A 47,411-nucleotide genomic window follows, 5' to 3' on the forward strand; every position below is an offset into this window, starting at 1 on the left:
CAATTGAAAAATGTTGAGGGTTATCAATCTGCTATTAAGCGGATGACAAAGCTAAGAGAGCAATCAAAACAAGCTGAGATAAATGTCGCTGGGCTAGGTAAGCAATTAGAAGAAAACAAGGCTCAAGCAACGGGCTTAAAGGTTGCGTTTAGCCAAACGGAATCAAAAATAAAAGGCCTTAATGCTCAACTTAAGAAAGCATCGGGTGATGGCGCCGAAAAAATAAAGGTGCAGCTTCATCAAGCTCAAAACCGTTTAGAGTCGTTAAATCTTGAAATGCATCAAAGCAAAGTGCGTACGTCTGATTTGAATCTTGCTTACAAGAAGGCAACTCGGCGCGTTAGCGAACTGACTGATAAGCAGACAAAACAGAAGGATAAGTTACGAGGGCTTGGCTCTGCACTTAAAGAATCTGGTATCAACACTCGTCGCCTTGGTGATGAACAACAACGATTAGAGAAACGATCTGTTAAAGCTACAGCTGCCATTGCCAAGCAAACAGCTCGTATGAAAGAAATGCAGGCTATTCAGTCTCGCATTGATGGTCGGAGTGCAAAGCTTAGTGAAATAGGGAGCCAAGCGACTTCTCTTGCTATAGCTGCGGCACCAGTAGCAGCAACAGTGTGGAGCGCCGTAAAAAATGAGTCTTCTTTTGCTGATGTGAAAAAGGTCGTGGATATGTCGCCTGAAGAGTCGGCACATATGCGTTCTTGGTCGTTGAAAACCTCGGCTTCTAAAGAGGGCGGTGGACTCAGTGCCAATGATATCAATGCCATGCTTGCTGCCGGTGGTCAAAGTGGCATCAAAGATATGGATGAGCTTAAGGCTTTCGTCTTGGACTCTGCTGCAATGGGTGTTGCCTTTGATATGGAAGCGGGGCAAGCGGGTGAAACACTGTCAGTTTTTAAATCTGCGCTTGGACTAGATCATGACGGTGCAGTGGGTCTAGCTGGCTTAGCAAATTACCTTTCAGCCAATTCAAATTCTAAAGCTCGTGATGTTTCAGGTGTTATGTCTCGCCAAGGTGCGACTGCAAAGATGGCGGGATTTTCTATCAATGATTCAGCGGCACTGTCTGCAGCCTTACTTTCTACGGGTATGGGTGAAGAACGTTCTGCCACGGCGCTAAAAAATATCTCTAGCCGTTTAACGATGGGACAAGCTGCAACGTCTGCTCAAAAATCGGCATTAAACTCGATTGGGTTTGATTCAGTTGATTTAGCTGCGTCGATGCAGTCCGATGCTTCAGGAACGTTACTGGATCTATTAGAGGCAATAAAGCAGGCTCCGATTGAAGAGCAGGGGGCATTGTTATCTCAAATCTTTGGTGAGGAAGCCAAGGGTGCTGTTGCTTCACTTGCTGAGAATACGGACTTATACCGAAAGACGCTTAAGTTGGCTAACGAAGAGCAATCGGTGCATACCAAGTCATTACAAGATGAGTTCAATTCTCGAATTTCTACTTCGGAGAATGGCATTGATCGTTTTTTAAATAAGTTGAACCGCCTGAGTGTTGTTATTGGTACAGCATTGTTACCCGCTCTAAATTGGGTTTTAGAACCATTGGGTGATGGTGTCACGCTGTTAACTGATTTCGCGGTTGCCAATCAAGGAGTAACAGCTGCACTTGGCATTGGTATTGCGGGTTTCATTGCACTCAAAGGGATGATGCTAGCAGGCAAAGCCGCCTCACTTATATTTGGTAATACGCTTGATAAAAGCCGTTTATTCCGCAAAGGGTTAAACCGTGAAACGAGTGAAAGTGGGAGAGCTGCTCAATTTGCGACTAAACAGTTTGGACGATTAAACCGAACTTTGATGGAGTCTGGATCTGGTGGTCGCCCTGGTCGAGGTCGATCTAGCCGTGGGCGTTCAGCTCGGTCTTCTCGCTCAAGTCGTGTTCGGTCTCGTAATCCTCTTGCTCGAGCGTTTAACTTTGCGTCTTCTTCATTTAGTGGAAGACGTGGTGCAATTCCACTTGCTTTAGGTGGGGGTGCACTTGCGATGTCTCCCGCGATGGCTATGGCTCAAGATGCGCTTGATGTCGGTGGTGATGTAGCTGAAGGGTTAGGTAAATCTGGGCTGAATAAGCTTATTCGTCCTCTTTCCATGGCGATATCTACGGCTAATGTCGCTACTGCTTTAGCTGATGGTGATACCAAGGGCGCCATTACTGAAGGAGGCGGATTATTGGGTGGATTAGGAGGGGCCAGTTTAGGGGCAGCAGTTGGCACAATGATTATGCCTGGCATTGGAACGGTTGTTGGTGGTTTAGCAGGTTCATTACTGGGTGATATTGGTGGTGAGTTACTAGGTAGTTGGTTTGGTGACAAGTTGTCTAACCCTCCGGATAAACTCATGGCCTCAAGCGAGGTTAAAACCAAAATAGAGGAAAAAGAAAACAAAGAGTCGTTGGCTCGTTCTCTCCCTCCCATTCAAATATCGACTCCCATTTATGCGGTACCTGGTATGGATGAACAACGATTGGTTCAACTTGCTCGCATGGAAGTTGAAAGCGTATTGGAACGTCAGTTTGGTGGAATGCCTGGGCTTTCTATTGATGATTCGTTATCTGTTTCAGCCATTGACCGTGGTTAATCATTTGGAGTGTCTTTATGCACCAGATAGTCATTGGCGAGTTTGTTTTCTCGGTAGGAGACAAAACTGCCATTAGTAAAATGGATCGTACAACCAGCGGCGCCTATTCAGAAGTTTCGTTGATGGACAGCAATAAATCTGAGTTTACGGGGTTACCACTTGAGTCATTAGATCTGACTGCAAAGTGGACCCGTTATGGCGCCGCACAAAAGGTTAATGCGTTAAGAGAGCTGATTTCTGAGCCTCAACAGGTGAGTGATGGCCAAGGGTTTAACTTAGGCAAATGGACGATCAAGCAGATCAAAGAGGGTAAATCAGAATTTATCCATGATGGTCGAGCAATGGTTACGGAAGTGTCTTTGCAATTGATGGAGTTTCGATAATGCGAGTTCAAGCGAAAGCCGGTTATCTCATTGCTGATCTGTTGTTCCTTCATACGAAGCAAGATGGTGATCTGATTGAAATAGAGTTTTATAGATTAAACCCGCATGTACGTGGAGAGGTGTTTTCTGAGGATTGCTCGGTGATTATTCCAGATATTAAAACTAACCAGCGCTTGTTAAGTGCTACGCGGAGTTGGAACTAATGCTAAATATTGTAGGAAAAAACGCTGAACTGATGATGGGGTTATTAAAGAGTTGGCAATTGACCGATGGTAATGCTTTGGAGGGGGATAGCCTGACACTCTCTATATTCTCTGAGGATATTGATGGCATTCCGCCTAAAGGTGAAAAGTATAAGGTGTATGTGGGGAATGTGTTTCGTGATGAATTCATCATATCCAAACGTTCTGTGAGTTTGAACCCTAGAGTGCTAAGACTTGTGTTAAGTGTAGCGCCATTCTCTATTACTGATTCTACTGAGTATCGATCTAGAAAATCAGCCAGTTGGAACAATGTCACGATAGCTAAAGTGGTTGCCGATTGTGTTACTCCTCATGGTTTTTCAATTTTTGTCCATCCTCGATTACAAAAAATTGAAATCGAGAATGTTGACCGCACTGATGAAAGCACCTCAGCCTTTATTTTCCGATTAGCAAAGCAATATGACGCTGTAGCCAAAATTGTGGATGGCGTTTATGTGATTGCGCCAAAGGGTGAAGTGATCGCCGCGAGTGGTAAGCGTGTTGAGACGATTACGTTGTCATGCCCTGATAGTAGTGAGCTTAAGTCAGCTGAATTTTTAAATGTGGACGTTGATTTAGATGGTCGAGATGACTTCAACGGCGTGAAGGCGTTTCATTTGTCGACTGATTCAGGAACAAGAAAAGAGGTAGTGGTGGGTTCATCTCCATTTAAATCGATTGGAAAGGACTGCAATAGCCTAAGTGAAGCGCAGCAAGCTTGCTCTACTGAGTTAAGACGTATTCAGAGGGAAGGAAGAAAAGTGACCATCAATGCTAGCCCCAATCCGTTAACTTTTGCGGAGGGGTTAGTGGTTTTAGATGATTCATTTCCTTCTGCGTTTCGTGGGACGTGTTCGATAGATTCAGTGAACTTCACTGGCCGTGGTCGTCAGGTGAAAACAATGATGATTCAAGCAACTTCAACGGGGGCGTAGATGGGTATTCGTTTAAATTCTAATGCGTTAGTAACACAAACAGTGAAGTGTAAGATTTCAGATGCGAAGATTCGTCAATATGCAAAAGCTCCAGGAGTAAGGCAGTTGAAGGATGAACGGCTTTCTTTGTATTACGTGTATAAAAAGGATCGTTCAAAGGGAAGTTGGAAACTGTTTACTTACCGTAATGGGAAGCAGACAAGCCAGGTGTTCGCGAACTTTCCGAAGACAAAGGCGGTGAGTGCGGTGAACTTGGTCCAATTTCATAAAGAACAGGGAACGGCATTGGTCGAGCATCAGTTCTTTGAGTCAGTTAATGATGTGTTGGATTGGCATATCACTAGGCAAGAACGATTGAGAAAAGTTGAATCTAGCCGATTGGTTGGGATGAGAAGTATGTTTAACGCACATCTGTATTCTTGTTTTGATGGGATCTCCCTTGAAGCGCTTACTCATTCCATCGTTGATGATTGTTTGATTGTTGCGTTACTTAGCCAGCAATATTCGTTGAGTTATGTTCGTGGCATGTTTCAGCTAATAAAGGTGGCGTTCTCAACGGCGAAAAAAATGGACAAGTTGGACGTGAACCCTATGAGTGATATGAAGTGGACAGACTTTATTGACCAGCCAATTAGACCAAAGCCACCGAAATTATTACCACTTAATATCCTTTCTACACTTGAGCAGATAGGCAACTCGAATCCAATATCTCATGCACTTTGTATGATTATGCTTTATCACGGCACTCGTGTTGGGGAGACCAGGTTAGCGAAGTGGTGCCATATTAGCTTTGAAGCTAAACAATGGCGTATTCCCGAGCGAAATACGAAGTCTAAAAAGGAAGTGGTTTATCCTCTAACCGATCAGATGGTTGAGTATCTGCAATCATACAAGCAGTGGTTGTTGAGGCATCATTACAAGGGAAACAATGTATTTCCTCTGACCAAACGAGATAAGGGACCGATTCACAATACCAGGGCGAGTGAGTTAGTTCGTGAAGTAAGCAAAGGGAAGTGGGCGGCGCATGATCTTCGTAAATTGGCTCGGACTGTATGGGCAGACTTGGGAGTTGATTACTTGGTTTCGGAGTCTCTTCTTAATCACGCTAAAGATAAACTCGATGTCGTGTATATCCATTCAACAGTGGAACTTCAGAAGAAAGAAGCGCTGATTTCCTACCATAATTGGCTAAAAAACTGCTGGCACACCTGCCGAGCGCCTGCCGCCATCACTTCTGTTTTCCATCAAAAAGATCTTTCAAATCAGATCCTAAAGCATGATCTCAATGAATATTAGAGAGGAGTATAATGAGATGGCGTTTTTATGCCAAAGCGAGCCGATAAATGAGTCTCTTATAACCGCAGCTCGAATTGTTCCTCATCAGGTGGCCAGAGTTAAATTGAGTAAAACACAACTGAGAGTTTTGGAGTCAATATCGGAAGGAGAGGAGGTGACAGCATCACAAATTGCTGAGCGGTTGGGTTTGTCGGAGAGTTGGGCTAGTACGTTACTAAAGCGCTTATATGAAAAATGCTACTTAACGAGAAGTAGCATTGGACAAGATAGCGGAGGTATTGAGTTTAGTTACCTAGTCGCTTCGTAGAACTTTACAGTCACGTTATAAGCTTTTTGGTGATTCCCCCATGCGACAGACTCTTTTTCAGTACCAATTGATTCGAGGTATTGAAAATAGAGCATGTTTGTATTGTGACATTGACTTATTAACTGAGGGTCATCTTCTAAGCTTTTTTGACAATAATTTAGTGAATTAATGAGGTTAGATTTTATATTAACCGCAGATGGGTTTGGCGATTTTGGCTTTTTAAGTTCGTCCTCTAAAAGGAGCTTATACATAGAACTATCTATGTTTGCTTTATCGAACTCTCTAATTATTGTTTTGTATTTTGCAATATAAGTCTCGTTGGCATAATCTTTTGATTGAGAAGCAGCAATAGAACTGGTCTGAGAAAGTGAAGGTGTAGTCAGTTTTTTATCCGAACTTAAATTTTTCATTTCCATGTCAGCAGTGACGTTTGAAGATTGGTAGCTTTGCACTTTTAATGACTTCGTCGCATTATTAAGTTGAGTAGCGTCTCCTTCAGCGATTAAATCATAGACACCAGAACCCAATGAGCCTGCACTATCAGCTGTCAAACCTTGATCAACACCATAAGCAACAGCTGCAGCACCTAAAGCTACAGCCCAAAAGTTTGATGAACTTTCGTTACTAGAATTTGATTGTTGTGTTTTTGTAGATCTAATGAAGACGGCGTCAGAAATTTTTACGCTAGTAGGTTTGTTTTTTAGCATCTCAACAATCTTAGTTGCCTCGTTACTAAATTTTGCTTCCAGGCAGTGAGATAAATCAACAGAAGCTCGGTCTTTCATGCAGAGAGTCATAGGATATGGCCCAAAGCTTTCTGAATATACGTAGTGAGTGAACTGATCATTAGGTTTGATAGCGATACTTATATTATCTAGTAATTTTCCCTCATAAGACCCAGAAACCCTTTCATTTGATGGAGTTGTATATGACTCTATGGTATTGAAAACTGGGGAGTCGTCAAACTGAGTGAAAATAACTTCACTATCGCTTTTATGATAGGTTAAAGATTTGATATTCGTACCGGCGATTGTCGGGTCTGCTACTTTTGAATTTAGAACTATAAAGTGCTTTTTTGTATCATCAGAGATAGTTGAATAACCTTCTTGATGAGTTGTCATTGACCCATCATGAAAAGCAGTAACAGCAGTAAAATGGAAGCTAACATTAGAGCGTAGATCGTTCTGAAGACTTAGACACGTTTTTGTGTCGGAGCTTATAACTATATTTGATGTGACAAAGTCACTATTGTCAGATTGATTGAAAGAAGTAATGTTATTGGCTTGTTCAGCAGTAAGGGAGCATTTTGTAAAAGAGGATGTATCAAATAAGGCTAACCCATTTTGCTTAAATTGAGATAAAAGGCCAACAAAAGTGTCCCTTTGCTCGTTAAATTCTTCACTAGATAGATTTGGTAGGTCACCTTCTTTTGCTTTGCTCCAAACTTCTGGTGTATACGTGCCTTCATAGCCACCTGAAGTCGCTTGACACCCTATGGTGGCAATACAAAAGGGGATTAAAACGACGAGCCCTAGTTTTCTTTCCATGTAAAGTATTCCTTAATGCGTTGTGGATTCATTCGGTAAATGCATTGTGTTGGAATAATTGATAATAGCAATAGTAAGGTGTATTGCAATAAATAGGTTCTTCTTAGCTCTTAAGCGGCACCTACGCGGCTCACCCTCGTGAAATAAAAATTTTTCGACCCCTATAGTCACCACCATCAAGTGAGCGTAGCGTCTAAAAATTATGCTATGTCATTTAAACGTTATGCGTAACGGTGTATAACATTTAAAGTTAGAATATGAAATTGATAGGGTATTGATGTGTCAGTTCGAAATATGACTTCTGTGTTTATTCCAGATAAAGACAAAGTACTTGATGCAAACGAGTTTTTGGATACTTGTAGTGACAAGGAGTACTTCGAATTTCGTCGAGAGCTTGAGGAGAATAGAAAAACGACTCCCGTCGCTTTGTGCAACGTCTGTTTCCAACCCGTCGTATTAAGAGCCACATCTCAACGAACAACGTTTTTTGCCCACCCGAAGAATTCTGAAGACTGCCCAATAAAAACAACATCGATTTTCACTCAGGAAGAAATACGAGCCATGCTATTTAATGGCCAAAAGGAAGGTCGGGCTCATAAGGAAAATAAACAGCTATTAGCTGACTATTTGATTGCTGACAGGCTATTTGATGATGAAGTTAGAATCGAGCCTACATTTCGCGAGAAGAACAATGTTGGTGTGGCTAAAAAGTGGCGACGTCCTGATATTAGTTCAGTGTTTAAAGAGGGCAGAAAAGATGTTGTGTTTGAGCTTCAAGTAAACACGACTTTTTTAGATGTGATCATTCAACGAGAAAACTTTTATCGAGATAACGATACCTACATCGTTTGGGTATTCTTGTCATTTGACCCTAAACAGTTCACTACGCTAGACATAGGTTATGCAAACAAAGCCAATATATTTGTTCTTGATGATGAAGCTAAACAAAAATCTGAAAAAGAAGACCAACTATATCTAACTTGCCACTATCAAGTGCCATACATGCAAGATGACCTAGATGTTGGGTATGAGTGGAACTCGTGTTTAGTTGAGTTTTCTGAGCTCACTTTTGATATTGAGAGTAAAAAGGTATACGCCGTAGATACAACTGAGATAGACGAGCAAGTACACCAAACAATTAAAGTAGAGCTAGCTCGGATTGAGCAAGAACAAATAGAAATGGAAGCGGAAAGAGAGCGGCTCAAGAAAAAAGAGGAAGACGAGCGAAAAGCTGAGGCGGCTAGAATCGCAAAAATAGTAGAACTTGCCCAAGAAAATAGACGAACGTCACCGGCGTTTGACCCTTTTCGCATACCGTCAACGTCATCAAGATCATCTTCTAGCAGAGGAAAAAACTCATATGCCAATCGTAGAGAACAGTCTACATTTTCCCATGCAACACCTGAATCAAAGAAGTCGTTTGGTGATACTGTTTTGTGCCCCAAGTGCAGTGTAAGAGCGAAGCCAAAGAAAGTTGGGAACTCTCCAATATGTAGCAATTGTATGTCTTATTTGGGTGACTAATAACGGTGCATCTATTTGATTAAAAGAAATAAGAACGCAGTATGAGCTTGGGTTGGTTCTATTAGGATAGATTCTCTGAGTCGTCTTGGTTGAGTAAAGTTGAAAAATGAGAAAAAAGCGTAAAGATCACATTAAACACTTCAATAATTAGTGCAACAGATAACATAATAATTGTTAATTCAACCGCTGTGTAGAATGTATCCCTAGTTGGAAGAAGTTCATGAATAGGATAATTGAGTAACGGAATACCGGTTACCCTTAGGTATGGAAGCAATAATGATGAGACTAAACACATAAGAAGAAGAAGTATGTCCTTCTTCAGGCTTGCAAGAAAACCAGTGAATGCACTTAGATTGACCTTAGAGTTAGGTGATGAAGTAGTAGTGAGAAGGACACTGAAGATTATAGATATACCAGCTGTAATCCCACCTAAAATCGCACCAAGGATACCTGGAGTAGCAGATTCTATAAGTGTGTACGCATCTTTGTTATCAGTTGAGAACCCCAAACAGACTCCAAATATTACGGCTAGTATAAATATAGTTTTAATCATTAGTTTGATCTTCAATTGCATCTTCAAATTGGAATTTTGGTCTATATAGATCAAGAATTTCTTTTACATCACTAGGTCCATAACCAGAGAGTGTCACTTCAGTAACGCCTTTTCCTTCCATAACAACTATTTTGGCTGTCTTTTCACTTTTCACGCTAGTTAACTGCTTTTTGTGACCCATTAAACGGCCTTTCATTAACCAATGCCCACCACCTTTTCTGCACCAATTAACCATATTATTGAGCCAGCCTTCACTTTTAAGGTTTAACTGTTTGTCTTTGTTCTCAAAAGTTGTTGTAACCTTATTAGCATTTGTATTTGCCGCTGTATCTTTAAGCGCTTTTTTCATTTCTTTTTCAGTTTCACCGAATAAATTAGGTGGCGTCAATTCAAATGAAACTGACTCAACCAGCTCGAATCTGTCATACTCTTCCCAAAAACTATGGTCACTTTCATTAAGTACTGGTTCAATTTCGGCTCGGAGCCCAATCTCTGCTAATTCCATATTATTAGCTAGTTTTTTAAATGCTTTACAAGCAGCTGTGGGTGTTGAAAAGACGCTAGTTTTTTTCTCTACTAATATTACTTGCTGTTGCCTATCCCAAAACCAAACCATAGGAGGAAAATCATCAACACTATATTCATTAAATTCTTTGTCGTGCCCATGTAATGCTTTAGCCCTGGAAACTATACCAGCCATTACACCTTCTTCTCGGCCCTGCACTTGTATCATTATAGAGAAAATTGTCTCACCATGTTCATTTTGCGGTGGGTTCTCAACTGAATGTAGAAGAGCATCTTCAAATGAAAAGATATCCTTAGACATATTTTCATCAATAAACAGTTGAGGGTCTCCAGCAACGAGTGAAACCCTTAGAGCATAAAAATTCATAGTTGTATTTCTTATTTTGACGTTGTAAATCAGAATTTTAACTATAAAGAGTCTTGTTGCATACACTTAACAGTAGCTTTGCTCGTACGTAACTACTGTTTTTTTATACAGTGTAGTTTCAAATTATTAATCTAGCAAGTTATTCGGTAGGTTGAACTGATGAGATAATGCGAAAAGTACGTGTCTAAATTGCGTCCAAGGCTGTTAGTTTGATTTTATTTATATAACCAAATCAACGTATTAGATTGATGATTGCGTAATCGAAAAAGAAGAAGGTAGGTTGGTGCTCTTGTTGCATGGTTGATTTACCAGATAGGTCATTAGCTTAGGTATATTAGACCATTGCATGCAAGGTATAGCAATCGGCTTCTGGGGCTTGCCTGTAATAGAGGCGCAAGTTTTAGATATGTATAAAGTGGAGCCTGTAGTTTATAGAAATCGTAGATGAGTCAGATTGTTAAAATTTCTACTGTCTATGTATTCTTGGTTTTATTATAACGTTGTTAATGTCATACGTTGATTGAATATCCAGACGTTGAGTAAATATCCAGACGTAAAAGCTGAGTTATCGTTACAGGGCATTAACGAACGAAATTGCGAAGAGGAGAGACGTGATCTTCAAAGGGAACGTGCCGCCTCAGAAACGTCGTCCCTTCGAGACATTCTGGTTCACTTATTCGGTCCATACGAAAATGCCGAATATCTTGACGTTTTTTGTCCCAGGCGACTAAATACCAAAGCGGAGGCAAAATTAGCATGGCTTGAGGTTCGACGCAGCGACTCGTCAGTGCTCCTTTTGCATCGCAGTATTGAAAGCGCAGAAGGCGCTTTTGTAGAAACGCGGCTTCAAAGGCAGACAGTAGTGATGGATCCATGATCCCGATGTCGGTTGTGTTCACTTGTGGCGCCAGTTTTCCTACGAACAAGCAATCGAGAAAACGGCGCAAATCGACTATTTGCTCTGGTGAAAGAACCTGCTCAATTTTAGCCAATCCAACCTCTGCTAGCCCAGAAAAAGGCAGACCACCAATCGCTCTCATTGATTCCACACTGATGAGAAGTGCAAAGATCTCAGCAACAGAGAGTCTCACTGTCGCTTGAATCGAATGAGGGTCGAGTTGTAACCCGCCTCCACGCCCCGGCTCTGAATGAATGACAAAGCCTTCATCTCTAAGCGCACTAATATCACGTAAAATGGTTCGCCTAGAAGCACCTACCTCATTGGCAAGGTTGGCAACCGTAGAAGTGCCATTACGTCGAAGCGTACGCACAATCGCGTTTTGTCGAAGTTTAGAGTTCATTTGGAAGTTAAGTCTTTTTGGTGACAGTATTTGTCACCATATCGTTTTATAAATTGTCTGTCCATGTAACGTCTGCTTTTCGGTTAGAACGAAAACCGGAGCGACTAACACATGGAAGTGGTGCACTTTGTAAACAAGACGCTGTTGACCTCTAACTTAATAAAGAGAAAGAAATGTACAATCCAAATGATTTTCCCAAGCCAACGCCGATATCTGTTAATGGTATTGAACTTGAAGTCTTCGAAGCTGGACAGCAAAACGCTGGAAACCCAATCGTGCTTTGTCACGGCTGGCCGGAACACGCTTTTTCGTGGCGCTATCAAATACCCGAGCTTGTGGAGGCTGGTTACCATGTCATTGTTCCCAACCAGAGAGGTTATGGGAACTCTTCTTGCCCAAAAGAAGTGACTGACTACGACATTAAACATTTGTCGGATGATCTAGTCGCTCTTCTTGAGCATTTCGGATACGAAGACGCAATTTTTGTTGGTCATGATTGGGGGGCAATGGTCGTTTGGGGACTGACACTGCTGCACCCTGAGCGTGTTAAAAAGGTGATTAATCTGAGCCTACCTTATCAAGAACGTGGACAGATACCATGGATCGAATTGATGGAACAGATACTGGGCGGCGATTATTACTTTGTGCATTTCAATCGACAGCCTGGGGTTGCCGATGCCGTATTGAACAATAATACGTTCCAGTTCTTGCGCAATTTGTATCGGAAAAATGAACCGCCAAAAGAATTTGAGCAAGGAATGGCGATGATCAACCTCGCACAAGATGAAAAGCCATTGGGCGAGCCTGTTATGTCTGATCGTGAATTAGCCGTCTTTGTCACCGCTTTTGAATCTAATGGATTTACGAGCAGCATAAACTGGTATCGAAATCTAGACAGGAACTGGAGATTGCTGGCTGATGTTGATCCAATCATTCAACAGCCTACACTCATGATTTATGGTGAGCGAGATTCTATCCCTAAATCTGAAAATTTAAGCAAATTTGTACCAAACGTGGACGTTGTTAGCTTAGATTGTGGTCACTGGATTCAACAAGAAAACCCAAAAGAGACCAATCGAGCGATAATTGCCTGGTTGAATAAATAACAGAGGAAGTTTCATTGATGACGCATCAGCCCCTTCGAGTAGTTCGAAGGGGAAAGGTCGATCTTGGTTATCGTTTCACTAATTATTTAGAAGTCGACGCCACGCGTAAGACTCGCTTTAATCATGACCATGAAGCCTTAAGCCACTTCTTTTTCAATCACATGTTTAGGGTCTACGTTTGATTCTATTTGTGTTCTACTGAGACTTCCGTTCTCTAAAATAGAAAGAAAATGTTCTCTCTGGGCATCGGCGTATTCACCCGTTACATCGGAGAGCGCAGTCAGGCCCACTTTTGCAAGATCGTAAGCGCTGTTTAGATGGCCTTTACGCTTTTCAATTGAGACTCGGTATTTCAAGTTTTCAATTCTTACTTTAAGCCGAAGTTCTTCTAGCCGGGCTAATTCAACACTGCTTTCTGTGATAGGAAGCGTGCCTAGTTTTCGTTCTCGGTTTACCGCTGTTTTTAGTGCTTTAATTCTTTTAAGAATAGAAAGACATTGCTTGGAATCATTAGGAACAGAAAACTTGAGTTCTTTACTTCGGTAAAACGTTGACATCTGACTCAGTTCAGTCCGACTAATATTGAGCCTTTCCTTGATAGAAACATCGCTCGGTTTTAATTCGGCCATTCCTTCTAAGATGCTGTGAATGCGTTTGGCTAGACTGGTCGTCATCGTCTTGCTGAGAGGGATCGGTACAGAGCGATACAGCAGATCTTCATAGTATTTCAATGAATTCTGTAGCCGTTGAAAGCTCTTTTCAGTTTGTTGTTTTGTCTTGGATTTTTTGAGGATTCTAGTACAGGTATAGAGGCTTAATAAGCAGAGTACTGTCAATAAGACTGGAAACGTAAATGACATTTATTTGCTCAGGTAATACGAAAATATTCTATGGCCGTTGATAATAGGGGCGTTGTTCTATTGTGTAAAACGCGAATGTCCGTTTTATTGGTTTTCGTGATCCTTGTTGGTTTAATTGCATCATCGGGTGTATGGGCGGTGAGGGTTTTATTAATTCGTCTTATATATTAGGTTGTTAAATTAGTTTGATGTGTCAAAATTTAAAGAAATAACTGTTATACGTCGCTCAGGAGGAGCAATGAAATTACGTACAGCATTCTTTTTGGTTGTCAGTCATTTGTCAGTGGGTGCGCTTGGTTTTGCCCTTGGTATCTATGTGCTTCCTATACTCATTGCACCTGACTCACCAACTGAATCACAGGTTGAATCTATGTCTTTAACAGCAAAGTTTACCGCTCACTTTAAAAAGGATTTAGCAGGCAGTGACTCTTTGCATTGGGGGCAGGGTGTTGTGTCAATAAGTGATGAGGTGATTACTCTTTCTGGAACATTAGCACCAGGCCCAGACTATAAATTGTACCTTTCACCCGAGTTTGTTGAAACAGAAGCGGAAGTGCTGGAACTGAAAGAAAAGATGGTACGAGTTGGGGACGTGAAAACCTTCGAGAACTTTATTGTCGATGTGTCACCCGATATAGATCCTGCTCAGTACAATACCGTGTTGATATGGTGTGAGACTTTTCAAGAATTCATCACAGCGGCTCAATATCAATAAGTACTGCTATTCACACATTCTTTATTTATGAGCTCTGTAGCAAATGGTGAATTTTTGATCGTCAATGGTTTTAGTGTCTGAGTGTTTAAGCGGACAACACTAAAACCATTTGAGTCACATCAAAATTTGGTGGTTATTCACCCGCCATAATTTGCCGCTTGCCTTTGACGCTCGCTAGCAGCATATAAATGCAGGTCGCGAGCATTGAGACAAACAGGTATCCCAACAAACCCTGTTGAGCGGCGCCATACCAATCCGCAAGGACGGGCCCTAAGACCGAACCTATACTGTAGCTAAATAGCATCACTTGTGTGATTGAAACAAGATAGTTTGTGTCCATTCCATCGCAGCCTAGATTGATCGCGATGGGATACAATGCGAAGCTCGCCATACCTAATAAGAACAAACTTACCGCAAATACATTGAGATCTGGATTCACCACACTCATTGCAATAGCACCAGAGCCTAGTAAGCAAAACATTGCCATGAGCAAGGTTCTGCCCAAGTACTTTGACAACCAAGGTACAGTCGGTTGAACAACCATGCCACCAAGGATAATCAGCGCCATTAAAGAGCCTATCTCATTGTTGCTGATACCACGGCTTTTTAGCTCTAAAGGCATTAGCCCGTAGATTGCACCCAATGTTAAACCCGAGACAATACAGCCTATGATCGCAGCGTGGTTTAACTTCGATATCTGTTTAAGTGACAGTGTGTCGCTTTCTTCTACTTGAGGCGGTGTTGATTCGACAAACAGCAGAACTAAGATAGCAAAACTCAACAATGTGAAAATCGTGATAAATGGTACACCACCAGTAATGCCGATATAGCCTATGCCAAGTTGCCCAAATGCGGAACCGCCATAGAGTGCACCCATATACAAACCAAGGCGCTTAGCTCGGTTTGATTCTTCTCCGTGTAATAACCAAGACTCCACGATGACAAAAATACCGGCGACCGACATACCTGCAATAAACCGTGCGGTTAGCCAAGTCGTTGCGTTGGAAAAAACGGGCAGAACCAAAATGGTGGCTATGAGCACAGCAAGACAGAATACAAACGCACCACGATGACCAAGTTTTGACACTAATGGTTCAACAGTGAGCGCACCTACAAGAAGACCAGCGTAAAAAACACTTGCTAGCCAGCTCGCGAGATTACTTTCTAGCCCGTAATGTGGAAGCATGAGAGGGATTAAGCTCATCAAATACCCCGACGCTACAGCGTAGAATGTAAGCGCAATAACCGGCACAGAGATGCGGGATTTTGGCATTAAATCAAGTGTTTTTTCCAATGTAGATGCCTCCGAAGTTAGTGGGATTAAACGACTTTCGGAGTGGAATATGAGCTTGATTATAGAAAAGATAAAACGAATAATTTTGACCTTATCGACAAATTATATTTATCGATAAGGTCGGCTTGGAGTCTTTAGGTTTTAACTCGACGCTACTTGTTTATTGCTTGAGTAAGCCATTGTTCAAATTGGCCTTTTGGTAACGCACCATTGATCATGTCCACACTTTTACCCCCCTTGAATACCATCACTGTCGGAATGCTACGGATACGATATTGGGCAGCAAGCTCTTGTTCATTTTCAGTGTTGATTTTGATGAATCTGACGCTTCCTTTCTTCTCTTCGGCGACTTGAGAAAATACAGGGGCGAAACCGACACATGGGTTACACCAAGGTGCCCAAAAATCAATGACAACAGGTTGTTCACTGTTCAGTAGTGCTTGAATGTTTGATTGGGTCCCTTCAATAGGGGAACCATCCAACAATGAAGTTTGGCACTTTCCACAGTTTGGGCTTTCTGAAACGCGGTCAGTAGGAATCTTATTGAGTCCCTCACAAGAAGGGCAGCGAGTAGTGAATGTCGACATAGCAATCTCTCGTCTTTGTAATTATGTGTAAGCGGTCGCAGCAGATGTGCCTAGTTTAAGCTTTAGGTTTCGCTGCAATTCTTCCAAGGCACCCACAATACGAAATTGCGAGCGGTTAGGAAATAGATACGATCGTGTTTATACCAATTGATGCCATAGGTAAAACCAATGAGCAGAAGCACGATTAACATGCGATAAAAATACTTTAACGAATAAATAGACGTACACAGAAATGAGGAATAGAATCCACTCGTTTGGGGAGTAGTCGCCTTCGTTTACTTATCGTCATCTCGTTAAGCGTTCGCTTATCCGGTAAGTATAAGTTTTGTTCTGTTAATCAGAACCAAACTTCGACGAGACCAACGCAATCACCTTTGAATTTCTTGTGGGGCAACCCCTGTAGGTTATTCGTCTGTTTGTTTGCGCAGGTATCGTTTACGGACTTCTCTCGTTTCTGAGTTAATCCCCTTCGGTCCTCGCGCTTTTGGAGGAACAATGGCCCCTTTCACTTACTTTATCTTTGGATTAATGACCATTTCACTGGTTGTGCTCGATATCTGGCAAACTCGTGGTGGGGAAATTACGATCAAAAAAGCGGCAGTTTGGAGCGTTTTTTGGTTTCTGCTCGCGTTGGCATTTGCTGTTCTTATCTATATGTATTGGAACGATTATGCACCGTACAGCGAGTACAACTCAAAGAAAGCAGCGGTCGCATTTCTCACCGGGTATTTGCTCGAGAAATCACTGAGTATAGATAACCTATTCGTGTTCGCGATTATTTTCCACCAATACAAAGTACCTGAGCATTTACGACCACGGGCACTATTGTGGGGAGTGATAGGCGCACTGGTACTGAGAGGCGTGATGATTGTCGTTGGGGCTCAGCTATTAGAAGCTTACCACTGGCTACTCTATGTCTTTGCAGTATTCCTGATCTGGACGGGCGTGCAGTTAGCTAGAGACAGTGGGGACGAGCACCTTAATCCATTGCCAGAGAAAATAATTCGTCGGTTTGCGCAGGTGACGGATGGTTTTAGAGGGAATGCATTAACGGTGACCGAAAATGGCCGTCGGTATGTCACGCCAATGATGATCGTGATTGGTGTCATCGCATTCATGGACATAATGTTCGCACTTGACTCGATCCCCGCGATATTTGCCGTGACTAGAGAGCCATTTTTAGTACTCGCTGCAAATGTATTTGCTCTGTTGGGGCTTCGATCATTGTATTTTGTACTGCAAGGTATGATGGAGAAGTTTGTCTATTTGAAGCCAGCTTTGTCGTTCATTATGGTGTTTATTGGTATCAAGATGATGCTGGTGGGGACACAATGGGAAATCCCAACCGTGTTGTCTTTACTTGTGTTGTTAACGACAATGCTCGTCGCCGTTGTCGCGTCGATCATACATAAACCACTGAGTAAAATGTCAGAGCAGAAGTAGGCGCTATGAGGGGCAGTGTCCAAGCAGGGTACATTGCTCCTCGGAATTCAGATTGAATGATTGTGTTGAGTGTAAACGCTTAGTTAAGAAAGCTACTGATATCGACTGACCAAACTCTTCATTTCGGCGCTGTTCAGTGTTTTGTGTACGTTAGTACTTTGGTCAAACAACTCGAACAGCATGGCTTTTGCCACGTTGGTCGCTTTGATCGGGATGTATTTGGCGAGCGGGCCTACCATAAATGGAGTGAAAAGCTTCAAAAGATATTCAACAACCATTTCATTTTTTCTCGGCTCGTCTCGAAGCCCGGAAAGAGGGCCTGGTCTTGCGAAAACAAGCTTCTGGAAACCCATCTTGCGAATGGTTTCTTCCATTTTTCCTTTGCATTTCAGGTAGTGCGAAAGCGAGTAGGGGGAAGCGCCAATGCTGGAAACAACCGCGAGTTTTTTAACGCCTAGAACTTTCATAGACTGTGCAACATCGCAGACGAGTTGATAATCGACTTGTTCAAGTTTATCTTTCGAACCCGCTTGTTTAAGTGTGGTTCCTAGACAGATCAAACCGACGTCTGGCACAGGTTTTGTGTCGTCCCATTCTAGAACTCTAAGTTCGGTGTCTTTAATTTGCTCTAGCTTGGAGTGAAAGAAAGGGAGTTCGTGACGAGTTAGGGCGTATACATGAGTGATTGGTTCCTCTTCTAGCACCAATTTCAGCACTTCCGTACCCACTAAGCCAGATGCGCCCGCAAGCATTACGACAGTGTTATCACCCAATATACTCATTGTTTCTTTCCCAACCTGTGTAAACTTTGTGTCGAAAAGACGCCAAATACGCGATTCGAGTCACTGGCAATATATCCAAACCTAAAGCGATGTTCTGTGACAAGATATTCAAAGTCTTGAATCGACGCAGACCACAGAGCGATTATCAGACTTTGAAACCTACATAGAAAATCAGCCTCTATCTATGAGGCTGATCAAACTTAGGTAAGTGAAAGTGGTACTTTTGTTTGTCCTTTCGTTTGTTTGCGAGAATGTGTTGTCTGTTGTTTTTGTGTTCTTTTGCGAGATTGTTGGTTAGCAAACATTTTTACTCCTTAGTAATAATACTTGTAGAGTTGAGCTTTACGTTAACTACCATGCATCCTTTATGCCGTGATTTCTGAAGAAAGCACCTATTATGAGGTGGTATGATCAAGGTTAGATGATGAATTTATCAATATCAATTTCGGTTTGCTTTGCAAAACGCGATTATGGACAAATGATAAACAGCTCGGTCCATAACCGACCCATGATCAGTTGGTTTCAATGATTAGCCTTTTCGGCTACAACAAACTCTGGCTCTTCCCATGCGGTAACGTTTGTACGAACGATAATGACTGCGTTAGATGCGAGTTCTGTTAGCTCTGTTAGAAAAGGGGCTGAGCCATTTAAGCCAAACCCCCACATTTAACCAAAGCAATCGTATTGTTCATTAATACATGGTGTTCGCTGATACGTTAAAGCTGACAAAAATTAGTAACCTGAAAGTGGAATGCCTATTTCCATTTATCTGATAATTACTATGGTATGAAATGTGGTTGCGGGACGAGAGCAAGAGGTCATCTTCGCAATTCTAAATTGAATGGGGTAGTGGAGAAAATTATTGGATGTATCGAAAGTTCACCAAACTAATAGAGTCAAGAGAGTATTAGTTAAGTCTCTGATTTCAGGTTAAACTGATGCATACCCCAACAAGGACGTGTGGTAAGGATAGGGTTTGGATTGCTATCCGATTGTTACCGCAAAGCAGAAGAGACCATTTCCTGACATGTTAAATCGCAGATTTTCACAACAAATACAGCAACGAATTGATAATAAGACCAAACCATTGGGTGCTTTGGGCCAATTAGAAAGCTTAGCGCATCAATTGGCATTAATAGAAAGTCAAAAGGCGGATCACGCCGTTAATGAAATTCATGTTAATAAGCCAACGGTGATCATATTTGCCGGCGATCATGGCATCGCAGATGAAGGGGTCAGTATTGCTCCTAGTGCAGTGACACAGCAGATGGTTCTCAATTTTTTAGCGGGTGGCGCAGCCATTAATTGTTTTTGTCGCGTGAATGATGTCGATTTAAAAATTGTTGATACCGGTATTCTTTTACCCGTCGAACAAGAGAACGATAACCTTATTGTTCAGCGTCTGGGAACACGTACAGAAAACTTCTCTCAGAAACCGGCGATGCCGATAGAAACCGTACGAGAAGGCATTGAGCTTGGAAAAAGTGTTGTGGCTAACATTGCCGCCCAAGGATGCAACACGGTCATGTTTGGTGAGATGGGCATCGGAAATACAAGCAGTGCGTCAGCAATACTCGCAGCCCTTTCAGAGCTTGATGTTGATTCATGTGTTGGATTGGGGACAGGAATCACTCCAGAACAACTGGCGAAAAAAGTTTCTTTGGTTGCTCAAGGCGTAGCGCGGTGTGACTCCAAAGATCCTTTATCAGTCCTTTCTCAAGTTGGTGGGTTTGAAATTGTTCAAATGGTGGGAGCATTTTTAGGCGCTTATGAGGCGAAAACGCCGGTTATTGTTGATGGTTTCATCGTCACCGTCGCCGCTTACGTCGCTATTTTGCTTGAGCCAAACTGTCGTGAATACATGATATTTGCACATAAATCGCAAGAACATGCTCACCAGTTTTTATTGAAAGAGCTCGATGCACAGCCGTTACTTGATCTGTCTTTGCGTTTAGGAGAAGGCACTGGTGCTGTATTGGCTGTGCCACTCGTCAGGGCGGCGGCTGAATTTTACAATAACATGGCGAGCTTTGAAGATGCTGGAGTCACGGTTTAATGTCGTCTTGGTTTAAGCTCCAGATTGAGCTTTTCTGGCTCGCCTTAAGTTTCTTCTCTAGGATTCCGATTCCTAAAAATACACCGTACAGCGATGAGAGAATGAATCGCTCTGGTCGATATTTCGCTTTGGTCGGTGCGCTATTAGGCGCTATCTGTGGAGGTGTGTATTGGATCGTGGCAAGTTGGTTTCCCGTAGAGATCGCCGTATTTGTTACTATGGTTGTGAGCTTATTGCTGACCGGATCTTTCCATGAAGATGGCTTAACCGACATGGCTGATGGCATTGGTGGAGGAATGTCGATTGAACGCAGGCTAGCGATCATGAAGGACAGCAGAATAGGAACGTATGGCGCCGTTACTTTAGCCATGGCTTTGATTGGAAAATTCTCGATGCTGAGCTACCTAGGTAACGCACAAAAACCTGCACTCAATCCAGTTGCGACAACGAACACCAGTGCTTTTCCTGTTATCCTTTTTGTTTTCGTCATGGCGTACACCGTCAGTCGAACTTTCGCTGCATCACTCATTTTTGACATGCCTTATGTCAGCGAAGAAAAGACCAGCAAAAGTAAACCTCTTGCTCACCGACAAACACGCTCTGAGTTGTTCTTTCTCGTGTTGTGTGCAGTAGTTTTCTCAATCTTGTTATCACCGATTGTGTTTCTGTCCATAGCAGGTGTTCTGTTACTGGGGCGTTCTATGTTTAAGAGATGGCTAATGAAAAGAGTAGGTGGCTTTACTGGAGATTGTCTGGGTGCCGCCCAACAGATTTCGGAATTAGTGATTTACTTAATACTCGTCGGCTTTGTGCACAACGACGTCTCATTGATTGGAGGTTGGTTATGAGTGTCCGTTTAATATTGGGTGGTGCTCGCTCAGGCAAGTCATCGCATGCTGAACGCATTGCAAAAGCGAGTGTGGAGAAAAGCCACAACGAAAGCAGAAGTATGCGCCTAAATTATGTGGCAACGGCAATCGCATTTGATGACGAAATGCGCTCTAGAATTCAGCACCATCAGCAACAGCGAGATTCTAGTTGGCATGAGCATGAAATCCCAGTGGAGTTACCGCACGCGCTAAGCCGCTTCACCGAAGAAGATGTTGTCTTGGTTGATTGTTTGACCGTGTGGCTAAACAATATTATCTTTCAACTAGGTGACAATGTCACAGATGAGGCGATTAAAGCGCACATAAACAAGTTGATTGAAGTACTTGAAGGGAGTCCTGCAACGATAATCCTAGTGTCGAACGAAGTCGGGCTGGGTGTTATACCGTTAGGCGAAGTCTCACGATTGTTCGTGGATCATGCGGGATGGATGAATCAAAGAATCGCTGCGATTGCTTCTAACGTTGAGCTAATTGCCGCGGGCTTACCTCTTACCCTCAAACCTCAGCCTTTAATTTCATCGATGTAGAAGAACATTTTATGGAAGACGCTACAAGGTTCAAAACTTACAACGTGTACTTGCTTCGACATGGTAAAACAGTTGGAGAACCTTCTCTTAATGGCATTACTGATGTCATTGTTAGCGATGAGACTCAACAACAAATCGCCAAGGCATTAAGCAAAGAATCTCTGGGCTACTCACAGGTAATTACATCACCACTTCGTCGTTGTAAGGATCTTGCGGATAAACTCGTCATGAATAACCCCAGCGTAGGATACAGTGTTAATAGCGGCTTTGTTGAGATGGACTTTGGTGATTACGATGGCCAAAGCTTTGATGCGTTAAGACCGTACTGGCCGAATCTCGACTCGTTTTGGAAAGATCCTGCAAACAAACCACTGCCAAATGCAGAGAGTTTGCACGACTGTTATCAGCGCGTGACAGACGCTTGGGAAAACATGGTCGCCAATCTTAATAAAGATACGTTGATCGTCTGCCATGGTGGAACGATAAGGCTCATTCTCGCGTATATTTTAAAGACCGACTATACCAATTCGACTTGGTATTCCGCGTTAAATATTGGAAACCAATCTCTAACGCACATAAAAATTCATGAAGAATACAAGAATAATCCACACGTACAAATGATCGGAAAACCTCTCTGTTGAGCAAATGCTCTTTTCGGTTACCTCACTAAATTTAGAACAGCGCTTAACTATCCGAATGATTGAAGAATTAAGTTTGAGCGCTATGTAAAAAGGACGACTTATGACTGCACCAAGCTGGGATTTAACGATTGCCTATCACGGGTTAGACGACTCGAAAATCGAACAAGACATAGCACTTATTGAGCAGTGCATTGACGTACTCAAACAACATATTGCGAATCGTGAGCAAGTGCTAGTTATGCAAAATGCCGTGCAGACTTCTGAGGCTGCTGGGACTTTAATGGCGACGATCAACACTTTTGCGACCTGCCATGCCTCTGTTGATTCTTCAAATGAAGTTGCGAAGTCGCTGATGGGTCGTATTGCGAAACTAAACTCGTCATTGACGCAAGCTTTTGCACCTTATACCGATACATTGACGCACAGTGACGATGCCTTCATTGAAGATGTGTTGGCGCATTCAAGCGCTGACGTTTCTGGTCAATATTTTCAATTTAGTTGCTTAAGGAAACTCGCCGACTCAAAACTGTCAGTCGCTGAAGAGCAATTGATCACTGCTTTAGAAGTGGATGGTAAAGATGCTTGGGGAAGGATGTATGACAACCTGACTGGGACACTTGAGGTCAAGGTAACGCAACCCGATGGCAGCATAGAACAAATGGGGTTCTCGCAAGCTGCAAGCCTTCTCTATGGAAGTGACTTTGAGAAACAGCCTGCTGCATGGCAAGCAATACAAGAGGCTATGGATACACACAAAGAGAGCTTTGCCTCGGTCGTTAATGCCTTGGCAGGTTGGCGCTTAACCGAAATCGAAAAGCGATCAACAAAGCGTAATATTCATTTTCTAGAACCAAGTTTGCACGACAGCAGGATTACGGAACAGACATTAGACACTATGATGTCGGTTGCAAAAGCCAATCGCAGTGTTGGGCAAAAGGCGGGGAAATTGATGGCAAAGGTTTATCAACTCGATGAAATGAAACCATGGAATCACCTAGCTTCGATGCCGAGTCTAAATCTGGGGGCAGATGACAGTGATGACGCTCAAAGCAATGAGCCTAAGGTGTATTCGTTTGACGAAGCGATCACTGTCATTCGCGATGCATTTTCGGAAGTAGATGAAGAAATGGCTGAGTTTGTAGACATTATGGTTGAAAATGGCTGGATTGACGCCGCACCAAGCAACCGACGTAGGCTAGGGGCTTACTGCACGAAATTGGCTGCCACACGTTCACCTCTGGTATTTATGACTTGGGGCGGAAGCCGCTCTGATCTTCTTACACTAGCGCACGAACTAGGGCATGCTTTCCACAACTGGGTGATGAAGGATATGCCGCTGTGCAAAACACGCTACCCAATGACATTAGCTGAAACAGCGTCGATTTTTGCTGAGAATATCGTTAGAGACTATTTACTGAGTAAAGCGTCGAGTCGCACTGAAAAGCTCGAAATGCTCTGGGAAGAACTGTCTTCTTGCTATGCGTTAATGGTCAATATTCCAGTACGCTTTGCTTTCGAAAAAGAGTTTTATGAAAAACGTCAAAGTGGTGAACTGTCTGCTAATGAGTTGAGTGAGTTAATGAGTAAGCATTGGCAGGATTGGTATGGCGATTCTATGTCACAAAGCGACCCTTACTTTTGGGCAAGTAAACTGCATTTTAGTATTTCAGAGGTGAGCTTTTACAACTACCCCTATTTGTTTGGTTATCTGTTTAGTATTGGGGTTTATGCACAACGTGAACACAAAGGAGATGCCTTTTATCGCGATTACCTGTCGCTATTGCGTGATACGGGAAGCATGAACGCAGAAGAAGTGGTGGAAAAACACCTGGGAATGAGTTTATCCAGCGAAGAGTTCTGGCAACAAAGTATTGACCGCGTGAGTGCAAAAGTTGACCTATTTGAAACGTTGCTGAGCGACAAATAGGTGGTCGTTCTTGGTTATCTTCTGCTCATAATTGGCTGTCTTAGACATAAACTAAGTCTTTGTTATTTTTAATTATAGGCAAATTGTTGACCATGAACGAAATGGCTTAATTGCGAAATGTTCAATACTTTGCGAATTTTGCGATTAATAATCAGTTTCGTATCAATAAGTGGGATCGTATCAACATAAATTGCTTGTCCAATTCATTAACATACCGCTGTGTAATAAAGGAGTAACACATGACGAAAAGCATCTTTCGCCAATCATTTCTTTTAGACAGTTTGGATCTTAAACACGACGTAGACGCTGCGGAGTTTGTCACGCCAGAAGGAGTGACGTTTAAGCTACACCAACGAGGCGTTTTAGAAGTTACGCCGGCTCATTACGATGAGAATACGAAAAATATTATCGTGTCTTGTGGCATTCATGGTGATGAAACGTCACCAATGGAGATCGTTGACAAAATTGTTTCCGATATCCTTACTGGTTTTCAGGCTGTTACAGAACGCAGTTTGTTTATTATTGCCCATCCGCAAGCCACCAATCAGCACACTCGATTTATAGAAGAGAACCTTAACCGTCTTTTTGATGAAAAAGAGCACGTGCCTAGCCTAGAGGTTTCCATTGCAGATAACCTAAGAGTGATAGTGGCTGACTTCTACCGTAACACGGCAGTAGAAACTCGCTGGCACCTTGATCTGCATTGTGCTATTCGTCGCTCTAAACACTATTCGTTTGCTGTGTCTCCGAAGACCCGTCATCCGGTTCGTAGCAAAGCGCTATTTGATTTTGTTGAGCAGTCGCACATAGAAGCGGTTATTTTCTCTAACTCTCCATCGAGTACTTTTAGCTGGTTTACGGCTGAAAACTTTAGCGCTCAGGCTTTAACCGTAGAACTGGGTCAGGTTGCGCGCATTGGTGAGAATAATCTAGAAAAGTTGATTGCGTTCGATCTGTCACTGCGAGATTTAATTTCATCCAGTGAAGCGGAACACCTACCGAAAAAAGCGATCAAGTACCGCGTGAGTCGAACGATAGTGCGATTGCATAATGAGTTCAACTTCCTCTTTGGTGATGACGTTGAGAACTTTACGAGCTTTAAACACGGTGAAGTCTTCGGGCATGACGGTGAAAAACCATTGATGGCCAAAAACGAAGATGAGGCGATTGTGTTTCCAAATAGGCACGTTGTCGTTGGCCAAAGGGCGGCGTTAATGGTGTGTCAGGTCGCGATTCGCTACGATCATGGACAAGCGGTATACGATTAGAGATAAAGTAAGCAACGTTTGTCGTTATTCAGGTGGTGCAAACGTCACCCATCGCAGTAAATTGCACGGTTACTTCTTTCTATTTTAATGGCTTAACGTTAAGGTTAAGCTATTATTTTTTTCAAAGGTTATCAAGCGCTATTGTTTGATAAAAAAATGAACTTTACTCAGCTTCTAGACCAAAAACATCAACGATGGTCGCGTTACTCTTTAATATTATTAGTATTGTTGCTGATGATCAGCGCACTCTATTTAATGGTTGGCGAATTAACGATTTCGCCGTTTGGCTCTTTGTCTTCGCTTGAATACCAACTTCTATATCAGTTACGTCTTCCTCGATTGCTCGCTGCAATGGTCATTGGCGCATCTTTAGCCGTCTCTGGCGCGGTCCTTCAAGTGTTGCTTGGAAATGTTCTCGCTGAGCCCGGTGTACTCGGTATATCTGGTGGTGCAAGTGTTGCGATGATCATTGTCTTGTTTTTCTTTCCTTTAGCTGCGTCAACACATGTCTTCATGTTTGCTGCGATGTCAGGAGCCATGATTTTTACCTTGATTCTCGTTTCCATGGCAAAAGCAATGAAGCTCACCACCACACGATTACTTCTTGTTGGTGTTGCGTTGGGTATTCTAGCAAGCGCTGTCGTGACATGGGCTTTCTATTTCAGTGACGATTTAAGCCTACGCCAGCTCATGTACTGGCTGATGGGAAGTATTGGTGGGACGACTTGGAGCCAACATGTGATTACTCTGGTGCTTCTACCGGTGCTGATGTACTTAGGGTTTCAGGGGAATACTCTTGATAAATTGATGATGGGTGAGGCTCATGCTAAGCAACTGGGCGTGAATATCGACTCTGTTCGATGGAAATTAATCACATCAGTTTCAATACTGGTAGGCGGGGCGGTAGCCATTGCTGGTGTGATAGGTTTTGTTGGTTTGGTTGTTCCTCATTTATTGCGATTAGCAATTGGTACTGAAAACAAATACCTTATTCCTATTTCTGCATTAAGTGGTGCTTTGCTTGTGGTCGTCGCTGATCTTGTCGCCCGACTAGCGCTTGACTCCGCTGAGTTACCTCTGGGTGTTGTCACAACAACGTTAGGCGCGCCCATCTTCATTTGGATGTTGGTAAAAAATCATGATTCAAATTAATAGTATCAAGGTTGAATCTAGAGTATTGCCTCTCTCATTTGAGTGTCAACTGGGAGAAATTCTGCATGTTGTTGGCCCGAATGGCAGTGGTAAAAGCACATTGTTGTCTGCAGTGGCAGGCGTTTTACCTTTCACTGGTGAGGTGAGCATAGATTCCCTTGATGTGGGTTCTGCTTCATTGGGTGAACTGGCGCAGTGCCGAGCCTATTTAAGCCAAAGTGCACGACCTGCATTTAACTTAGCGGTATTTCAGTATCTAGCGTTGTCCGTGCCAAAGTGTTGTAAGTTGGATGATGAAAATGTTCAAAACGCTTTAGAAACTCTAACAAAACTTGTCAATATCGAAGACAAGTTGCATCGATCAATCCATCACCTTTCGGGAGGAGAATGGCAACGCGTAAGGTTGGCTGCGATATGTTTGCAGGTTTGGCCATCTTTAAATCCGCACGCAAAATTATTAATACTGGATGAACCCGGCGCGCCACTTGATATTGGGCAAGAAGCATTATTGTATCAACTGATTGATGAAGTTGCGCGACAAGGGCTGTGTGTAATCATGGCGAATCATGATTTGAACCGAACGCTTCGACACGCCGACAGTGCGATTTTGCTAAACAATGGCATTATGCAAAAAGTAGGGCATGTTGAAGAGGTATTGGAACCTAGCCTCTTGAGCGAAGTCTTTCAGACGCGAGTAAGGAAGGCTGAAATTGAAGGCCAATCTTACCTCCTGTTTGATTGATCCCTTCACACTTTTAACCGTGCTATTCAAATTCTATCATGACAAGGCAATGACCTATGGATGACACTTTCTAAAAGTCGTTGTTTAGTATTTGGGCATACAGTGCTTGAATGGATGCCCTCTGTTTAAGCTTTAACATTTTCATTTAATGTTGAGCCCATAACGCTATGAATACGTTTTACCAATCTGCTACTGCTGTCGGTGCACTATTGATGCTCTTTGGATGTATTGGAGAAGAGCCTATTAACCTCAATACAGCGAATTTCAGTCTTACTGTTTCTGATGCCGCAATGGATGGTGTGGATTCCATGGTCGTTGTTTACAGTAACGCCACTTTAATCCCACTTGACGGGTCCAAGCCGATCATCATTGATATCCAATCTCGTCACGCTGAAAAAGGCAGAGTAGACCTGCTCGATTACCAAGAAAGTAACAAGGCAAACCTTATTTCTAATCAAGCCATTCCGCCCGGTGATTATCAATTGTGTTTGACTGTCTTAAATGGCGAAAGTCAAAATGAAGCCCTATCACATGTGGTCGAATCAAATACTTATGTGCTTACACCTTTGACGATACTAAGCACTGGAGTTTGTCCGAAAGATTCAGAAGTAGACGGAACAAGCACGCTCTACTTCAACAGCACCTTGCTTCTTGAATCTGGTGATAATCATTTCATTGTGGAATTTGATCTTCGTGGTGGCCTCAAAGCGCCAACAGATGCGAGCGATCCGTACACCATTGAAAGCGATTCATTCACCTTAATAGACGAACGAGATGCCGGTCTGTTGTCGGGAACCATTAGTCATTCAATTGTGGAGCAGTGCAGAATAGACAATCGCGTTGCTTTTACTGTTGACGCTGTCTATTTGTATCCAAGTCGAGTGGCTCGTTCCAATATGGGGGGCTTTTCTAACGAGGGCCTCTATGCTGTCGCACCAGTCGCTGCGGCAAATGTGACGACTTACGATGGTATTCACTATGAGTTCGATATTGGCTATGTTGAAGAAGGGACCTATTCACTGGGTTATACATGCGTTGCTGATAAAGACCAGGCAGACACAGACCGAGCTGGTCAATCTGAACTCGTTTCCCCTGCGTTCAATATTTATCAGGCGGAGCAGCCCGTCAGAGTCTATCCACAGCATGTATCTGAAGTGGATTTTTCATTTGTTATTTGATTAGCCATGTCATTTAAGGCCTAGTCAATTTGGAACCTAACTTTATCTAAGCCTAGAGCCATTTGAAAAATAAGCAGCAATAAAAAAACGCGAGACAATGGCTCGCGTTTTCATTTCTATTCACCCTAAGGGCAACTACTTCGTTTACTTGGCTTACTTAGTTAGAGGCGCTAAGTCTGCAGGGCGGTAATAGACAGATTTTAAAACTTTGCCTTGGCGAATGGTTTTGCTTTCTGAGACGAAGTCTTCTGCGCATTTAGCAATGATGTAGTCGCCTTTTTGTACCGCCATTAACTTGATGCCTTGTTCTGCATAGAACGCTTCTGTTTCTGCGTACTCTTTTTCGTTGCGGCACACTTTGCTCATGTTGCTTGAATGCACTTCGTCCCAGCATGGTATAAATTCAATGCCGCGATTGATCGCAACGTTGAGTAGCAAATCCACTAAATAACTGATCGCTAAGTTGTCTTCTACTTGACTGTGCCCTAGGTGAACCAGGCGACCCATTAATACATAAACACTATCGATGATGGCGTCTGCTTGTTCCATCTTGCAGTCTGCTTCAGCGAGTTCAGTTAGTTCTTCAATAATCAAAGAAGTATGTAAGGTGTCCGCTTTATCGTTCAGGCTAGCAGCGTCAGCTACGGGAAGGTCAAAGGTGCTACGAAACTCGGTAATATCACGGTATAGGTGATCAAAGATAGGTTGAGTCAATTGAGATAAATGCATGAACAAAATCCGTAATAATATAAGCAGAAATAATTGCCGCTATGATATCAAAGCATGGCGCTAGCTTCTATTGTCTTGATGGAACTAATCGGCCTTTAACGAATGAAAAAGAAGAGTAACCCAATGATTACTCTTCTTTAAAGTGAAGCTAGATGACGCCTTATGAATTAACGACCTCGGCCGTCAACCATAACGACAATCGTTTTAGTGATAATGCTTAAATCCATCATCAGCCAATTGCGCATTGAACACATGGATAGTGCGTAACTATGGTCAAAACCGACTTTACGGCGTACGTCATCAATACAAGTGTCGTAGCCTTGGTTCACTTGAGCAAGGCCCGTGATGCCAGGCATCACGCCATATGTGCGGTCAGCAAAGTAAGGAATAGCCGTTTCCAATTTGTTGTAGAAGCTTGGGCGTTCTGGGCGTGGGCCAATTAATGACATCTCGCCGCTAACCACATTAAAAAGTTGTGGGATTTCATCAAGACGCGTCTTTCTCAAAAAGCGTCCAACTGGCGTAATTCGTGGGTCACCTTCTGTTGCCCACACGGCACCTGAACGAGTTTCTGCGTCTTGATACATGGTTCTGAACTTAATAATGTCAAAGAACTCCATATGACTAGGCGTTGATTTCCCAACGCGTTGCTGTCTATAAAAAACAGGACCAGGCGAAGTGAGTTTAATCGCGAGAGCAATGAATGGCATAACAGGGCTAAGTAGAAGTAAGCCGACGATCGCCCCAGTTAAGTCAAAAATTCGTTTTGCACACCAAATTGAGATACGGGTTGATTTTGTAGTAGTCATAATAAGCTCCTTAGTGATTTACTCGTGTCCATCGACCAGATTCAAGACCTAGCAAGTAACGCATTCCGCCAACGAAATTAGCAAAATGACCGGCTACTAAGTAGGAAATTAATTTGCACGGTTTACAGTTTAAAATGGTTGGAAATAGTAGGCTCAAGCTCGATAGCGCATAGACGCTAAGTTGAGCAATTAAAGCCGCGAGAAACAGTGGGTTGTCCATCAGCATGATTGAGGCTATCAGGCATACCAGCATTAAGTAGGGCATGGTCAGTCTCAAGCCTTTCCCTGAGAAAAACGCAAAGGCCACACCTCGATATTTTGGATTGAATAAACTAAACAGTTTAATCGCTTGTTGCATGTTCCCCGCTGAGATACGTAGGCGACGCTTGAAGTCGTTGACTTGGCTTGTCGGTTCAAGTTCCACCGCCACCATTTTGTCGTCGTAAATCGCGTTATAGCCTTGTTTAACGATAAGCATTGGAAGAACAAAGTCATCGTTTATAGTATTTGAATCCAATGGGGTGAATAGGTGAGTTCGGAACAGATAGAAAGCACCGTGAGCACCTAACGTAGAACCCAGAGAGGCTTCATTTCGTTTCAGTTGACTCTGATACTGCCAGTAGCTCGCCTCACCAGCATTGCGAGTTTCCAGCAATTGGTAACGACCGTTCACGACACCTGTACGTTTGTCCTTAAAATTTTGCTCGGCAACCAGTAGGGCATCAATCGAGATAAGTGTTGACACATCAGATAACGCAGTAATGTCTGTAGAAATAGTGCGCATCTGTTGGTTTATAACCGCCACTTTTCCTTGGTTTTTATCTAAGTCGCGAATTTCAAAATGAACATCGCTACAAATTGATTCTTGGATTGTATCTTGCGCAATCTCTACGGTGTTGTCTGTACATCCATCGCAAGCAATTATGATGGTGAGTCGATTACGTGGATAATCAAGGCTTGCTAGATTGCGAATCTTCTCGGCGATCCAACGTTCTTCGTTATAGGCTGCAACCAGAATGGTGATCGACGGGCGAACACGGTCTAAGTTACTGTTTCGATAACCACGCTTTAGATCACTCATTTTTGATTGTGGGTGACGTTTGGCGTACCACTTCAGTACAAGTGGGTAGCCAACGTGGTGATAAACAATCAAAGCAGCGCTTGTTACCAATGCTAAGATGATCATAGATTCAATCATGCTAGTGCCTCCAGAGATTGCCCTTGTACCGCAAGAGACTCATACGCCTTCACCATGTTTCTTATATCGTTGTTTTCGATAACAAACTGACGAGGTTGGGTTTCTACTGCGTGGCATAGCATGTGGAACAGTACCTCAGCCATGTTGTGAATATCATTCGCTCTTATCAGCATTCCGCTTTCAGGGCATAACGTTTCTTCGCTTGCGCCAACGTTAGTCACAGCTGTACGAATGTTGCAAGATTGCGCTTCAAGAGGAGAAAGCGGGAACCCTTCTGAACGTGAAGGCATGCAGAAAAGATCGAGTGATTGGTAGAAACGTTGCATGTCATCGACAAGACCCAAGAAAGTAACACGATCCGGAACATTGTATTGATTGGCTATTGTTTCTAATTGCTCTCGTTGACTGCCGTGCCCCGCAATAACAAGATGGACACTTTTCGGCATATAAGAAAGTGCCGCAATCGCGAGGTCATGTCCCTTCACTGTTTCTAGACGCCCAGCACAACCAATGATTTTTTTGTCTTGTGGTAGGTTAAAGTGAGAGCGAGCGACTTCTTTACTGCCCGGAGCAAACTTTTCGCAATCAACGCCATTTTTGATCGTCGTTGTTTGGTCGTATGAGAAGTGGTTCAGTAGTGTTTCTTCGACTAGGTTAGCGTCCGCAACCAACTGTGGTTTGGCAACGTCTAGCGCCATTTTTTCTAATCTTAAATGCTTGTCATTATTTAGATGCCAAACATCGTGTTCGGTGTGAATCCTAACAGGTACAGAAGTCAGGCGAGAAGCCAACCCAGCGTATAGAAGAGGACCAATGTGGTGAGTATGCACAACGTCTGGCTTTACAGCGTTAAACATTTTAACCAGTTGAGATAACGTTTGCAGTTTCACGCCCGGCTTTTTATCAAGAAAATGCAGTTGGTTAGCGAACGGTTTTAATCGTGGCCACTTCTCAATCGCTTGTTGTTTTTCACCCTCTAAACTCACAATCATTACTCGATTGAGTGGCGTTGAAAAAGCAAGTAGGTCAAGTGCTAGGCTCTCTAAACCACCAGGAGCAAGGTGCTGCACGACATGAATAACAGTTTGTCCTGAATGTGCGTTTGCATTTTTCATAATTGCTCCTTGAGTTACGTTCTTAATGAGTGTCAGTTGTCACTCGATTCTCAATAGGTATTGCAGAGAGTGTGCCAATTATATATTTGTATTTTATTCAACGAGTTATGTTGATTTTAGGTCTAAGGATAGTCGGTTTGTCAAAATGAGAATCGTATTGAGGAACAGATTGAGGAATAGATAAAAGTGGGAAATATGAATGTTTGTGAGAGCGCAATAACCATCTATGCCGAGTAATAAGGTGGGTGTGTCTGGAGGATAAGATTGGTTTACTGGGCGATGCTTAAGACGGGGCTTCAATTAACTTTGCGGCTTAAATACAAATGATCCTAAACGATGATTTAGGATCATTTGAAATACAAGGGTGTTTTGACCAAATGTGAAAGGGAGGGCCAAGATGACACAGTCGAAATTAATCAAGTTACATACTAGGAGAGCCAATCATCCTAGATAGTGTCTTTGTCTCTAGCATTATGGCTCAAGGTGTAGTCTCGCCTTAGTTGATTTTCGGTATTATGGTGATCACGGGAACATTTGTTAGTGCTTCTAACTGTTCCTTACGACGAATCGAGGTGTCAAAAAGTTCTGCGATAGTCGCAAGCCCGCAACCTAAAGCAATACCTGCTATGAAACCTGCGATGATAAAGACAATCATAGGTAAATTTGACGGGTGACTTGGAGTGTAGGGCAAGTCGATGATTTTAACTCGTTTGTTCTGTTCAAATACGCCCAGTGAACCGGTAAGTTGCGCCATTTCGTAACGCTCTACAAGTTCATCATACAGTTGTCTCTTTATCTGAACATCGCGTTGTAATCGGTATAGAGATTTTGCGTTGTCACCAAAATTATTCGCTTTCTGCTCAAGCTCGAAAATCATCTGCTTTAGACTTTTTGTCTCTTCATTCAACGCTTCGTATCGACTGCGTACAAGCTGTAGGCTATGTAATTGCGTTACAAGCAATGGTTGAACATCAGACATATCAGAAAGTGTCGACGTACTGGCGATATCCCACAGTTGGTCGCTGTTGAGATTTGGTTGGTCTAGTTGCAGTAACGCGGCACGTTCACTCTCCAATCGAGCAAGTTCACGATTTTTAGCTTGAACCGCACTGTGTTCTTCAGTGTATTTGGCTCTAAGTAAACTCAGCTCACTTCTAATATCAATAATTTGTTCTTCTATTTTCCCTACCACTGGGTTGGTTCTAGACAGCTGCTCATCAAGGCTCCCTAAACTTTTTTTAACGCCAGCAAGCTCGGCTTGTTTTTCTGCAAGGCTTTGTTTTAACGACGCTAAGCGGGTAAGACTTTGGCTTTGCATTTCAGGGCTGACAGAAGAATTAATATTTTTGAAATCCGCGAGGGCATCTTCTGCTTTATCGAGATCGTCTTGTCGTTTGTTTATATGAATCGCGAGGAACTCGCTTGAATCTTCTATTGACGATCGTTCCGGCGCGAGTAACTGCTCAATAAAGTGATCACTGATGGATTGCAGAAGCTCTTTCATGCCTTCCGCTTGGTCAGACTTGAGTTCAATTTTTAGAAAGTCTTTTCCAAGTTGAGAGACACTGACACTCGCTGATATCTCGTACATGATTTGATCGGCTTCTGCTGGCGTCGTGTTTTCATCAATCAGCCCTAATTCAAGTGCGACTGAACGTAAAACGTGTCGACTTTTAAGCAAAGTACTCAGTGCGTTTAGTCGGTCTTTAAGCATGGTTGAAACGGCAATATCTTCGAGGAACGGATTCATTTTAGCGGTTTCTTGAATCAGCATGCTGGTGTGCGACTGATAAGACGTAGGCGCGAGCTTAGATATCCCTGCGCCAACTAGAGGCAGAATTAATATTGGCAAGAAGATCAGGTAGCGTCTTCTCCAGGCGCCACTGAGGATAATAATGAAACGCAACTTTAACTCATTCATAGTAGCTCCAACATCCAGTCGACAAACTCACTTCTAGAATCCCAGCTATGTTGATTCACAATACCTTTTGGTAAGGTTTGTTGCTGACGAGCCTCTTTCAATGCACGGCTCATGCTCTGACTATCACTGACGACATTCACGAAACGCTTGTATCCTTTTAGGGCAGGGAAGTCGGTGGAAACAATAGGCTTTCCGGCGGCTAAATACTCCATGAGTTTTAATGGGCTACATGCAATAATTTGCTTATTTAATTTAAAGGGTAGCAGACTCACATCCCAATGCTGACTATATTGCGGCAACTGGTTATGTGGCTTAGGGCCTAAGTAAAAAACATTGTCACTATTCGGTAGCTTTGATTGATTAAGCTCCTGCGGGCCAATGAACACAAAGTCCCATTCGGGATTATCGGCAACGACCTTGCCAATCATGTCGTAGTCGAGCCAGTTGGACAGGCTGCCATAAAATCCAGCGATAGGTCGCCCTCGGTTCGGAAGATCTTCCGCTCTCTGAGCTTTCGTTGAGAATAGGCGGTCATCAACACCATGTGGAAGCAATTGCGTTTTGCAAGCAGGAAAGCGAGAGCGCATTTCTTCACTGGCCGCGAAAATCAGGTCGGCTTTGTCGATAAGTTTCTTTTCATGTTCTGCGACAACGGAATGATCGACGCCAGCGAGAGAAGAAAAGTCATCACCGCAGTAATAGACAACTGCAGACTCACCTAACGAGCCGCATAAATCAGCGGCAGTGGGCAATGAACACCAAAGTATCGGGTCTACAAGGTTGGCTTTTTCGAGTATCGGCTTTAATTGAGACAGCATCATCGTTTTCGCCGTATTTCGCGCTAGTGTCGACTTTGGAGCCGGTATGGTTTTCAAATTAACGATGGTAATGTTTTGTTCTTGAACACTTATGCTTGCTATACCCTGATTCGCAGAAAGTGCATTTGATTCGCATGGGTTCGCTTCAAAGCCAGATTTGGCGCGTCCCATGAGTTTATTGAATACGCGTTTAGTATCGTTGAGATTGAACCTTGGTTGACGTAAACCGATAGAGTTTACCCATACCACTTTTCGTTGCTCTGCGAGTCTTTTAATAAGGTGCTGCGTGCTTGAAGGTAAACCTCCGAAGTCTTCACCAAATACGATGAGATCATGCATGACAGTTCTCCTTATTTTGATTCGCGTCAATGGGTTTAATAACCTTAGCCGGATTACCACCTGCAATAACGTGAGCAGGAAGATCGCACACTACGACGCTGCCTGCTGCAACGACGGTTCCTTCAGCGATGGTGACACCTTGTCTAACGGTGACATTGGTACCGAGCCAAACGTCTTTTCTGAGTATGACGTCTCCGACTTGTGAATGATCATCCGCTTCTCCGTTCGCTCGGCGTTTTGCATCTAGTGGGTGACCTGAGTAACCGAAAATGAAAGCACCGCCGGCTATTCGAACGTTATCTTCGATAATGACCTTGTTACCGACCGCAATGGTGCTTTGCCAACCAATGTCGACGTTGTCTCCAACTACTAACATAGGTTCACTCGACAGTGTCCGACCGCTAAAAGTCGTTTGCCCTGATACACGGCAGTTGTTTCCAAGCTCAATAATGAGAGGCCCAGACACAAATGGAATGCCACCATAGAGATAAAGACCTCGGCCAAACTTGTTCAGTCGCCCTTTAAATGCAGGGGTATGGAAAACGATTCTTGTCATGGATTGCCAAAACGTTGAGATCAGCTTGTACAAGCCGTATATAGCCTTATTCAATAACATTGGTGTAGGTAATTCGAAGGTGCGAATCTTTTTGAGAGTCAAAAATAGATTGCGATAAGCCGGGTTAGGGTGGCATTGAAGCCAAGTTTTCATTTCATTAATTCTTGCTGCCAACATAACGTCACCTGTATTTTTATTTTGATACAGGTTCTATTACACAGATTGTGCCAACTTAATAAATCATTTAAATACAATGGGTTAGCTTTGTTGTGTTGGTGATTATTCAATTAAGAAACGTGTTTCTCAATTTGAGAATTATTTTGACTGTTCTTTTCGGGCACAAGTTGGACTGCTTATGCTCTAGGATAAGAAGGCATCATGTAAACATGCGTAATAGAAATAGCTTAAGTTGCATTAGTTGCATTAGTTGCATTGGTTGCATTGGTTACTTCTGTCGTGGTCTGTTCCTTTGCAATATTCGCAACAGCGACAGTGAGCGCCGCGAGAATATAGATGGGCCAGTTGAATCCTTGAGTTAGAAACGTACCTGAGACGATGGTGCCAATCAGGCCGGCATAAACCGCGTTGGCGGCGACTGTCAGGTTTGCTGAATAGAGTTCGGGTTGGCTTTTTATTTCTGCCAGCGTATTGCGAGCACTCAAGATCAATGAAGTTATGAAGATGACAAAAATCGTAAGGCCTAAAAATCCTGTCTCGGCAAGTACGCCAAACCACGTACTGTGTACCGCATGATTCAGGCCATCCCAATGGGGGCTGTAATAGAAGTAGTTTACGTAGAAGTTGTCGAGTCCCACACCGGTTAATGGGTTATGTAACGCCATCTTAAATGCCGCTTCCCAGGCGTAAAGTCTGCCCATGGCGGAGGCATCAATCCCGGCTTCTGCTGCACCTCCAGACGCTCGGTCGGAAATACCTGCCGCAAAATACAGTACCAGTGCCCCTATACTCCCTAACGAGAGTAATAAGACTTTAGAGCGAATAAGCTTAATGGCGTAAATACCTATAACTGCAACGGATCCTAATAACCCCCCTCGACTTTGCGTCGCGATCACTGCACTCATGAGCAAGCAGGTTGTGACGAAAGCAATGAAACGAGTGCTCACGGGAATTTTTCTATTGGTGACAAGTCCGATTGCAAAGGCGAGCGGAAACATAAGAACCAAAGAAAGGTCGTTAGGATCACCCAACATTGACCCTAAATCACGACCAATGGTGACACGTGTGCCTTCGACCAAGCCAATACCATTCACAGAGTTAGAAATCGCGACAGAAGCAATGAGTGCGCCTGATAACGTGATTAACATGCTGGCACGACCAATGTTTTTATCATTATTGACGAGCCACGCGATAGCTAACGTCATTACAATGATCTTCCAATAGATCGATTTGAAATTGGCCACCGCAATCCCAACATTGGACGCGAACACGATGCCAATGATGACCAGTGCCCAAAAAATGGCGAGCCAAGTGAGTGAACGGTGCCAGTAAACTTGAATCGTTCTACTGATCAAGGTGTGCCAAAGTAAAGCCGACAAGGCCCCCAGAGATAATAGAAGAGGAATCTTCAGAGAATAGAGCGCGGGTATTGCTTCGTGAATGCGAAAAAAAGAGAACAAAACAAAAAGCATGACAAGCCAAAAAGTTTGGCTCAATGCAAATAAAGCGGCGAAAGGCAACGCTGCAATAACAATAGGAATGGCAGGGTGAGGAACGAAGTACCACGCAGCCGCAATAACCGCACACAAAGATACGATGGCTAAAATGGATGGCAGACGTTGTTGATTGTTCATCAGTGCTTAAGCTCGTTTTAGAATTAGGTTGGCAACATTCGGCAGCTTGAATGCGCTAAACATATTGAAACGATAGGCGACAAGCACGTTAAAGGCCACGCCCATGGTTGCGGTTGCTATTAACCATAATGACGTACCTATTGTAAGGTTTATCGCTAAACAGCCTAACGTGTTCGCTATTATTAATAGTAGTGCATGATATTGATAAGGAAGTGGATTTAGCTTTTGGCTATAGAAAAGCAACAGTGCGGCGCGCGAAACCTGTGCAATTGAAATGGCTATGATCACGCCCCAGATGCCAAGTTCCCCAAACACCAAAGTTGATGTTAATACCCAACTGAGCGTCAGTCCTAACAAGGTACAAATAATGTTGATGTTTAGAACCCAATGCGTTTTTTTCTGGTTAAGAATTCCAATGTTTACTAGCTCTGCGAGTTCCTTGAACAAGGCCATGACGATAACACCGGACACTAGCGTCGCTGCATTGAGGTAAGCGGAAGGAAGGGCTGCACTAATAAACAGCTGGCTAAAGCTGCCAACGGCCAATGCAAGTATCGTGATGTATAGAATTCCAACTTGTGTCACTTGCACGGTATAGCTTGCTCCTTTTTTGGATAGAGCGTTAAAACGTTTTGGCATCCACCACATTCCAAAGGGTTGAACCAATATACACATTGCGAGTGAGAACTTTGCCGCGACAGCATAGTAACCAAGCGTCTCAATGGACACTGAGAGACCGATGATCCATTTTTCTGCGCCACTTAACCCAAATGCAACGAGAGTAGAAAGCATCAATGGGGTCGAATATCGCAACATGGCGAGCAAATGATTTAACCCAGCCCAAACCCAGTTAAATCGATTAACACCATGCAAAATGACAAGTTGAATGAGCGATGTAACCACACCGACTGCGAAGATGTTAGTGACCGATGGAGTGTAAAGCAAAACGAAGATAACGCCAGATACCTGTAATACACTGCTCAAGATGCTAATTACAAAGAATGTTTTCGCTTTATCCTGGAAGCGTAACCATGCTGTACTGATCCCAAGTGCACTTTCAAAAGCCAGCACTAAAGCAATGAGTGAGATGTTTTGTGTTGATAAAATGCCTTCGGAGGAAGGAACAAAGAAAAGCCCAACGGAAACTGTGACCCCAACCGCTGCAGAGATCACCACCGCATAGGTGTACAATTCACACACTTTTTTAAATTGCAGATTCCGCTCTATAATCTCGCCAACGAACCGGTATAGGTTCTCATGCATAGCGAAACCCACCAGTAGGCTAAGGAATACCGTAGTAGTTGCAAGCAGCTCAAGTTGTCCTAGTTGGTCGGGTGACAAATAACGCGCTATAAACGGCAGCATTATTAATGAAATGCCTTTCGCAAGAAACAAGCTAACGGCGTAAATCAGCATATTTGATATTGATTTTGGTAACTGAATCAATTTCATAACTTGTCCCTTAATAAAATGATACGGCGTTTTAAACGCTACTTTGATGAAAGCTATTTAACACTGAATAGAATGTGGCACTTAATCTAAAGCATGCTCGTGGTCGTGTGTGCTTGGATGATCGCTCAACCTTGGGTGGTTGAAGCCATTTATGATGGATCGATAACTGTTCTCTGCTTGATAAGAGAGCGAGATTTGATAAGCGCCAGACCCCAGTTGTTCAACGAGTGTTCGGTCGCTATTTGCGTAAACCAGCGCGTCGGCTAACGAACCTGCATCATCGGCGGCGTATTTAATGCAATTGACATTGTGAGTGAGCACGGTGTCCCAATAAGCCCCATCTCTTGGAATGATAATGCACATGCCCGCCGCCATCGCTTCTAAAATCGACAGTCCAAAAGGTTCATTCTGGCTCGTGGAAACGAAGATATTGCTTCGACTGCGTATCTCGTCTAAATGACTCGGTTCCTGATACCAGCGAAAATGAGCCATAGAAACAGGGGCTTTACAAACAGACAGTGAGCTATCAACAGGCCTAATAAAACAGACATTTGCAGCGATAGGGCAAAGATCTTCAATCGATCGAGATGCGTCGATGAATAAATTGAGTCTCTTCCATTTCAATAATGAAGCGCACCAGAACACAGTAGGGAAGTCGTATTGAACTCGGCTAGGCCAGTTGTGTTGCGCGATTCCGTTTTCGAATCTTTCGTATTGACCACTCTGAATGATTAGATTCGTTGCATGATAAGCTTCAACGTTCGTCATTTTCGACTTCTGATAGTGGTTGATCGCCTTGTGGATGCTGCTCTTGGCTGATGTAAGATAGAACACGCTATCCGCAATGGTCAGGCAGTACCCAATTGAGCGAGACTTGGCAACAGGGCCATGTATAAACTGCATCACTGCTATTCGAGTAATCTTTTTTACGAGATAAAGGCTCATGTCGACCCCTGGTCCAGAGGTACCAACGAGTGCATTTACTTTCGTGATGCGAAGCATGGTTGCTAAAAGAAAAAGCATATAGATACATTGTTTAAGCCAGTACAGCTTGCCACATTCAATTTTTGATAATGGCTTTAATTCTGGCAATTGTACGAACGCCACATCATGATGCTCTGCAAAAAAACTGTTATCCCAAGAGCCTTGGTGAGCCGTAACAATGGTATATTTTGTTTTCGATTCACTGGTCAATGACAGTGCTTCTCTTGTTGCTATTTTAGACCCACCTAAAAAGGCAGTAGGGTCAAAGATAAGGTAATGATTTTGTGTCGGTTTCATGATCATCTCCTTATGCAATTCGATTCGAAAGGAAAGTACGGATAGGGCTCATTGCTTGCCAAACCGTTGTTGTAGGTTGTCGTGTTTCTGACATTACTTGGCTGTAAACCTTCTCGATCCCACGAGCATTGTGCACAGCAGTGTGCGTGTCTAAAATATGTTGACGAGCCATTGAACCTACTGTTTTCGAACTATTTGGGTTTCTCACTACAGCCCGCATTGCATTGACGATCGGTGCTGTGCTGTTGTTTTTGTAAAAGATAGCGTTCTTTTTGTGGGTTAAAATTTCAGGTATACCCCCTTCAAAAGGCGCGATAACAGGAAGCCCAGCAAGCGCCGCTTCCGCAACCACGAGACCAAAAGCTTCTTGGCGCGCGCCACTTACAAATCCATTCACTCCTTTTAACCACCCCATGACATGTCTCTGTTCGCCAACAAAGTGCACATTATCTGATAGGTGCAGATAGTCGGCTTGTTGCTCAAGGTTCTCACGTTGTGGGCCATCACCAATCACGACTAAGTGGACGTGCGGGTATTCAAGAATCAGATGACGAAGGGCGAGTAAAAGGCGATCGACACCTTTTCTGTGAATCAGTGAGCCCACAGTCGCAAACGTAAACGAGTTTTCATCTATATTTAGCGCTTTGTTCACGTCTATTTTCGGTTGTTTTTCTAGACGTTCAACATCGATGCCATTGTGAACGATAGATAGACGTTCTTGAGGGTATCCATCTTTCACCAATTGATGAGTAATGGCTTTACTCACGGCGATGATGTGAGGAGAAAAATGCAATCCTAGTGTTACACGGTCACGTGCCGAGTAATCAGAATGAAGTTGTGTCACCATAGGCGTGTTGGTTACCTTCGCCACAGTGTACATCCACTGACAAGGCGCACCACTGTTGACATGAATAAGGTCAACTTCTGCCTTAGCAATGTAGGCTTTTGCACTTTTAACTTGTTCAAACCAAGATCGAACATTAAATCTCGGGGTTTTCCACCCCAATAAGATCGAGAATTCTTCCAGCTCGCTGTGAATACCCAGCGATAGAACTTCTTGGTGTAGAGAAGGATTGTTTGTTAGAACGAATGGCGTAAAACGAACACGATCAATATTTGTAATTAGGTCCAACAGACATTGTTCGCTGCCTCGTAACCAGTCATCACCGTAGTGAACAAATAAAACGTTTTTGGTCGTTTTCATATTTACCCCTTAATTCAATCTAATACTGAATTTTGATTTCTAATAGGGGTATTGCAATTGAGATGCCAATAGTTGCTTTAAGGTAAGTTGTTGTTATTAAATGCTAAATGGATTTATTTTAGTTTGGTGAAATACGATTCTCATTTTGAGAATCAAATCTGATAGATCTCCAAAAGCTGTGGTAGGACACTTAACGTCGAATATTCTTTCTCAATAGTGAGTTGTGCTTCATTTCGGATGCAGTCTTTTTCCGTTTCACTCATCGCTTGCCATACGTTCAGTTGGCTACTCAGTTCGTCTGGATATGTCTCAATAAACCCATTCACTTTATGTGCAATTAATGAGTGTAAATCGCCGACATCGGTACAGAGAAGTGGAATACCACGAGACATAGCTTCAAGTGCTGACATGGGTAAGCCTTCGTATCGCGAAGGGATCACAAGGAAACCAATTTTTCCCCATAATAGCTCCATATTGGTTTGATGGCCGTGGAAGGTTAGGTTTTGCGGCGCGATGGCTTTCAGCTCGATTTCCATAGGACCACTTCCGTAGCAATGGAACTCTAGATTTGGGTTCTGTTTAGCAAGGTTGAGGAATCGGTCAGGCGCTTTCTCATGACTCAGCCGCCCCACAAATGCAATTTGATTCCCTGTTGACGGGGTTACGGATTGTATGTCGATAAAGTTATTGAGGCGATGCGAACGGGCAGGGAGCTTGCGCTGAATAAGTTTGCTAACGGACAAGCGAGCATCTGATATGGCTGAACTATAACGATCAACGAGATCGTAAAACCAAACTTTTCCTGTTGGGGTTTCACCCGCATGATAGGTGGAGACTTGTTTAAACTTTATCTTAGAGAATATTCGCGCCAGCTTACTGATGATATTCGCTTTGTAGCCGTGAGAATGAATGAGGTCCGGTTCATGAAGCGCTATCGCTTGAACTAGCGACTGATAAGTATTATTGGAAGGGTAGGATTTGTTTAGGTAGAAAAACGGGATATGCACTAACTGCAGCTTTTCGGCGAGCATTGCTGGCTCTTTATAGGAATGGCTGAACACGACAGAAACGTCGATATTCATTAACCTCAGCCCTTTAGCAAGCTCCAAAACATGTGTTTCGATGCCGCCAAAGGTTAGGCTATCGATAAATAGCCAAACCTTTTTATTGCATGTGTCACTTGCGCTCGCTTCAGACGGTACTGCTTTCATCTTCGGCTTCCCAAGCCTGTTTCTTTCTGTAGACCGTTGACGGACTTAGCTCTAAGAGTACCGCAGCATTAAGTACGTTTCCGTCGCAGTAGTTAATGGCATTTTGTATGGTCTCTCTTTCAATTTGCCACATTGGACGAATTGCCGTCGGGTTTGCTGGCGTCTCAGGTAACTGAGTGTCGTTCGCCAACGCTGGTTCAGCAAGGCTAGGAGCAAGCAACGCTTCCTGAGCGGGTGATGGTTGCAGGGTTTGAAGTGATGCAGTTGGTGAAGCCTTCGAACTTGCCTTGGTTTTTTGATTCAGTATCTGAGCGGGCAAATGTTCAACCGCGAGTTTCGTTTCGTTATTTAGTACAACGATGTTACGGATGATGTTCTGAAGTTGTCTCACATTACCTGGCCATTGGTACTGTTTCAGCAAGTTTTCCGCGTCTTTATTGATACCAGAGAATTTTTTACCGTCTTCTTTTGCATAGAGCTTTAGAAAGTGATTAGCAAGTACAGCGATATCACCTCCGCGCTCGCGAAGTGGTGGCATCTCAATTGGAACAACATGAACACGATAGTACAAATCTTCTCTAAAGCGACCTTCCTCAACTTCGAGTAGAGGGTCTCGGTTCGTTGCGCATAAAATTCTAACGTTGACTTTCTGTTCTTTAGTTGCACCGAGTGGGGTAAAAGTGCCGGTTTGTAAGAAGCGCAGAAGCTTTTTCTGCATCTCTAGATCCATTTCGCAGAGTTCGTCTAAAAAGAGTGTGCCTCCGTCTGCAAGCGAAGCCGCCCCTTTACGATCGCCGCTCGCGCCCGTAAATGCGCCTTTAACATGGCCAAATACTTCGCTCTCCATCAGATCTTTCGGAATCGCTCCACAGTTTATAGCGATGAATGGCATTTTTTTACGCTGACTCTCTTTATGAATGGCTTCAGCGCATACCTCTTTACCCGTTCCACTTTCGCCATTAATGAAAACACTGGCTGTCGTTGGTGCAACAGAGTCAATGGTCTTATACACCGCTTGCATTGGCAGGCATCCACCAAGAAAACCGTGGAATCGGTTACGATCAAACTTTGCTTCAATATCTTCGACTAAATGCTCAAGCTTGGCTTGTTTTAAATGAAGCGTAATGGAAGTTTTGAGTCGGTCGGCTTTAATCGGCTTTTCGAGGAAATCTTTGGCGCCTTTTTGAATCAGGCCTACAGCTATATCGACAGAGCCATGTGCGGTGGCGATCACCGCTGATGTCGGTATCTGATTTTCAGATATCCAATCGAGAATGTCTTCACCTGACATGTCAGGAAGTTTCAAATCTAAAATGATGAGTTGGGGAACATTTCGTTCAATGAATGCGATGGCTTCGCGACCCGTTTCGACATGAAACAAATCGTAGGGTTCATCTTTAACATATTGTTTGTAAAGTACGGCAAGCGATGTTGAGTCTTCTACTAGTAGTACCTTGGGTCTCATCGGCTACGTCCTTGTGGTCATTATATGAAACATCAATCTTATAGTGTTTAGCATAGCTTTAATGATAATTGAATCGTGATTATCTAAATTATTGTTCAAGCACCAATTTAAGTCACCGTTAACTAGAAGATTCAGAAAATCCAAGCTCTTTTCTCAGTGAAATTGCGCTGAGTGATTTCCTAGCGACGTTTTGAAGCGAATCGACTTTTTCAAACGCTTGTTCTGGTTTCCCCTCTAAACAGAGTCTTTCGATTTCGCGAGCCGAGCGTGAAAGCACGTGATTACCAAGGGCGAGGGCAGAACTGCCTAGGGTATGGGTTTCGAACTCAAGCTGTTCCAAATTTTTATCGGACAGTGCGAGATCGATGTTATTCAGACGCAATTGTGATTCTTCTAGGTAGTGGTCGATAAGAATAGGAATCACATCTGCACTCGTGTCTTTGATCATTTGAGTCAATATCGATTCATCTACAAACGCTTCTATTTCCAAAGCAGGGTTATTTAGCGGCGTTTGCTCCTGAATCCCAATATCATCGGTATTCGTTTGTTTGTTAGGTGGTGGCTGTTGATTCATTCATCACTCCATTTTTTAACGTTACCTAATAAGAATAAGTGAATTTTTTCAATTAGCTGCGATAAGAGTACAGGTTTCGACAAATATTTTTGTGTTCCTTTCTACGCTCTTGCTACGTATTTGCTTCGGTCGATATACGAATCAAAGCTCGATCGGTTACTACGATAATAAAAACGTGCCTGACATTATGCGGACTGAGATAAGAATTCGTTTCGAAGTAAATAGCGTCCAATTGACTGACGAATCTTTTTAGGCAGAAAAGGAATCCTGTTAATTTCTCGCAGTATCTCCATGCTTAATGTTGGTTGATCTTTGACGTTAAGCACAGTGCCCAGCAAATCAATCTTTTGGCTGTTTAACAGTTCGATAGCCTTTTCTATTTGCCCCGATGTGGTATCGCCACCCTTAACGACAAGAATGGTTTTATCGCAAGCGCTCGCCACACTTTGTGCGGGAATATTTCTATGGTTGACCTGAAGAAGTGGCGAGGTATCGACAATCACACGATCAAACTGACTTTCCCATTTTTTGACAGCATGGCCCATAAACGTAGGATCTTTATAGGCAAGTTGTGTGGATTGATCGCCCGGTATTGCAACGCCAGTAAACAATTGATGACTGTCTACATGTTCTATCCATTGAGTATCATCGTTAGACTCGATGGTCAGTTCTTTGAAAGCCGGATTGAACATATTGAGGTCTACCAATAACGCCTTGTGACCTGCTAAAAGGTAACGCTCAGTTAATGCCGTTGCAACAGAGGTAACACCTTCATCAGATTGACAGGCCGTTATACAAAGCGACTTACAACTGGCCATTTCTGCCGCGAGATAAATCTGTTCAATTTCGGCATGGGTCGATGGAATGCTCATTACAATGCTCCTATTAATACGATGGTCGTCGTCAAGCGTAGGATATCTTCCAAACCCACTCGTGCCTTTTCAATTAGGCTCTCACGACGGTCAGGAATGAAGATTGTGTCGCCTGCACGTATAACAGGTAGCTGATAGATGTTGGCGGTTTTACTGAACTCGGTTAAATCGAAGGTACGAGCCTGCCCCTGACAACACGACATGTTAACGACGGATATTTTTTCGATAAACGCGTTCTCGCTTGGGCCGCCCGCTTCTGCAAGAATGTCGAGTATCGTCATATTGTCATTGAAGTTGTATCGACCTGGATTGTTGATCGCACCGAGCACTCGAACGGTCGATTCTTTTGATGTGTCTAACCAGTTCTTATCTTTCTCTGGGATATAGATCGTATCGCCCATAGTGACGTTGGGTAACAGATTCTCATCACCTGTTTCAAAATAGAGTGAAAGATTAAGCTTGCTCACCTGTGAATAGGTTTTGTCGCGGTGGGTAATGCGTATGTTGTGAATGTCGGCATCTTTTGTTGGGCCGTCTGCCGCAGACAGAATATCAAGAAAGTGCATCTGCTTCGTAAATCGATAACGACCGGGAGCGTTGACTTGACCAAATACGTAAATAGACGCATCAGAACTTTGGCGTACCCACTGGGATTTATTATCTGACGGGTCTTGCGGTAAATCGTGAACGCGTATGATTGAACCCGCTGCAATACGCGGTAGTTCAGACTGTTGTGCACCGTTTTGGATGAAATCGTCTAGGTCAAACACGACCAGCTTTTTCTTCGCGTCGATGACTTCTATTTTCGTGGTATCTGCTCTAAGGGTCGGGCCACCCACATGAGCCAGTAAATCCATAAGATCCATTTCATCTGACCATTCTATACGCCCAGGACGTACAACTTCGCCCATGACATTAACCGCTCTGCTTGGCGCTATTTTTAGCCAAGATTTCTCATTCATGTCGGTTTTCTCTGGAACAAAAATCGCGTCGCCAGCTTTAATCGCTGGTGGTTTGGCACCTTTCAATCCTTCAGTGTAGGCCGTTAGGTCGAAAGGAACGACCTGACCATTCGCTTTGATAACACGAATCTGACGAGATTCAGCGAAACGGGTTGGCCCACCGGCATTCGCGAGGATGTCCATAAAGGTCGCACCTTTTTTACCTTCGTACGCACCAGGCTCGGCAACTTCCCCCATAATGTAAACAGTATTAGATCCAGAACGAATCTCTTCTTCTTGCTTAGGCACAAAGATCGTTGCGCCAGGTGTTAAAACGGGTAACAAATCCGCATCGCCACTGTCTAGGTA

General features: G+C 43.3%; 43 protein-coding genes. 19 read left to right on the top strand and 24 right to left on the bottom strand.

Annotation, left to right across the window (positions count from 1 at the left end; translation table 11 throughout):
- The 6 genes from BCU12_RS20180 to BCU12_RS20205 all read left to right on the top strand — a co-directional run.
- A partial coding sequence (locus BCU12_RS20180) for a phage tail tape measure protein (RefSeq protein WP_102406092.1) occupies positions 1 to 2,598 on the top strand: 2,598 nt, incomplete at its 5' end.
- Between the two features lie 17 nt (positions 2,599 to 2,615).
- Positions 2,616 to 2,981, top strand: a complete 366-nt coding sequence (locus tag BCU12_RS20185; RefSeq protein ID WP_102406094.1) for a phage tail protein — start codon at positions 2,616 to 2,618, stop codon at positions 2,979 to 2,981.
- Positions 2,981 to 3,184 carry a hypothetical protein gene (locus BCU12_RS20190; protein ID WP_102406096.1) on the top strand — a complete coding sequence of 68 codons (204 nt, stop codon included), beginning with the start codon at positions 2,981 to 2,983 and terminating at the stop codon, positions 3,182 to 3,184. Before BCU12_RS20185 ends, BCU12_RS20190 begins: the two co-directional genes overlap by 1 nt.
- On the top strand, positions 3,184 to 4,158 hold the full coding sequence (locus BCU12_RS20195; RefSeq protein WP_102406098.1) for a hypothetical protein: 975 nt from the start codon (positions 3,184 to 3,186) through the stop codon (positions 4,156 to 4,158). Before BCU12_RS20190 ends, BCU12_RS20195 begins: the two co-directional genes overlap by 1 nt.
- A complete protein-coding gene (locus BCU12_RS20200; protein ID WP_102406100.1) occupies positions 4,159 to 5,454 on the top strand; it encodes a site-specific integrase in 1,296 nt (431 codons plus the stop codon).
- A gap of 16 nt (positions 5,455 to 5,470) precedes the next feature.
- Positions 5,471 to 5,761, top strand: coding sequence for a helix-turn-helix domain-containing protein (locus tag BCU12_RS20205; RefSeq protein ID WP_102406177.1), 291 nt, complete (start codon positions 5,471 to 5,473; stop codon positions 5,759 to 5,761).
- Here BCU12_RS20205 and BCU12_RS20210 read toward each other — a convergent pair.
- Positions 5,743 to 7,308 carry a hypothetical protein gene (locus BCU12_RS20210; protein ID WP_102406102.1) on the bottom strand — a complete coding sequence of 522 codons (1,566 nt, stop codon included), beginning with the start codon at positions 7,306 to 7,308 and terminating at the stop codon, positions 5,743 to 5,745. The genes BCU12_RS20205 and BCU12_RS20210 overlap by 19 nt on opposite strands.
- 279 nt (positions 7,309 to 7,587) lie before the next feature.
- On the opposite strand from BCU12_RS20210, the gene BCU12_RS20215 reads away from it, so the two are divergent.
- On the top strand, positions 7,588 to 8,832 hold the full coding sequence (locus BCU12_RS20215) for a DUF6035 family protein (RefSeq protein WP_102406104.1): 1,245 nt from the start codon (positions 7,588 to 7,590) through the stop codon (positions 8,830 to 8,832).
- Positions 8,833 to 8,893: 61 nt separating this feature from the next.
- On the opposite strand, the gene BCU12_RS20220 is transcribed toward BCU12_RS20215, so the two are convergent.
- The 3 genes from BCU12_RS20220 to BCU12_RS20230 all read right to left on the bottom strand — a co-directional run bounded on the left by BCU12_RS20220 (position 8,894) and on the right by BCU12_RS20230 (position 11,578).
- The gene (locus tag BCU12_RS20220; RefSeq protein WP_102406106.1) at positions 8,894 to 9,385 is read right to left on the bottom strand and encodes a hypothetical protein; all 492 of its coding nucleotides are present in this window, start codon (positions 9,383 to 9,385) and stop codon (positions 8,894 to 8,896) included.
- Complete coding sequence (locus BCU12_RS20225) at positions 9,378 to 10,277, bottom strand: hypothetical protein (protein ID WP_102406108.1); 900 nt, start codon at positions 10,275 to 10,277, stop codon at positions 9,378 to 9,380. Before BCU12_RS20225 ends, BCU12_RS20220 begins: the two co-directional genes overlap by 8 nt.
- Before the next feature lie 581 nt (positions 10,278 to 10,858).
- A complete protein-coding gene (locus BCU12_RS20230) occupies positions 10,859 to 11,578 on the bottom strand; it encodes a WYL domain-containing protein (RefSeq protein ID WP_102406110.1) in 720 nt (239 codons plus the stop codon).
- Between the two features lie 173 nt (positions 11,579 to 11,751).
- Between BCU12_RS20230 and BCU12_RS20235 the strand changes: the two genes are divergently transcribed.
- On the top strand, positions 11,752 to 12,684 hold the full coding sequence (locus BCU12_RS20235) for an alpha/beta hydrolase (RefSeq protein WP_102406112.1): 933 nt from the start codon (positions 11,752 to 11,754) through the stop codon (positions 12,682 to 12,684).
- Between the two features lie 137 nt (positions 12,685 to 12,821).
- Here BCU12_RS20235 and BCU12_RS20240 read toward each other — a convergent pair whose 3' ends face one another.
- A complete protein-coding gene (locus tag BCU12_RS20240; protein WP_102406114.1) occupies positions 12,822 to 13,415 on the bottom strand; it encodes a hypothetical protein in 594 nt (197 codons plus the stop codon).
- Positions 13,416 to 13,782: 367 nt separating this feature from the next.
- Between BCU12_RS20240 and BCU12_RS20245 the strand changes: the two genes are divergently transcribed.
- Positions 13,783 to 14,259 carry a DM13 domain-containing protein gene (locus tag BCU12_RS20245; protein ID WP_102406116.1) on the top strand — a complete coding sequence of 159 codons (477 nt, stop codon included), beginning with the start codon at positions 13,783 to 13,785 and terminating at the stop codon, positions 14,257 to 14,259.
- A 133-nt stretch (positions 14,260 to 14,392) separates the two neighbouring features.
- Here BCU12_RS20245 and BCU12_RS20250 read toward each other — a convergent pair whose 3' ends face one another.
- Together BCU12_RS20250 and trxC are read right to left on the bottom strand one after the other, a co-directional pair.
- Positions 14,393 to 15,532 (bottom strand): MFS transporter, encoded by a 1,140-nt coding sequence (locus BCU12_RS20250; protein WP_102406117.1) that lies wholly within the window; start codon positions 15,530 to 15,532, stop codon positions 14,393 to 14,395.
- 173 nt (positions 15,533 to 15,705) lie between these two features.
- Complete coding sequence (gene trxC, locus BCU12_RS20255) at positions 15,706 to 16,140, bottom strand: thioredoxin TrxC (RefSeq protein WP_102406119.1); 435 nt, start codon at positions 16,138 to 16,140, stop codon at positions 15,706 to 15,708.
- 495 nt (positions 16,141 to 16,635) lie between these two features.
- On the opposite strand from trxC, the gene BCU12_RS20260 reads away from it, so the two are divergent.
- Positions 16,636 to 17,583 carry a TerC/Alx family metal homeostasis membrane protein gene (locus BCU12_RS20260; RefSeq protein ID WP_102406121.1) on the top strand — a complete coding sequence of 316 codons (948 nt, stop codon included), beginning with the start codon at positions 16,636 to 16,638 and terminating at the stop codon, positions 17,581 to 17,583.
- 92 nt (positions 17,584 to 17,675) lie between these two features.
- Here the strand turns inward: BCU12_RS20260 and BCU12_RS20265 are convergent, their stop codons facing one another.
- Positions 17,676 to 18,365: an NAD(P)H-binding protein gene (locus tag BCU12_RS20265; protein ID WP_102406128.1), complete on the bottom strand. Its 690-nt coding sequence runs from the start codon at positions 18,363 to 18,365 to the stop codon at positions 17,676 to 17,678.
- A 1,027-nt stretch (positions 18,366 to 19,392) separates the two neighbouring features.
- Here BCU12_RS20265 and cobT point away from each other — a divergent pair.
- From cobT to BCU12_RS20310, 9 genes are all read left to right on the top strand, one after another.
- Positions 19,393 to 20,421 carry a nicotinate-nucleotide--dimethylbenzimidazole phosphoribosyltransferase gene (cobT, locus tag BCU12_RS20270; RefSeq protein ID WP_102406179.1) on the top strand — a complete coding sequence of 343 codons (1,029 nt, stop codon included), beginning with the start codon at positions 19,393 to 19,395 and terminating at the stop codon, positions 20,419 to 20,421.
- The gene (locus BCU12_RS20275; protein ID WP_102406130.1) at positions 20,421 to 21,269 is read left to right on the top strand and encodes an adenosylcobinamide-GDP ribazoletransferase; all 849 of its coding nucleotides are present in this window, start codon (positions 20,421 to 20,423) and stop codon (positions 21,267 to 21,269) included. The genes cobT and BCU12_RS20275 overlap by 1 nt, the downstream gene beginning before the upstream one ends.
- The gene (gene cobU / locus BCU12_RS20280; RefSeq protein WP_102406132.1) at positions 21,266 to 21,838 is read left to right on the top strand and encodes a bifunctional adenosylcobinamide kinase/adenosylcobinamide-phosphate guanylyltransferase; all 573 of its coding nucleotides are present in this window, start codon (positions 21,266 to 21,268) and stop codon (positions 21,836 to 21,838) included. The genes BCU12_RS20275 and cobU overlap by 4 nt, the downstream gene beginning before the upstream one ends.
- An 11-nt stretch (positions 21,839 to 21,849) precedes the next feature.
- Positions 21,850 to 22,479, top strand: a complete 630-nt coding sequence (locus BCU12_RS20285; protein WP_102406134.1) for a histidine phosphatase family protein — start codon at positions 21,850 to 21,852, stop codon at positions 22,477 to 22,479.
- Positions 22,480 to 22,579: 100 nt separating this feature from the next.
- Entirely contained in the window at positions 22,580 to 24,406 is a 1,827-nt protein-coding gene (locus tag BCU12_RS20290; protein ID WP_102406136.1) for a M3 family oligoendopeptidase, read from the top strand.
- Between the two features lie 239 nt (positions 24,407 to 24,645).
- On the top strand, positions 24,646 to 25,674 hold the full coding sequence (locus BCU12_RS20295; RefSeq protein ID WP_102406138.1) for a succinylglutamate desuccinylase: 1,029 nt from the start codon (positions 24,646 to 24,648) through the stop codon (positions 25,672 to 25,674).
- Positions 25,675 to 25,830: 156 nt separating this feature from the next.
- A complete protein-coding gene (gene btuC / locus BCU12_RS20300; protein WP_102406140.1) occupies positions 25,831 to 26,826 on the top strand; it encodes a vitamin B12 ABC transporter permease BtuC in 996 nt (331 codons plus the stop codon).
- Positions 26,813 to 27,568, top strand: a complete 756-nt coding sequence (btuD, locus tag BCU12_RS20305) for a vitamin B12 ABC transporter ATP-binding protein BtuD (protein ID WP_102406142.1) — start codon at positions 26,813 to 26,815, stop codon at positions 27,566 to 27,568. Before btuC ends, btuD begins: the two co-directional genes overlap by 14 nt.
- A 167-nt stretch (positions 27,569 to 27,735) precedes the next feature.
- Entirely contained in the window at positions 27,736 to 28,746 is a 1,011-nt protein-coding gene (locus BCU12_RS20310) for a DUF4382 domain-containing protein (RefSeq protein ID WP_102406144.1), read from the top strand.
- Between the two features lie 153 nt (positions 28,747 to 28,899).
- Here BCU12_RS20310 and BCU12_RS20315 read toward each other — a convergent pair whose 3' ends face one another.
- From BCU12_RS20315 to BCU12_RS20390, 16 genes are all read right to left on the bottom strand, one after another.
- Complete coding sequence (locus tag BCU12_RS20315) at positions 28,900 to 29,475, bottom strand: nucleoside triphosphate pyrophosphohydrolase family protein (protein ID WP_102406146.1); 576 nt, start codon at positions 29,473 to 29,475, stop codon at positions 28,900 to 28,902.
- A gap of 167 nt (positions 29,476 to 29,642) precedes the next feature.
- Positions 29,643 to 30,284, bottom strand: a complete 642-nt coding sequence (locus BCU12_RS20320; RefSeq protein ID WP_102406148.1) for a sugar transferase — start codon at positions 30,282 to 30,284, stop codon at positions 29,643 to 29,645.
- Between the two features lie 10 nt (positions 30,285 to 30,294).
- Positions 30,295 to 31,482, bottom strand: coding sequence for a glycosyltransferase family 2 protein (locus BCU12_RS20325; protein ID WP_102406150.1), 1,188 nt, complete (start codon positions 31,480 to 31,482; stop codon positions 30,295 to 30,297).
- The gene (locus BCU12_RS20330; RefSeq protein WP_102406152.1) at positions 31,479 to 32,597 is read right to left on the bottom strand and encodes a glycosyltransferase; all 1,119 of its coding nucleotides are present in this window, start codon (positions 32,595 to 32,597) and stop codon (positions 31,479 to 31,481) included. The genes BCU12_RS20325 and BCU12_RS20330 overlap by 4 nt, the downstream gene beginning before the upstream one ends.
- A 496-nt stretch (positions 32,598 to 33,093) precedes the next feature.
- Complete coding sequence (locus BCU12_RS20335) at positions 33,094 to 34,518, bottom strand: GNVR domain-containing protein (protein ID WP_102406154.1); 1,425 nt, start codon at positions 34,516 to 34,518, stop codon at positions 33,094 to 33,096.
- Positions 34,515 to 35,675: a glycosyltransferase gene (locus BCU12_RS20340; protein ID WP_102406156.1), complete on the bottom strand. Its 1,161-nt coding sequence runs from the start codon at positions 35,673 to 35,675 to the stop codon at positions 34,515 to 34,517. Before BCU12_RS20340 ends, BCU12_RS20335 begins: the two co-directional genes overlap by 4 nt.
- A complete protein-coding gene (locus BCU12_RS20345) occupies positions 35,668 to 36,408 on the bottom strand; it encodes an acyltransferase (RefSeq protein WP_102406158.1) in 741 nt (246 codons plus the stop codon). The genes BCU12_RS20340 and BCU12_RS20345 overlap by 8 nt, the downstream gene beginning before the upstream one ends.
- Positions 36,409 to 36,635: 227 nt before the next feature.
- Complete coding sequence (locus tag BCU12_RS20350) at positions 36,636 to 38,042, bottom strand: O-antigen ligase family protein (protein ID WP_102406160.1); 1,407 nt, start codon at positions 38,040 to 38,042, stop codon at positions 36,636 to 36,638.
- A gap of 6 nt (positions 38,043 to 38,048) precedes the next feature.
- On the bottom strand, positions 38,049 to 39,494 hold the full coding sequence (locus BCU12_RS20355) for an oligosaccharide flippase family protein (RefSeq protein WP_102406162.1): 1,446 nt from the start codon (positions 39,492 to 39,494) through the stop codon (positions 38,049 to 38,051).
- A gap of 81 nt (positions 39,495 to 39,575) precedes the next feature.
- Positions 39,576 to 40,775, bottom strand: a complete 1,200-nt coding sequence (locus tag BCU12_RS20360; protein ID WP_157939892.1) for a glycosyltransferase family 4 protein — start codon at positions 40,773 to 40,775, stop codon at positions 39,576 to 39,578.
- 10 nt (positions 40,776 to 40,785) lie between these two features.
- Positions 40,786 to 41,979: a glycosyltransferase gene (locus BCU12_RS20365; RefSeq protein WP_102406165.1), complete on the bottom strand. Its 1,194-nt coding sequence runs from the start codon at positions 41,977 to 41,979 to the stop codon at positions 40,786 to 40,788.
- Between the two features lie 152 nt (positions 41,980 to 42,131).
- Complete coding sequence (locus BCU12_RS20370) at positions 42,132 to 43,190, bottom strand: glycosyltransferase family 4 protein (RefSeq protein WP_102406167.1); 1,059 nt, start codon at positions 43,188 to 43,190, stop codon at positions 42,132 to 42,134.
- Complete coding sequence (locus BCU12_RS20375; RefSeq protein ID WP_102406169.1) at positions 43,171 to 44,655, bottom strand: sigma-54 dependent transcriptional regulator; 1,485 nt, start codon at positions 44,653 to 44,655, stop codon at positions 43,171 to 43,173. The genes BCU12_RS20370 and BCU12_RS20375 overlap by 20 nt, the downstream gene beginning before the upstream one ends.
- Positions 44,656 to 44,773: 118 nt before the next feature.
- On the bottom strand, positions 44,774 to 45,229 hold the full coding sequence (locus BCU12_RS20380) for an Hpt domain-containing protein (RefSeq protein ID WP_102406171.1): 456 nt from the start codon (positions 45,227 to 45,229) through the stop codon (positions 44,774 to 44,776).
- Positions 45,230 to 45,414: 185 nt separating this feature from the next.
- Complete coding sequence (locus BCU12_RS20385) at positions 45,415 to 46,101, bottom strand: AAA family ATPase (protein WP_102406173.1); 687 nt, start codon at positions 46,099 to 46,101, stop codon at positions 45,415 to 45,417.
- Positions 46,101 to 47,411 (bottom strand): SLBB domain-containing protein (locus BCU12_RS20390; protein ID WP_198599400.1); only part of this gene is annotated, 1,311 nt, incomplete at its 5' end. The genes BCU12_RS20385 and BCU12_RS20390, both read right to left, overlap by 1 nt.

Origin of the sequence: Vibrio sp. 10N.261.55.A7, assembly GCF_002877365.1 — a bacterium.
Taxonomy (GTDB): Bacteria; Pseudomonadota; Gammaproteobacteria; order Enterobacterales; family Vibrionaceae; genus Vibrio.

Bases quoted from the DNA above. Each gene is read 5' to 3' on its own strand.
- BCU12_RS20350 (WP_102406160.1), bottom strand. From the start codon at position 38,042: ATGAACAATCAACAACGTCTGCCATCCATTTTAGCCATCGTATCTTTG.
- btuD (WP_102406142.1), top strand. From the start codon at position 26,813: ATGATTCAAATTAATAGTATCAAGGTTGAATCTAGAGTATTGCCTCTC.
- BCU12_RS20195 (WP_102406098.1), top strand. From the start codon at position 3,184: ATGCTAAATATTGTAGGAAAAAACGCTGAACTGATGATGGGGTTATTA.
- BCU12_RS20220 (WP_102406106.1), bottom strand. From the start codon at position 9,385: ATGATTAAAACTATATTTATACTAGCCGTAATATTTGGAGTCTGTTTG.
- BCU12_RS20290 (WP_102406136.1), top strand. From the start codon at position 22,580: ATGACTGCACCAAGCTGGGATTTAACGATTGCCTATCACGGGTTAGAC.
- BCU12_RS20200 (WP_102406100.1), top strand. From the start codon at position 4,159: ATGGGTATTCGTTTAAATTCTAATGCGTTAGTAACACAAACAGTGAAG.
- BCU12_RS20365 (WP_102406165.1), bottom strand. From the start codon at position 41,979: ATGAAAACGACCAAAAACGTTTTATTTGTTCACTACGGTGATGACTGG.
- BCU12_RS20335 (WP_102406154.1), bottom strand. From the start codon at position 34,518: ATGAATGAGTTAAAGTTGCGTTTCATTATTATCCTCAGTGGCGCCTGG.
- trxC (WP_102406119.1), bottom strand. From the start codon at position 16,140: ATGTCGACATTCACTACTCGCTGCCCTTCTTGTGAGGGACTCAATAAG.
- cobU (WP_102406132.1), top strand. From the start codon at position 21,266: ATGAGTGTCCGTTTAATATTGGGTGGTGCTCGCTCAGGCAAGTCATCG.
- BCU12_RS20210 (WP_102406102.1), bottom strand. From the start codon at position 7,308: ATGGAAAGAAAACTAGGGCTCGTCGTTTTAATCCCCTTTTGTATTGCC.
- BCU12_RS20385 (WP_102406173.1), bottom strand. From the start codon at position 46,101: ATGAGCATTCCATCGACCCATGCCGAAATTGAACAGATTTATCTCGCG.
- BCU12_RS20345 (WP_102406158.1), bottom strand. From the start codon at position 36,408: ATGTTGGCAGCAAGAATTAATGAAATGAAAACTTGGCTTCAATGCCAC.
- BCU12_RS20370 (WP_102406167.1), bottom strand. From the start codon at position 43,190: ATGAAAGCAGTACCGTCTGAAGCGAGCGCAAGTGACACATGCAATAAA.
- BCU12_RS20285 (WP_102406134.1), top strand. From the start codon at position 21,850: ATGGAAGACGCTACAAGGTTCAAAACTTACAACGTGTACTTGCTTCGA.
- BCU12_RS20235 (WP_102406112.1), top strand. From the start codon at position 11,752: ATGTACAATCCAAATGATTTTCCCAAGCCAACGCCGATATCTGTTAAT.
- BCU12_RS20360 (WP_157939892.1), bottom strand. From the start codon at position 40,775: ATGAAACCGACACAAAATCATTACCTTATCTTTGACCCTACTGCCTTT.
- btuC (WP_102406140.1), top strand. From the start codon at position 25,831: ATGAACTTTACTCAGCTTCTAGACCAAAAACATCAACGATGGTCGCGT.
- BCU12_RS20260 (WP_102406121.1), top strand. From the start codon at position 16,636: ATGGCCCCTTTCACTTACTTTATCTTTGGATTAATGACCATTTCACTG.
- BCU12_RS20315 (WP_102406146.1), bottom strand. From the start codon at position 29,475: ATGCATTTATCTCAATTGACTCAACCTATCTTTGATCACCTATACCGT.
- BCU12_RS20250 (WP_102406117.1), bottom strand. From the start codon at position 15,532: ATGCCAAAATCCCGCATCTCTGTGCCGGTTATTGCGCTTACATTCTAC.
- cobT (WP_102406179.1), top strand. From the start codon at position 19,393: ATGTTAAATCGCAGATTTTCACAACAAATACAGCAACGAATTGATAAT.
- BCU12_RS20265 (WP_102406128.1), bottom strand. From the start codon at position 18,365: ATGAGTATATTGGGTGATAACACTGTCGTAATGCTTGCGGGCGCATCT.
- BCU12_RS20205 (WP_102406177.1), top strand. From the start codon at position 5,471: ATGGCGTTTTTATGCCAAAGCGAGCCGATAAATGAGTCTCTTATAACC.
- BCU12_RS20190 (WP_102406096.1), top strand. From the start codon at position 2,981: ATGCGAGTTCAAGCGAAAGCCGGTTATCTCATTGCTGATCTGTTGTTC.
- BCU12_RS20225 (WP_102406108.1), bottom strand. From the start codon at position 10,277: ATGAATTTTTATGCTCTAAGGGTTTCACTCGTTGCTGGAGACCCTCAA.
- BCU12_RS20320 (WP_102406148.1), bottom strand. From the start codon at position 30,284: ATGACTACTACAAAATCAACCCGTATCTCAATTTGGTGTGCAAAACGA.
- BCU12_RS20380 (WP_102406171.1), bottom strand. From the start codon at position 45,229: ATGAATCAACAGCCACCACCTAACAAACAAACGAATACCGATGATATT.
- BCU12_RS20325 (WP_102406150.1), bottom strand. From the start codon at position 31,482: ATGATTGAATCTATGATCATCTTAGCATTGGTAACAAGCGCTGCTTTG.
- BCU12_RS20230 (WP_102406110.1), bottom strand. From the start codon at position 11,578: ATGAACTCTAAACTTCGACAAAACGCGATTGTGCGTACGCTTCGACGT.
- BCU12_RS20375 (WP_102406169.1), bottom strand. From the start codon at position 44,655: ATGAGACCCAAGGTACTACTAGTAGAAGACTCAACATCGCTTGCCGTA.
- BCU12_RS20275 (WP_102406130.1), top strand. From the start codon at position 20,421: ATGTCGTCTTGGTTTAAGCTCCAGATTGAGCTTTTCTGGCTCGCCTTA.
- BCU12_RS20245 (WP_102406116.1), top strand. From the start codon at position 13,783: ATGAAATTACGTACAGCATTCTTTTTGGTTGTCAGTCATTTGTCAGTG.
- BCU12_RS20310 (WP_102406144.1), top strand. From the start codon at position 27,736: ATGAATACGTTTTACCAATCTGCTACTGCTGTCGGTGCACTATTGATG.
- BCU12_RS20330 (WP_102406152.1), bottom strand. From the start codon at position 32,597: ATGAAAAATGCAAACGCACATTCAGGACAAACTGTTATTCATGTCGTG.
- BCU12_RS20295 (WP_102406138.1), top strand. From the start codon at position 24,646: ATGACGAAAAGCATCTTTCGCCAATCATTTCTTTTAGACAGTTTGGAT.
- BCU12_RS20185 (WP_102406094.1), top strand. From the start codon at position 2,616: ATGCACCAGATAGTCATTGGCGAGTTTGTTTTCTCGGTAGGAGACAAA.
- BCU12_RS20355 (WP_102406162.1), bottom strand. From the start codon at position 39,494: ATGAAATTGATTCAGTTACCAAAATCAATATCAAATATGCTGATTTAC.
- BCU12_RS20340 (WP_102406156.1), bottom strand. From the start codon at position 35,675: ATGCATGATCTCATCGTATTTGGTGAAGACTTCGGAGGTTTACCTTCA.